The following is a 57,671-nucleotide window of genomic DNA, read 5'->3' as shown; positions in this document are numbered from 1 at the left end:
AACGAACTTAAGACCTCTTTCTTTCAAGAATTGTTGGGAGGCAAAAAATCCAGTGAACAACTAGAAAAAATAATACACAAGCGCATTCAGATAGATGACAACTTAATTACCAAAAGCTTCAACTATTTTATCATCAATGCGTTGTTGTTTATAGATGTTCTGGCATATCATGAATTTCTGAAGCATGGGACTATCTCTATTAGTTATATAAAAAGCTTGGAAGCTTCCATCGCTTCAATTACTTTGGATGTTTTAAATTCTAAAATCGCAAAAAACCAATATGACGAAAGTCTTATAAAACTTTTAGAGTCCTCTTTAAGGTATCAGGATAACATTCATATTAAATATGATAAAGCTATTGGGTTTATTAAATCAATTCAAGAAAAACGTTATGTTTTGGATCTAGCCTGTATGGCAACCTGGGGAGACAAAACCATCGATAAAGATGAACAGCATTTTTTGTTAAAATTAGGAACAGACCTTGATATTAATAGAAATACCATTGACGACTCCATAAATACGGTCAATGCGTTTTATACCTTACATGCAAACGATATTCCGTTATTGAGTTCTAAAAATATTGTACAGAGTTTTTATAATAACTCCAGTAAAATGGTAAACAAACTGATTACACGGAACAGTAAGCGCCTGTATCGTGAACTTAAAGACAGTAAAGAGCTTATGATTTTGCTTTCGCAATCCACAGTCAGGGATTTGGACAGTGACGAGCAAAAAAAGGTACAAGAACAACTATTGGATATTTTTAAATCCATTCCTAGCCTTGCCATTTTCTTACTACCGGGTGGTGCTTTATTACTACCTTTAGTTATTAAGTTTATTCCCAAGCTATTACCGTCTGCTTTCGACGACAATCGTATTGAGGAATAGATAAAATAGAGCGTTACGATGCATATCATACAAAAGAACCCACAATACTATAAATTCTGTGCCTATGGTTTTTTAAAGAACTTGCGTTTTTTTGATGCTTTCTTGTTACTCTTTTTTTTGGAAAATGGCATTAGCTACACACAAATTGGCGTGTTGTATGCGCTTAGGGAAATAACGATCAATATTTCTGAAATCCCATCAGGTATTTTAGCGGATACTTATGGTCGTAAAAAGTCACTTATCTGCTCATTTATATTATATATTGCATCGTTTCTTATTTTTTATGCCTTCTCTTCCTTTTATGCTTTCCTTCTAGCTATTGTCTTATATGGCATTGCTGATGCCTTCCGCTCTGGCACACATAAAGGTATGATAATGGACTATCTGAAACTACAGGGACAAAGTCACCAAAAAGCAAATTATTACGGACATACACGTTCTTGGTCGCAAAAGGGATCGGCACTTTCGGCTTTAATAGCTGGAGGCTTGGTGTTATATTCGGGTAGCTACCGCTCTATATTTTTGTATTCGGTAATTCCGTACCTCCTTAACTTTATTAATATCTATACCTACCCTAGCACAATAGATTATGCATTAAATGACAGTAATAAAAAGGAAAATATATCGCTGTTGTTTACATTCAAATCCTTTATAAAAACCGTCAAGCAGCGCAAAGTACTGCAAATTATCAATTCGGCAGCCCTGCATACGGCATATCTAAAGGCTATTAAGGATTATATCCAACCCATTATGGTACAGGTCGCGCTTTTAATACCTGTTTTGATGCATATAGAGGCTAAAAAGAAAAGCGGTGTGATAATAGGCATCATCTATTTTTTTATTTTCCTCGCTAACTCCTATGCCTCCAAATCGGCATCATGGATTTCCAGTGCTATATCGGTAAACATCCCTAAGATCACGCTGTTTTTAGGCTTGGTAGCTGGCACAATTACTGGTTTATTGTATTATTTTGAATACTGGTATCTGGCACTTATACTCTTTGCTTGTATTTACTTTTTTGAAAATATTAGAAAGCCTCTTTTGGTTGCCGAAATTGCAGATCATGTGCCTCAAAAAATATTGACATCCGTTATTTCTGCACAATCTTTTTTTAGCACCCTAACAACAAGTATAATCGCCATTGGCATTGGTTATTTTGCCGATACGCTTGGGATAGGTATTGCATTTATCTTGATATCTACTGCATTGTTAATCTTTACACGCCTTGTTGGGTTGGCGCCATCTAGATGATTTGCTATTGGTATTGATTATTGACTATTGACTATTGGCCATTGGTTATTTACTGTTCACTGCTTACTTTTCCCTTTTCCCTTTTCCCTTTTAGCTGTTTACCATTGATTATTTATTATTCACTGATAGCTGTTTACTGTTGGGTATTGGGTGTTGGTGATTGACTATTGACTATTGATTATTGGGTGCTGTTAATTGACTATTTACAATTGACTATTGGCCATTGGTTATTTACTGTTCACTGCTTACTTTTCCCTTTTCCCTTTTCCCTTTTAGCATTATTTATTATTCACTGATAGCTGTTAACATTTCACTGTTTACTGTTCACTGTTTACTGTTTACTGTTCACTGTTTACTGTTGGGTATTGAGTATTGAGTATTGAGTATTGATTATTTACTGCTTACTTTTCACTAATAGCTGTTTACTAAGACAAACTAATTGGTATAAAATAATTTACTAACTTTAAGGGTGCCACCCTCTCCTCTACTAGAAACCACTTTTGGGAACTGTAACTAATTAAAAATATAACATGAGGACATCTATTTATTTCTTAGTACTATTTCTGTTTTTATTGCTATCATGTAATAACGGACCTGAAAAATCGCAAAAACAAGAAGTGCCAACAGAATCGAAAATACCCAAAAAGAAACTCATCGACTTATCACATGTGTTTTCAGACGAAACCATCTATTGGGTCACTGCCAAGGAATTTGAATTGGATACTGTTTTTAAGGGGCAAACGGATAAGGGCTTTTACTATTCTGCCAATAATTTTTGTACTGCCGAACATGGCGGCACACATATAGATGCACCAATTCATTTTGCTAAAAAAGGGCAATCTGTAGACGAGATACCGCTTGAAAATCTAATAGGTAATGCCATAAAAGTTGATGTGTCCTCAAAAGCACTTAAAAATCCCGATTATTTAATAAGTGTTGCTGATTTTATGAATTGGGAAAAAACAGAAAACATCCAAATTCCTGATGGAAGTATCGTTTTGTTGGAAACTGGGTTTTCTAAACATTACCCTGATAAACTTAAATATTTGGGAACGGATAAGCGTGGTGAAGCTGCGATTAAAGAACTGCACTTTCCTGGTTTATCCCCCGAAGCTGCAACATGGCTAGTAGAAAACCGTAACATTCATGCCATTGGCATTGATACCCCGAGTATTGATTACGGACAGTCCCAATATTTTAAAAGTCATGTGATACTACTGTCCCATAATATTCCTGCATTCGAAAATATAACGAACCTTGATAAGCTACCGAGCAAAGATTTTGAGGTTATCGCTCTACCTATGAAAATTCAAGGAGGTAGTGGCGCCCCTCTAAGAATTGTAGCCGTAATAAACACTATGCAGTAAATCGTCTTTAACTTATTAAATATCAATTCAATAATTAAAATCCAAAACGATGACACGTAATAAAAAACTAAATGTAATTTTTGTATTGTTAGTACTCGTTGCAATTGTTATGATTGCCATTGGACTAGTCATGAAAATACCAGCACCAGCCTTGACGGGGATAGGCTTTTTATTGATAGTCTGGGCCATTAGGGAATTGAGGTAGCTGTTAATTGACGATTTGGTATTGACTATTTATTATTGATTATTTACAATTGGGTATTGGGTTTTGGTTATTGGTTGTTTGTTGTTGGTTACATAATTGTACAACATTACACTTTTAACTTTTCATTACTCTCTACTCACTACTCAGTACTCACTTTTAGCTGTTAGCAGTTGGCTTTTAGCCTTAAACTGTTCACTGTTCATTGTTCATTATTCACTTTTCGTTTTTCGCTTTAAACTTTAAACTTTCAACTCTCAACTCTTAGGTACTGGGTATTGGGTATTGGTTACATAATTGCACAACTTTAAACTTCAACTCTTAGCTGTTAACAGCTGGCTTTTAGCCTTAAACTGTTTATTTGCGAGCCCCAAATTTCGTGGGTTGCACAGCAGTATAAACTAATAGGTAATAGTAAGGATGGTAATTTTGAACTTTATGACCTAATAAACGATCCTTCGGAAAAACAAAATTGTATCGAAACATATCCGGAAGTAGCAAACAAACTAAAAAAGGAACTGTTTGCTTGGCAAACCTCGGTTGAAAATAGTAAAAAAGGCTTGGATTATAAGAATTGATTCAAGCCTAACCTAACCTAACCTAACCTAACCTAACCTAACAACTTACTTATTGTACTTAGCCTTTTTACTACCTTCGTACATGACGTATTTAACCAAGCGCGATTCTAACTTGGCATTAAAAAGTTGGATTTTACGGGAAGGACGTAGCCCTACATGCTTTAATGCATCTAAGTTACTAGTTATCAGCCAAGCATCTGTGCCTGGATAGCTTTGTTTTAACGTATCACCAATGTTTTTGTAAAACGCTTGCATATCAATATTTAAACGCTCACCATAAGGGGGATTAAATACCATATGCAATTTATCAGTACCTCCTTTTTGTGTTTTAAAGAAGTCTTCGTGCTTAACGCTTATAAAATCTTCCAATTGGGCGTGCTTTATATTTTCCTTTGCTTTCATAACTGCACTGGGCGCCTTATCATATCCAATAATTTTATGATGGAAATCCCGGGTCTTATTAAGCAGGGAATCTTCTATTTTTTCAAAAAGATCAACATCCCAATCTTGCCAACGTTCAAAAGCAAATTCCTTGCGCAATAAATTTGGGGGAATATTACATGCTATCATTGCTGCTTCAATAAGAATGGTGCCACTCCCACACATGGGATCCATAAAATTAGATTGTCCGTCCCAACCCGATAACATAATCATCCCAGCTGCAAGCACTTCATTAATAGGTGCTATGTTTGTCGCTATTTTATAGCCGCGTTTATGTAATGATTCTCCAGAAGAATCTAAAGAGATTGTACATTGTCTACGATCGATATGTACATTGACTTTTAAATCTGGGAATTTTAAATCCACATTGGGGCGTTGCCCTGTAGTATCCCTAAACTTATCAACAATAGCATCCTTGGTTTTTTGCGCAATAAATAAGGAATGCTTGAAAATATCGGAATGTACCGTAGCGTCGATTGCCAAACTCCCTGTTGACTTTAAATACGAGTCCCAGGACATTTTATAAATTTTATTATACAAATCCTGCTCACTATTTACGGTAAATGTATCGATAGGCTTTAATATCTTGATAGCTGTACGTAGTCCCATATTCGCCTTGTACATAAACCCTTTATCACCAGAAAAACTTACATTACGAACACCTTTTTTTACATCCTGTGCGCCAAGCTGTACAAGTTCTTTAGCTAATAAATCCTCAAAGCCAAATAAGGTTTTGGCAACCATCGAAAAATTTTCTTCCATTTTTTACTTATAATAGATTGCAAAAATAACGTAATTTTGCAGCAAACATCATGATTATTGAAATTTAGGTTAAGGATTGCTATAGCATCCTTTTGTTTTGTTGGGTAAGTCCTTAAATACAGAGCAAAAGAAAAATATAAAAACGGTCCTGACCAAAGTGGTAACCGCCAAAGAATATATGATACAAGACACAACAACATGGTTTACATCGTGGTTTGATACACCTTTTTACCACATTTTATATAAAGATAGAGATGATACCGAAGCACATACCTTTATGGACACGCTTACCGATTACCTGAATATTCCTGTAAATGGGACTATTTTGGATTTGGCCTGTGGTAAAGGGCGCCATGCTGTATACTTAAACAAAATTGGTTACCATGTAACCGGTGTTGATTTGAGTGAAAATAGTATTAATTACGCCAAACAGTTTGAAAATCACTCCCTACATTTTGATGTACACGATATGTGTAAACCCTATAAAAGACAGTTTGATGCCGTTTTTAATTTGTTTACCAGTTTTGGGTATTTTGAAAGGGATGAAGATAATCTTAATACCATTAAGGCCATTAAGTCCAATTTAAATGAATCGGGGTTTGGGGTTATTGATTTTATGAATTCGGAATATATTATTGATAATTTAGTAGCCGAAGAAGTAAAAAAAGTTGATGACATTACGTTTCATTTAAAGCGCTATGTTAGTGATGGATATATCATTAAGGATATTCAATTTGAAGCTTATGGCACCCCTTATGCCTACCAAGAAAGGGTAAGGGCGTTTACATTAAATGAGTTTGAAGCACTTTTTGAAGAAGCTGGTGTATATTTACTGGATATTTTTGGAGACTATAAATTGCATAAGTTTTACTCTAAAGATTCTGAACGTTTAATCATGATTTTTAAATAAGATAAATTAGTAGTCTAAAATTTATATTTTGAGTAATTACGAATGATGAATCAATTTCTTTTACCCGTATATGCTGTTGTTTTAGGAGTTCTCCTTGCGACTGTTACCAAACCTAAAAAACACTTAAACACCAAACTCCTACTCTCTTTTAGCGGTGCCTTCTTATTGGCTTTAACACTTTTCGAGCTACTACCAGAAGTATATCATCACTTAGAGACCAAACTCACCGGACTGTTTATCATGTCGGGCATTTTGCTTCAAATTATTTTAGAACTATTTTCTAAGGGAGCCGAACACGGCCATGTGCATGTACACAAGAACAGTACTGCCTTTCCCTGGTTTTTATTTATAAGTTTATGTATACATAGTTTTTTGGAAGGCTTCCCAATCCACGAGCACAATGATATGGTATATGGCGTACTCATCCATAAAATGCCTATTGCCACACTGGTGACGATGTTCTTATTACAATCGGACTACAATAAACTTCAGATTACTAGCTTTTTGGTGGTTTTTGCTGCTATGACACCTCTGGGAACCTTGATCTCAAATAATGCAGGTATAGCTCCAGAGTACATTCATATAATCAACGCGGTAGTGATAGGTATCTTTTTTCATATTTCAACGACTATTTTATTTGAGAGTGGCGATGGGCATAAGTTTAATTTATCAAAATTTATTGCCATCATATTAGGGGTTGGTATTGCTTATATAATTTAGTCACCATGTTTTCAAAAGAGGAATCCCGACAATTAAGACAGGAATTTTGGACAAGTTTTGGAAAATCCTTTCCTAGAAAATGGATTTTATATGACACCAAATTAAAAGGTTTTAGCTTTAAATTCCATTTTGATACCAAACGCGCGTTGGTTGCTCTAGACCTAGAAGACGATTTGGAAAACCGTATTACGTATTGGGAAAAACTACAAGCTTTAAAATCGATCCTTACGGACGACTATTTACTGGAAGCGATTTTTGATGAAATCCATATATTGGAAAACCACAAAGAGATTTCAAGAATTTATGTGCCCCTGGAAGCAAAAGTATCCATTCATAATAAAAATAGCTGGCAAGTGGTTATGGAATTCTTTAACGTAAAAATGACCTTGTTTGAAGCATTTTTTGAGGAATATAGGGATGTTATTGATGGTTAGATGGTTAGATGGTTAGATGGTTAGATGGTTAGATGGTTAGATGGTTAGATGGTTAGATGGTTAGATGGTTAGATGGTTAGATGGTTAGATGGTTAGATGGTTAGATGGTTAGAAATTATATAATCTGTAGTGTATTGTCAATTATTAAGTGTTAATTGTTAAGTGTTTTCTCCATGAGGTAATCGTCCATAATAAAGCCTTGTCCAATATCTTTAACAAGCGGACCTTTATTAATAAACCCCAGTTTCTTGTAAGCTTTTATGGATTCTAAATTGTATTTGTTTACTGTTAACTGAACAGTTTTTAATTGCATTCTCTTTGCACGTTCCTCTATAAAATGCATTGCGGCTTTCCCTATCTTTTTTCCCCGATAACTGCTTAAAACATATACTTTACTTAAAAATAAAGCATCAGCCTCCTCTTTAACAGCAATATATCCAACAGCGTCATTATGGTAATTAAGAAAATAATAACTGTACCCGTCGGACACCTGTTGGGAAATAGCATCGACCGACTGAAAGGTTTTTAGCATATAATCCACTTGGGCGTTCCCAATAATCGGTATGTAATGCTCGCGCCAAACCAAATCTGCCAGTTCAGCAATTTTCGAATAATCTTTATGCGTGTTGGCTATAGTAATTGTTATCATATTACAGACCTAAAAAAGAATAAGAGTCTTAAGGAACTCTTTTCAATTAAACAACATATAAAAGTATCATAAAATAATGGAATAAAGCTCCCAATAGCACAAACAAATGCCAAATTACATGGTTATATGGGATGCTCTTAATTGCATAAAAAATAACTCCTACCGTATAGGCCAATCCGCCCGCAAAAAGTAAAAGCACACCATTACTACCAATGGCTTTGGACAACATAGAAAAATCGAATACAATAAGCCATCCCATGACTAAGTACAAAAGTGTGGAGAACACTTCAAAACGTCCAGTGAAAAACAATTTTAGTACAATTCCAAAAACTGCAATACCCCATACGACCCAAAATAAAGGCCATCCTAAACTGTCCTTTAAAGTAATTAGCAATACTGGTGTATAAGTACCTGCTATAAGAAAGTAAATACTAATGTGGTCTACAATTCTAAAATAATGCTTTCTTCGCTCACTTTTAGCCAAGTGGTATAGCGTGGAAGCCGTAAATAAAGTAATAATAGAACAGCCATAAACTATCACGCTAAACAAGCTCCAATCCGATCTATGATTATTGGATACGATAAGCATTACCAATCCCACAACACCAAAAAAAGCGCCAATACCATGCGAAATGGCATTTAGTTTTTCCTCCAATGCAGTTTGCTCATACATAAGCACCTTAAGGTTCTTTGTTGTTTAACCACTTATCGGTTAAATCGTAAAAATCGAATTGTAATGCAGGTTTTTGATGTTCTAAAACACCACTTTGAAAATTTCGCTGTAATATATCCTCTATCAAATAATCTTCTTTTACATTTTCGGGATCGAATGTCTGTTTTAACGAAATATCGAACATACTAGCTGTTGTATTGTACCAAAAAGCACGCCAACCGCTACGTAATTCCTTTACCAGATCGAAAGTAGTCATTCCCGTTTGTCGGTGGATTAATTTCACCAATATTTGTCCTTCGGTCCTGGTTAGTTTTTTTAGTTCATCCGAAAACTCACCTTCAATGTACTTTTGAATCATCTTGGTATACCGCTTTCTATCTCGCTTTTTGGTAAGTAAGCTCAAACGCCTATTAAGTGAGTCCAACCTATCCGCAGCCATTTTGGCGTAAGGGTATACTTTAATAGTTTTTCTTCTTAATATTAAATAACGTATACGATCCTTTCTGCTATCAAACTTAAGTTTATGCAGCAGCATCACTTCTTCTAAATCGATAGTCGTTCTAGGTACTGAATCGCCTTTAATAATAAGGTATTCCACAGTTGTAGAGTCCTGTAAATCCTCACTTATCTGAGCTGTGAGAAATAAAGGAAAAATTAACACTATGTATTTAAAAAAGTTCATTAATAAATGGGTTGGAGCCATAATCACCAAAATTAATAATTTACACTTTGGAAACCATTATTTTCTATTTATATTATTATTTTAGTACAAAATTTTAACACATGGCGAAGAAGCAAATTCTCAATAAAAAATCAATTGACTTTTTAGAAAAATATTTAAATAATGCGGCTCCTACAGGCTACGAATGGGACGGACAAAAATTATGGATGGATTATTTAAAACCCTATGTCGATACGTTTATTACAGATACTTATGGCACAGCGGTTGGTGTTATTAATCCGAAAGCAAAATATAAAGTTGTTATTGAAGGACATGCCGATGAAATTTCGTGGTATGTAAACTATATTAGTGACAACGGGCTTATTTACGTGATCAGGAACGGTGGTAGCGATCACCAAATAGCCCCAAGTAAAGTCGTAAACATCCACACAAAAAAAGGGATTGTAAAGGGCGTGTTTGGCTGGCCTGCTATCCACACACGAAATAAGGCTAAAGAAGAAGCCCCGAAGCCGGATAATATTTTTATTGATTGTGGTTGTAAAACCAAAGAGGAGGTTGAAAAATTGGGAGTACATGTTGGGTGCGTTATCACTTACCCAGATGAGTTTCACATTTTAAATGGCGACAAATTTGTGTGTCGTGCATTGGACAATCGCATGGGAGGCTTTATGATTGCTGAAGTGGCACGTCTATTAAAGGCGAATAAGAAATCCTTGCCCTTTGGATTATACATTGTTAATGCTGTGCAAGAAGAAATAGGTTTGCGGGGTGCAGAAATGATAACACAACGCATTAAACCAAACGTAGCCATAGTTACCGATGTAACGCATGATACAACTACCCCTATGATTGAAAAGAAAGTACAGGGGGATTTGGAAATTGGTAAAGGACCAGTTGTAGCCTACGCTCCGGCAGTTCAACAAAAACTACGCGACTTAATAACCGATACAGCCGACACCAATAAAATTCCGTTTCAACGCTCGGCCTTATCACGCGCTACAGGTACCGATACCGATGCATTTGCCTATAGTAACGGAGGGGTTGCTTCGGCATTAATATCCTTGCCGTTACGTTACATGCACACAACTGTTGAAATGGTGCATAAGGATGATGTTGAAAATGTTATTCGACTCATTTATGAAACACTGCTCAATATAAAAGACGGTGATACATTTAGTTATTTTGACTAAATACCTAAAAAGCCTCCAAATGGAGGTTTTTTTATACAATGAAGTATTCCTTAGTCTAAAATTATTCGTTGTTTAATTTTAACTTTGCGCTGTTATAAAAACTAGGACCATTACCGAATGATATACATTCATAATAAAACGTTACAAGATTTAGAATTTCCTACCGTACTTGAGCAGGTAAGCGAATATTGTGTAACCGCACTGGGACATGAAAAGGCGTTACAGATTTCGCCATACAAAACCAAAGAGACGCTTCTTAATAGTTTACAATTAACAAACGAATATTTGTCGTCGTTTTATAACGACAATCGCATTCCCAACCATGGCTTCGATACCATAAGCAAAGAGCTTAAATTACTACGTATTGACAATACTTATTTAGAAGTTCATAGTTTAAAAAAAATTGTAGCAATATCAAATACCGTTAATGATATTATTCTTTTTCTTAAAAAATTTGAAGACTACTACCCTACGCTTTATGTCCATGCATCGCACATTGAAGTTACCAAAGTCATTATTGAAAAAATAGAAACCATTGTAGATCGCTTTGGAGATATTAAAGACAATGCTTCGCCCTTACTTTTTGAATTACGTCAATCCATCAATAATGTAAAGGGCAAAATAAACCAGAGCTTTGTAACAGCCTTAAATAGTTACCATACTCTTGAGTATTTGGACGATATTCGTGAAACCGTAGTAGACAACCGACGTGTGCTGGCTGTAAAAGCTATGTATCGCCGTAAAGTGAAAGGTGCTATTATGGGGGGCAGTAAAACGGGAAGTATTGTATACATAGAACCTGAAACAACCCTTAAATACTCGCGTGAACTTAATAATTTAGAATACGAAGCACACGAAGAAGAAATACGCATTTTAAAAGAGGTTACCAATTATATTCGTCCGTACTTGGGCTTATTGGAACAGTATCAAAGCTTTTTAATAGACATAGATGTAATTGCAGCAAAGGCTAAGTACGCTAAAGCAATGCATGGTATACTCCCAAATATATCGGATGATAAAAGCATGTTTTTGCGTGATGCCTACCACCCCCTTCTCTATTTGACCAATTTAAAGAAGGGCGAAAAGACGTTTCCACAAACCATTGAATTAAAACAAGACAGCCGTATTATTGTCATTTCCGGTCCTAATGCTGGGGGTAAAAGCATTACCTTAAAAACAGTAGGGCTTTTACAGGTTATGCTGCAAAGCGGGATGCTTATTCCCGTTCATGAACGGAGTCAAGTATGTCTTTTTGATAGGATATTAAGTGATATAGGCGACAATCAATCCATTGAGAACCATTTAAGCACTTATAGTTACCGATTAAAACAAATGAATTATTTTTTAAGAAAGTGCAACAAGAACACACTCTTTTTAATTGATGAATTTGGAACCGGTAGTGATCCTGAACTTGGTGGTGCTCTTGCTGAAACTTTTTTAGAGGAATTCTACCATAGGGAAGCTTTTGGTATTATTACAACACACTATGCCAATTTAAAGATATTGGCCAACGAATTACCCTATATGCTCAATGCTAACATGCTATTTGATGAGCGTACTTTGGAACCACTTTTTAAGTTGGTCATTGGTCAAGCCGGAAGTTCTTTTACGTTTGAAGTCGCTCAAAAGAATGGTATTCCATACAGTTTAATTAATCGGGCCAAAAAGAAAATAGAGCGCAGCAAAGTGCGCTTTGATGCTACTATTGCCAAACTTCAAAAAGAACGCTCAAAACTTGAAAAGACCGGCGCATCCTTAAAGCGTAATGAACAAAAGAAGATTGAAGAGGCTGATAGGCTTGAAGAGATCAACACCAAAATCCAAAAAAAGCTGGAAAGCTATCAAGAGCTCTACGATAGCAATCAACGATTGATTTATTTGGGACAAAAAGTTAATGACCTTGCCGAGAAGTATTTTGATAACAAACAAAAACGCGAGCTGATGTCGGAACTTTTTAAGATTGTCCAAATCGAAAATTCCAAGCGTAAGAAGCTATCGGTAAAGCAAAAGAAAGTTGTTAAAGCCAAAGAAAAAGAAGTAAAGCGTGACGTTGAAAAAAAAGTAGAAGTCATCCGCCAAAAGAAAAAGGAAGCTAAAAAGAAAGCAGTCGAAGCTCCCAAACCAAAACCTATTTTAAAAGTTGGTGACCGCGTTCGCATGGAAGATGGTCGGGCTATTGGTACGCTTGATAAAATTGAGAAAAATAAGGCAGTTGTAAACTATGGGATTTTCACCACTAATGTTAGTCTGGATCAGTTAGAACTTGTTGAACGCGTTAAATAGGGGGTGATTGGTTACTGGTTATTGGTTTCTTGTTTCTGGTTATTAGTTGTTGGTTTATAAAACTTTAAACGGTTTGCGGTATTCTTATCAATACCATTTTCTTCTATGAGATTGCCACACTTCAACTGCGCTCAGTACGGGCAACTTTCGTCATTACGAGGAGTTTTTTAGAGCGACGAAGTAATCTCTTGGTCGATTTCACCTTTAAAAAGATTGCTTCTTCGTTACACTCATCGCAATGACGACCTTTTTTTACTTCTAACTTTTCACTTAAATCACTCATCCCTTAAGCTTTCCACTGGATCACGGGTAGCGGCCCTGTATGTTTGCCAGCTTACCGTTAACAGGGCAATAACTAATGTAAATACACCTGCCAAGGCAAACACCCACCAACTCAACACCGTTTTATAGGCAAAGTTTTCCAACCATTTGTTCATGGCATAGTAGGCAATCGGACACGCAATTATAAAAGCGATTCCTACCCATTTAACAAAGTCTTTGTTGAGCATAAGCATGATCTCGTTTATAGTCGCCCCGTTTACTTTACGGATGCCGATTTCTTTGGTTCGCCTTTGTGTATCGTATAAAGCTATTGTAAACAAACCAATGGCTGAGATCAATAGGGCAATGCCAGTAAATATTACGAATATAGATCTAAGGTCTTTTTCTTTTTTATATAGGGCTATAATCTCATCACTTAAAAAAGTGTATTTAAAAGAGCCTTCTGGGTTTGCTTTTTTAAATAAGGCTTCCAATGTTTGTAAACCATCATTAATCCTGTTTGTTTGCAATTTGATAAAACAATCAGCGTTCCAATCTACTGAAGGAAATAGAACCAATGGTTTAGGTTTGGATGACAGATGCTCACTATTAAAATTTTTAACAACGCCTATAATTTTGTAACCTTTAAAGTTTTCATTGGGTGTTAATATAATATCTGCATTGATGTCTTTTATTTTCCAAAATGTTTTGGCGGCTTCGTTGACAATAATTTCATTTTTACTGAATATATTGTTAGTTGCGTTATTATTAAACCACTGGCCTTCTATGAGCGTTAATCCAAAAACGCTTTTATAATTGGCACCTACTGACAAGAAATTTATTTCATGAAATTCTTTATTGCTGTTTTTGGACCTTAAAGGTAATGGAATAGGCATTATGGGAGATTTGCCCTGAGAGAATCCCACAACTAACGGAATTTCTGCCAACTTATTTTTGATGAGTTCAGGTAGTTGTTTTTTTAAATTGTATTGTTCTTCATCATTTTTATAGTTGAAAGTTGGTTTGTTGTAAAACTTGATCCTTACAATATCTTTACAATCAAAACCCAAGTCTTTATTTAACATTAAATGCAATTGTTTTGATACCAATATGGAAGTTATAAGAAGTGTTATTGCTAACACGTATTGAATGACCAAAATAGCTTTTCGGGTAGTTAGGTTGCCATTAACGTTAACAATGGATTTTATATTTGTTACTACAGTTCGCTTATAAATCACTAATAAAGGATAAATCAATGCCAAAAACATCATGAAAATCAATGTACACCCAATAATGGTAAACACCACTAAATTTGAAGGTTGCAATTCTATCTTCATCAAAGCATTAAACTCAGGAAGCACTAGTCTGTAACATATAGTAACAAACAATAAACCAATGGTATAAAGTATAGCATACTCTACAAGCTTTTGATAAAGTATATGTGATTTCTTTGCTCCGTTAATCGTTAGTAGCGCATTGTATTTAATACTATTATTTATATTAATTATTTGTGCATTGGAAAAATTAAGTGCTGAAATGACAATAATTACAAGTATGATGGCAAAAACTATTTTTAGAGTTTTAGTATCTCCACGCCTTGACAAAACATCAGCACGAATAGGCATGTTATTATAGTAAAGAGCATCAAACGGTAAGTAATTTACCTGTAAACCATACTCTTTTATGTAAGGCGAAATAATTTTTAATTGTTTTACTTTCTCTATAAACTCAGATTTTTTGAAGCTGTCATTAATAAGTATAAATTTCATTCCCAGTTGCCCATGTTTTATAACTGAGTTTTCAGTAGGCTTGGGAAATAGCAGATCGAAAGTAATGGAACTGTTGGAAGGTATTTTTATTACGCCTTTTACTGTATAAAAAATCTCGGAGCCAGTTGTGATCTTTAGTTTTTCTCCAATTGGATTCTTATTTCCGAACAACACCTTTGCAAAGGCTTCAGATAATACAACATGATATGGATTGTAAAGAATGCTTTTTTTGTCTCCGTATTTTAGATCAAAGTCAAAAACCTTGAAAAAGGTAGTATCGGCCACTATGCCATCTGTATAATAGCTTTCATTGTTGTGGTAAACTGTGGCACTTTTATATTTTTTATCTAGTTTGGCTACACTGGTTACTGCTTCTACTTCGGGATATGAGTTATAATCTATATCAATAGCCGGAGGAGGGTTTGTCCACACACCATCCGGGTCCGACCTAAAAACTTCAAAGTAAATCTGCTTTTTGTTTTTATGGAAACCATCCGTAGTAAGCTCATTGTAAATGTAAGATAGTAACAATGATGTACAAAGTGTCCCCAAACATAACGTTAGCATACTACTCACTAAAATAACCTTATGTTTTATAAGGTTTCTAATAGCTATTCTTACATAATACTTTATCATATTTAATATTTGTTACTAGGCTATTGCTACAATTTCCTTCTATGAGATTGCTGCGTCCTACGTCCTCGCAATGACAGTCACATTTACACTTCTATCTTCAAATAGCATTTGTTTGTTACTGGTTGTTTGTTGTTAGTTGTTGGGTTATAAAATTTTCAACTGTTTGCGGTATTCTTATCAATACCATTTCCTTTTATGAGATTGCCACACTTCAACTGCACTCAGTACAGGCAACTTTCGTCATTACGAGGAGCTCTTTTTAGAGCGACGAAGTAATCTCTTGGTTGATTTTACCTTTAAAAAGATTGCTTCTTCGTTACACTCATCGCAATGACGACCTCTTTTTACTTTTAGCTTTTCACTTTCAACTTAAATCACTCATCCCTTAAGCTTTCAACAGGGTTACTGGTAGCGGCCCTGTATGTTTGCCAGCTTACCGTTAACAAGGCTATCAACAAGGTAAACAGCCCCGCTAAAGCAAACACCCACCAACTCAACTCGGTTTTATAAGCAAAATTCTCCAGCCATTTGTGCATAGCATAGTATGCAATCGGACAAGCAATAACAAAGGCTATGGCTACCCATTTTATAAAGTCCTTATTGAGCATGAGCATAATCTCATTAATAGTTGCGCCGTTTACTTTACGGATGCCTATTTCTTTGGTTTTACTTTCGGTAATAAAGAGACTAATGGCTACTAGGCCTAACAGTGAAATAAATAGTACGATAACTGTAAAAGCCTCTAATAAGCGTTTGAGTTGGAGTTCTTTTTTGTAGATGTCGTTTAAGTCATATTGAAAAACCACCTCATCCAAAAATGCAGAATCAATTCCTTTTTCTGTAAAAAAGGCCCTGATATCGCTTTCAAGTTGTTTTCTATAACCGTCTTGATAAGAAACCACTAAACTGCCATAATACCAACCATTATAATCTATATTCATAACGACAAGTGGTTGAATAGGATAATATAGTGGAATGTTTTGCACATCATTAACAACTCCTATTATTACAAACTTATAATTTTCTAAATTGAAAACCTGTCCGATCGGCTCTTTCAAATTAGCCTTGCGCACAAACGTTTCACTCACTAATACTTCTGTAAGTGACCCATTCTGTTCGTCATTAATTTGAGATGTGTTATAGCTCGCTTGATTAGATAAATTTTTACCATATAACAATTTTACGTTATTGGTTTTTAAAAAATTTTGATCTCCACGGTGAAGGATGACGTCTGTAACTTGCTGGGTTTTGGTATTAATTAATGGAGCTGTTCCAAAGCTTGGAGTATATAGTAGTTGCGAATATGAAGTTGACTTTACATAACTTTTTGTTTCTAAAAACGGTTTCAATTCCTTATCATTTCTAGTTGAAATATGAACTACGTTATTAACAGAAAAACCTAAGTCCCTTTCCTGAATATAATCAACCTGTTTCCTTACGAATAAAATACAGATAATTAAACCTATAAATATGAACAGTTGAAACCCGATTAAAATTTTCTTTGAGTTTGCAGAACCATGATTATTTGCTTTGGACTTAAAAATAGAGTTGTATGAAAAAAGAAACTCTAATCCTCCTATTGCTATGCCTAAAAAGACTATGATTAAGAAATAGCTTGCTATAAAGATTAAATCGTCTGTAAATGACAAATGATAATTAAACCCTAAGATATAAGAGATAAACTTACCCAGTATGGGATAGGTAAGGAACGTAAGCGCAAAACATATAAAGGTATTTATTAAGGATTCCATAATTAATTGTATGCAAACCCCTGCTTTGGATATCCCCAGATAACGCCGCATATTAAATTCTTCTGCCCTGTTCATATTAAGTCCCAAGTTCATTATGATATAATTGGAAATTGCCAAGAATAACATTAACAAGCCCACGAGTACAATTATTTTTAAGAATTGAAAATCTCCTTTTATCTTCTGTCTGGTGACATTTTCCGAATGCATATAAACGTCATTTAAAGGCTGAAGTTCAAATTGATAATAAGGCTTATCCATGTCTTCTCCTAAACCAATTTTGAACCCTTTTTTCATGTTAACGAACGTAAGCTCTCCTGCCTTACTAGAGATAAAGTTTAAGTCATCTACTTTAGGGATATGTATAAATAAAACAGGGGCACCTACAGTTACCCATTTCATTTCTTCTGTAACATTCGTTTTGTAGCTATTTATATTTATTAAAAAATTGCTTTTTATGGTTGAGGTTTCAGGAATGTCATTTAATATTCCTATAACTACTACGTCTTTGGTTTCAGAACTGTAGTCTTTTAAAAGTGTTAATGTTTTACCTATAGCATCCTGTTTCCCAAAAAGTGATAAAGCTGCATTTTGAGAGATAATAATTCCGTTGGGAGTTTCTTCAAACTCCTCAAGACGACCTTGTTTTAAACTGAAATTAAATAACTCAAAGAATGATGGGTCAATATAAGATACTTCATCCTTTATCGTATTTTCGCCAATTTTGATGATACGGTCGTAATCGTTCAAAAAACGGGCATAATTATTTACTTGGGGTAATGTTTCCTTTAGTAGAGGCCCTAACGGAAAAGGCGATTCCGCTACAAGAAAATTAGAATTTATTGGTTTTTTAATAACCCTATAAATATCCTCCCGCTTCTCATGGAATTTATCCACGCTTAGTTCCTTATACACAAAGTGATAAATATGAAACGAAGCAATAATGGCCACACTCATTCCTAATATGGAAACGGCGTAGATCTTATAGTTTCTTGTAATCCTTCGAAAGTATTCCCTTAGTATTTTAAATAGCATTTGTTGGTTATTGGTTTATAAAATTTTAAACTGTTTACTGTATCATTATAAGATTACCACACTTTTACTGCGCTTAGTGCAGGCTACTTTCATCATTACGAGGAGTTTTTTAGAGTAACGAAGTAATCTCTTGGTTGATTTTACTTTTAAAAAGATTGCTTCTTCGTTACACTCATTTCAATGACGACCTCTTTTTACTTTTAGCTTTTCACTTTCAACTTAAATCACTCATCCCTTAAGCTTTGAACAGGGTTACTGGTAGCGGCCCTGTATGTTTGCCAGCTAACCGTTAACAAGGCAATCACCAATGTAAATAAACCTGCTAAGGCAAACACCCACCAACTCAGTGCTGTTTTATAAGCAAAATTCTCCAGCCATTTGTGCATAGCATAGTATGCAATCGGACATGCAATTATAAAAGCGATTCCTACCCATTTAACAAAGTCTTTGTTGAGCATAAGCATGATCTCGTTTATAGTCGCCCCGTTTACTTTACGGATGCCGATTTCTTTGGTTTTACTCTCGGTAATAAAGAGGCTAATGGCTACCAAGCCCAACAATGAAATAAATAGGACTATCACGGTAAAAGCTTCCAACAAGCGTTTGAGTTGGAGCTCCTTTTTATAGATGTCTTGGTAATCTGTGTATTCTATAAAATCTTTAAAATAATCAAAAGAAGCATTGTTACGTTTAAAAACTGAGGCAATGTCCGACATTACCTGATTTTTGTATCCTTCTTTAAAACGTACTTGGAACATATTTTTAAAAAAAGGAAAATTGTACCCAATAACGATAGGTTGTATGGGTTCATACAAAGGTGTATTATTAACGTTTTTAAAAACGCCTACAATTACAGAGTTGCTATGGACACGTAATGGTGTCCCTATTGGATCTTTAAGGTTAGCTCTTTTTACAAACGCTTCATTAACCAATACCTCAACAAGCTCCTCTCCCCGATGAAGGGCCTTAAAATTGTAAAAGGTTTGAAGTTTAGAAGGATTCAATGTTTTGCCATAAAGTAATTCAACATTATATAACTCTAAATAATCCGTATCTCCCAAAACAACCATGGTTTTTACTTTTTCTTGGTTAGATTGTATGGTAACGTCTTCTAATTGATACTCTGTCTTGAATAATGTTTCGCCTCCAGCAATTTTTTCGACATAAGACTTTGAAAGCAGTTCATCTTTTAATTCCTCTCCATGTTTATCTGGGAAAACACCAATGACATTATGAAAATTAAACCCAACATCTTTAGTTTCTATAAAATCAACTTGCTTCTTTATGATTGATACACAAATAATTAACCCTATAAATAAAAAAATCTGAAAAGTAATCATCAATCTTTTTGTCATCCATGAATTTGATATTTGAGTTTTTGATTCAGAAAAAACAGCTCTATAGGAAAGCAAGTATTGAAAAACACCTATTATAAACCCAATGAATAGTACAACCAATAGGAAAGACAGAATCATTAGGTAATCATCCTTAAAAGTAAGATGGTATTCAACCCCGATTAAAAGAGCAATAGCCCTATTTAATAAAGGGTATGTTATTAAGGCTAAAAGAAAGCATACAAATGCATTTAAAAATGACTCTATAATAAGTTGGATAAAAACATGCTTTTTGGAAGTTCCTAAATACCGCTTAATTTTGAATTCATTAGCCCTTGTTAGACTTAGCCCCAAATTCATAATAATATAATTGGTAATTGCTAAGAGGAGAGTTAACAAACCTACCAAGGTTATGATCTTTAAAAATTGTAGAGAACCTTTATTTTTTTGTTCTCGAATTGTTGTAGAATAAAAATACATCTTATCCAATCTTTGAAATTCTATATTGAAATATTCCCGCTTCATTGGGTAATTAGGATTTCTTACAAGATTGGCTTCATCTATGGTTAAGTCTTTTACTTTTTCGGTAAACTCATTTATATTACTTATGTCCGGGGCATGAATAAACAATTCAACTAGTAACATATTCCAAAGACTATTCTTAAACCTATCACCAACTAAAATTTCAAGGCTCTCAATGTTTATAAAACAATCTCCTTGAATAGTTGATACTTCTGGTAAGGTCTTTAAAACACCAACCACTTCAAGTAGCCATTTGCTTTCATTTCTATATTTTGAAATGGTTATCTGTTTTCCAATGGGACTTTCATTGCCAAAAAGGGAATTTGCGATTTTTTCTGAGATTATAATACCATTAGGAGTATCCGAAAACGTTTGTAGACTGCCTTGCTGTAGGTCAAAATTAAACAAGTCAAAAAATGAAGAGTCCGTAAACCTGGGACTTACCTTTTTTTCTATACCGGTATCCGTTTTTAATTTATGAGGCTCCTCATAAGTAGTTATTCTGGCAAAGTCTTTTACTTCAGGGATTTTATCTTTCAGAATTGGTCCAATAGGTAAAAAAGTGGTTGTGGATTTGGTATTGGTATTATCATAATTATTTACTAATCTATAAATATCCTCACGCTTCTCATGGAATTTATCCACGCTTAGTTCCTTATACACAAAGTGATAAATATGAAACGTCGCAATAATGGCTACACTCATTCCTAATATGGAAACGGCGTAGATCTTATAGTTTCTCGCAATCCTTCGGAGGTATTCCCTTAGTATTTTAAATAGCATGTTTTGGTTACTGGTTGTTTGTTATTAGTTGTTGGTTTATAAAACTTTAAACGGTTTGCGGTATTATTATCAATACCATGTCCTTTTATGAGATTACTTCGTCCTGCGTCCTCGCAATGACAAACCCATTTTACTTCTAACTTTTCACTTTTAACTTCAAAAAGCATTTTTTAGTTACTGGTTGTTTGTTATTGGCTGTTGGTTTCTAAAACTTTTAACGGTTACGGTATTATTATTTTATAAGATTGCCACACTTCGACTGTGCTCAGTGCAGGCTAATTTCGTCATTACGAGGAGTTTTTTTTAGAGCGACGAAGTAATCTCTTGGTTGATTTTACCTTTAAAAAGATTGCTTCTTCGTTACACTCATCGCAATGACAGTCCCATTTTTGCATCCAATTTCTAACTTCCTGCTTCTTCAGCACCAACCAATTCATGAACACTCTCGGCTACAATTTGACCATCAAATAGGTTGATCACGCGGTGAGCGTATTGTGAATCCCTATCAGAATGCGTTACCATTACGATAGTAGTTCCTTCCTGGTTAAGCTCTGTAAGCAAGCTCATGACTTCTCTACCATTTTTAGAATCTAAGTTACCCGTAGGCTCATCGGCCAATATCAATTTGGGATTTGCAACTACAGCCCTTGCTATTGCTACGCGTTGTTGCTGTCCGCCCGATAATTGCTGTGGGAAATGCTTTAAACGATGTCCCATTTTCATACGCTCTAGTACCTCCTTTACACGGCGTTTACGTTCTTTGGCACTTATTTTTAGGTAGATAAGTGGTAGCTCTACATTCTCAAAAACGGTTAATTCATCTATCAGGTTAAAACTTTGGAATACAAAACCGATATTTCCTTTGCGTTTTTGGGTACGCTGACTCTCTTTTAAATTACCCACTTCTTCTCCTGCGAATTTATAGCTCCCAACGCTGGGATTGTCCAACATACCAATAATGTTGAGCAATGTCGATTTACCACAACCCGAGGGTCCCATGATAGCGACGAACTCGCCTTGTTTAACGTGTAGGTTTACTTCGTGCAAGGCACGGGTTTCTACATCTTCTGTTCTAAATACTTTTGATAGATTTTCAGTTTTAATCATGGTTTTTAATGTTTATGCGTTTATATGTTTAATTGTTTATTTGAATCTTGAACATGTTTGTACTAATTTATTCTTGTATTTCAGAATCCTGTCATTTTTTTCCCTTCCCTTCTTTTGACTAACACCATTCTCAATCTAAGGGAGCGTTTTAATTTTTATTTGTCATTACGAGGCTTTTAAAAAAAGCCGTAGTAATCTGTTACTACAGTACTCTCATTGAACAGGTTGCCACATTTCGATTGCGCTGAGTGCAGGCTACTTTCGTCCTCACAATGCCTTTTTTAACTTCCCACTCCTAACATCTAGCTTCTAACTTATTTTAATTGTTCTCAATACCATTTTCTTTTATGAGATTACTTCGTCCTGCGTCCTCGCAATGACAAACCCATTTTTACTTCTAACTTTTCACTTTTCACTTTCAACTTAAATCACTCATCCCTTAAACTTTCCACCGGATTTTGTGTGGCCGCCCTATAGGTTTGCCAGCTAACTGTTAAGAGGGCAATTACCAATGTAAATAGACCTGCCAAGGCAAATACCCACCAACTGAGTGCTGTTTTATAGGCAAAATTCTCTAACCACTTGCTCATAGCGTAATAGGCTATGGGGCATGCAATTACAAAGGCAATCCCTACCCATTGTATAAAGTCTTTGTTCAACATAAACATGATTTCACTTATACTAGCACCATTGACCTTACGAACCCCAACTTCCTTAACACGACGCTGCGTATCGTACAAAGCGATGGTAAACAAACCTATTGCCGAGATCAACAAGGCGATAATTGTAAAAACGATATAAATGGTACTCAAGCGTTTTTCCTTTTGATATAAAGTGGCGATGTCATCGCTTAAAAAGGAAAAAGAAAATATTTCATTTGGGTTGTTTTTTTTGAATAAAGAGTGGATAAACTTTAGTCCTTCACTAGTTTTTCCTTTATTAAATTTTATATGAAAATCTTGAGTAATATTATATATTGGCAATAATATCAAGGGTTTAGGTTTGTTACTTAAATGTTGATAATTAAAATCTTTAACTACACCTATTATTTTATAAGTCCCTCTGTCCTTCTTTTCAATATTAACTTTTGAAATATCACCAATACCCCAAAATTTCTTAGCGGCTTCATTGATTATTATTTCTTTACTATTGTTGTTTTTACCAAAAAACTGCCCTTCAACGATTTGAAAATTATAAACTTTATCATAGTTTGGATTAACGTATAATTCATTTATAGAAATAAATTCATTATCACTTCCAGAACATTTATAAGTACTTTGATAAGGTTTTAAGATCGAACTTCCTTGTGAATATGCCAATATAGATGTTTGATTAGAAAGTTCGTTCCCTAGATGTTGATGCGTTGCAAGAAAAGCATTTTGTTTCTGCTCTCTTTTTTCTTTATTCCAGCTTTTATGATTAGGTTCAAAAGGAGGATCATAGAAAAGTTTTGTGCTAATACTATTTTCCGTATCAAACCCTAAGTCTTTAGTTAGTAATAAGTTTAACTGTTTTGCTATAGTAAATGCTGAAATTAATAGGACAAATGTTAAAGCATATTGTAATACAGTTATTACTTTTTTACCAAAAACAGCTTTTGGAGTCGCCCCCCTTAAACTTGATTCAACTATAAATGAATCTTTATATATGATTATTATTGGATAGATGGAGGAAAGTAAAACTATTAACAAACAAATGAGACTAACTATAGTAATCGTTTTATATAACGAGGGGGATAATACAATCTTAAAAAAGGTATTGAAGTGAGGTAAAAAAAATTGATAACAAATTGTAGCTATAAAAGTAGCAAGTAATATTAGAAATATGGATTCTATTAGTTTTTGGTAAATGATTTGCTTTTTTTTCGCTCCATTTATCTCGTGTAGATGTAATTGTTTTATAGTAGTATTAATATTTACTACCTGAAGATTGCTAAAATTAAGCATAGATATAAAAAAAATAACTCCAATTATAACCAATACAATTAGATTGTTTTTTTTATCCCCTAACTTATCAAAAATTCCTATATAATCAATATTTAAGCTAGAGTTAAAATATACTTCACTTAATGAAATTAACCCTAATTCTTTATTTTGTATATATTGATTCCTATTAGTAATGGATTGTATTTTTTTTAAGAATTCATTTTTGTTAAATCCAGTTTTAGTAAGTATAAAATCACACCCCATCCTACTATATTTATTGGGTTCGTTTTTATTATCAGGTATTAAAAAGTCGAACTGTAAAGAGCTATTGCTTGGGATGTTTAAAATGCCTTTTACTGTAAATAGCTCATCTTGAAAGCGCTCTTCTGATACTTTAATGATTTTACCTATAGCATTTTCATCTCCAAACATTTTTTTAGCAAACGCTTTGGAAAGGACTATGTTATTTAGATTATTAAGAACTGTCTTTGGATCTCCTTGTTCTAGTTTAAAGTTGAAAATTTCAAAAAATGTTCTATCTACTACAAAACCACTAGGATTTACTTTCTTATTGTTATAATTAAATCTGAATCTCCCTTTTGGATATCTCCCTATTTTTACTAAGTTTTCTATTTCAGGGTATTTAGTGTAGTCAAAATTAAAATAGTCTTTAGGGCTGCTTACTCTCCAATTACTTTTTGGTGAATCTCTCATTAACATTAAAAAAATATCCCCTTGCTGATTAAACTTATTTATAGTATCGTTTATTTTATTAGTATTTATCTCTTTAGCTTCAGAATGAAATTCATCCATGGACAACTCATTATCCATGTACGTATATAGCATCGAAATACACAAAGCCCCAAGACAAAGGGTTGCCAAACTTCCCACAAAAATGACTTTGTTAGCACGAAAATTTCTAATGGCAAATTTTATATAGTGTTTTAACATTTGTTATGCATTTTTTAATATCATTATGAGGCGTGACATGAGCACTGTTTATAATCTCATTCCTCTCTTAATAAGATCATTTAACCGGCTTCTTGTAATAGCAGTAACAAGAAACCTGTTGACTTAATCTACTTTATACCCAATACACACGCCGTCATAATAATATGCTGTTCGATTTTTGATTGTTCTTTATTTGTAACTTTTTCATTTATCCATTGTTATCGATACGATTCTCTTAGATTTCGACTGCGCTCAATCTGACAGAAAATCACACGAGCCAATATATTTTTTAATCGCTATATCTCTCTTATCAGATTGCCACGTCCTGCGTCCTCGCAATGACACTACCTATTTACTTCCAACTTCTAGCTTCTTTATCTAAGAATTAACTTATCATTATCTCCAAAATTATCATACGATGAAATAATCACTGTCTCACTTGCATCTAAGCCTTCTATAATTTCATAATATTGAGGATTCTGTTTACCTATTTTTACGTTGCGTTTTATGGCAAATTCTCCAGAGGAATCAACTACGTACACCCATTGTCCACCAGTACTTCCAAAGAAAGCGCCTTTGGGCAACAGCAATGCTTCAGATGGAGCGCCTAGCTGTAATTTTATATAATAACTCTGCCCTGTACGAATGTTAGCAGGCTTATGGTCATCAAAAACCAGATCTACATCAAATTTGCCATCCCGTACTTCGGGATAGACTTTTCTTAAACGTAACTTATAAACGGTGTCATTACGATCGAATGTTGCCATTAGCCCTCTTTTTACCCGGTCTATATAATGTTCGTCTATTTGCGATTCTACCTTAAAATCGGATAATACATTAATTTGTCCCACATTTTGCCCTTTTCCTACCTGCTTGCCTATTTCGGCATCCAGAAACCCTAATTGGCCAGCTATAGGTGCTTTTACATTCAAATTCTCTATCCGCTCGTACTCCATGCTTAATGCCCGCTTCATACGTCCCAAATCACGACTTAAATCTTTAATGCTTCCCATATTTCTGAGAGAATCCTGTCCGGTTTGGAATTTGTGTACTTCATAACTTTTTTGTGATAGCTCAAAATCTTCCTTTGCTCTTAGAAACTCTTCCCGTGCAATTAACTCATCATCATACAGGGCTTGGTATTGTTCATATTTACGTTTGGATTGTTTTAATCGGTATTCGGCATCCAACAAGCTTTTTTGAGCTGTATTTCGTTTTGTTTCAAAATCTATTTGTGTTTGCCTCAAGCTATTCTCTTTAGTGGCCAAATTAGTTTCACTGTTTAAGATTTGTCCATACAACTCACGATTTTCCAACCTAAATATCACTTCTCCTTTTTTTACCATGCTACCTTCTTCTATAAGCACATCGGTAACACGCCCGCCTTCGTAAGCACCTAAATAAACGGTGGTAATGGGACTCACCTGTCCGCTTAAGCTTATATAATCATTAAACTTATCTTTAATAACTTGGGCAATGGTAAGCTTTTCTTTGTCCACTTTTAAAGTAGAAACATTATCACCAAATGCGATATGGGAAATGAAGTATAACACAAATGCCACCAGGCCACCAATTATAATATGCTTGCGTTTTATACCTTTTTTCTTTTCAATAGGGGTGTCCATAAATATTAGTTTGATGCCATGGTTGGTAATTTAAATTTGCCTTTGTAAAAGTCTAAATAGTGCTTTTGGATGCTTTTTTCCACCAGTATCCGCAATTGTTCTATTTTGGCATTTAAATAGGAGTTGCTAGCTATTTGAAGATCGTACAAATTTATAAGTTCTTTTTCAAACCTCTTTTGTGCTACTTTGTAAGCTTGTTCCTTGGCTCGTAACTGTTTTTGGTTTAAGAGTTCCTCTGCATTTAAAGCTTTATTTTTTTGAAGCATTTCCTGAATTTGCTTGTAGGCGCGTTGCTGCTCTAACTTAAACTTTACTTTGGCCTTATTCAATCTTATTTTACTTACTTTAGTTTGGCTCCATACCCTTCCATTGCCAAAAATGGGGAAACTGAACGAAAAACCTACAAACTTATTTTGATTATTTTTTATTTGTTCACTAAAAGGAACAGTAGTTCCTGAAGCATCTTTAATATTATCTGAAAAACTGGTATTAATAGCTGCACTTAACCCTATTCTGGGATAAAACGCACTTTTGCTAATGGCTAAATCTTTTTTTGCAGATGCTACTGAAAGTGCGCTTAGCTTTAGTTGCGGTAATGTTTCTAAAGCACTATTAAAAACCTCTTTAACATCTGTTTCGGGCAATTCATTTGTAGTGAGCCCCACTGTAATTGCTATGGTTGTCTCTTGTAAATTCATTTCCTGTAACAATCCAAGTTTCGCCATGTCCAATCGGTTTTCTGCTTGAAGCACACTCAATGAATCACCGCTAACGGTTGCTTCCATTTCGTATAGATCGGCCTTGGCCATTAACCCCAAAGCGACTTTTTTATTAACTGTTTGATAATGTAGCAGGTTAGATCGTTGTTGTTCCTTAACGATTTCTAAAGCACCTTCAAGAAATAGTACATTGCTAAATAAATCCATGATCTTAAACGCTAAATCGTATTTGGCCTGCTGAGCAAGGTATTTACTGTTTTCATATTGTAACCTTTGATATGCCAATTGGTGCCATTTCCTAAACCCTTCAAATAACGTAATGGAAGACGAAAGCCCTCCCCTTATTCCAGAAACAAAACGCCTTTCTACATAAGTATTGGTTACAGGGTCTAGGGTACGCCCGAAGCTTACATTATACCCCGGATAGGAAACACCAACAACAGGAAGCAGATTGCGTTTACTCTGTTTCCAGTGTTCCTTACTTATGGCAGCATCCTGACCAGTAATTTCCTGTTCAAGACTATGTTCCAGTCCGTATGCAATACACTCGTCTAAAGTCCATAACTTTTGCGCCTGTCCTTCAAAACTAAAAACAAACTCAAAAAACAATACCATTAAACTAATTTTAAAAATCATTAACCTTGTAACTGTTGAATTTTGATCGTAATATGTCTAACACCGTGCCACTTTGCACAAATAGTTAAAAGACAGTATTTTGAGTAAAAATGAAACACAATTTTCAACACCATAGTGTAAAAATTATGGACAAAATGTGTAAAAATATTTTACACTTTAGAAGGTGGAATAATAGGATTACTTAGCTTTGGGTAAATTAAGAGACTGTTTCAAATTTGTTTTTGAAATTTAAGCAGTTTCTAACAAAAATTCTAAATGATCCAGGCCAAAATACTTGTTATAGATGACAATAAAAGTGTACTAAGTGCTCTTGAACTATTATTACAGGCAGAATACCAAACCGTAGCAACGCTATCTAATCCTAATGCCATTACATCCATTACCAATTTAGCTTCTTACGATGTCATTTTATTGGATATGAATTTCTCGGCAGGTGTAAATACTGGTAATGAAGGTTTTTATTGGCTCACACAGTTAAAAGCATTATCCCCAGATGCCTCTATAGTTATGATAACTGCTTATGGTGATGTTGAAATTGCTGTTAAAGCTTTAAAGGAAGGCGCTACCGATTTTATACTTAAGCCTTGGGATAATAAGAAGCTACTGGCTACCCTACACGCTGCTTACAAATTCCGTCAATCGCGATTGGAAGTCAAAGCATTAAAATCGGCGCATCAAAATTTAAAATCATTAATTAATAATGAAGGGAAATATATTATTGGTCAGTCTAAGGCTATCAATAAGATATTGAAACTCGCAAGAAAGGTTGCGTGCACCAATGCCAATGTTCTTATTACTGGCGAAAATGGTACTGGTAAAGAACTGATAGCCCAAGAAATTCATAGAAATTCTAAGCGAAACCAAGGTATACTGGTTAATGTCGATATGGGAGCCATTGCCGAAACTCTGTTTGAAAGTGAATTGTTCGGACACGTAAAAGGGGCCTTTACCGATGCCCATAAAGATCGTCCGGGAAAATTTGAAGCTGCTAATGGTGGCACACTGTTTTTAGATGAAATTGGTAATTTACCCTTGCCTCTACAGTCTAAATTATTATCTGTATTACAAAATAGACAAGTGTTTCGGGTAGGCTCTAATACAGGAATTGCAGTAGACATCAGGATTATTTGTGCTACAAATGGCGATTTAGAAAGCTTAGTGAGCGAAGGGCATTTTCGGGAGGATTTATTGTACCGTATTAACACCATACATATTGAAGTCCCTCCTTTGCGCGACCGTGATGATGACGTTTTACTATTGGCAGATTTCTTTTTAAAAAAATACGCCAACAAATACGGGAAAAAGGTTTCCAATATTGCTGCCTCCGCAAAAAGAAAACTACTCAATTATAACTGGCCCGGTAATGTGCGTGAGTTACAACACACTATTGAGCGCGCCGTTATTTTAAGTGATGGTACTATATTAAACACCAACGACTTTCTATTTAAAACGCCTACCAAAGCAAAAGCGATAGGCCATTTAGAAACTTTAGACGCAATGGAAAAACAAATGATTTCCAATGCTTTGGAACGACATGACCATAATTTCACTGCGGCAGCCAATCAATTAGGAATCACCCGACAAACTTTATACAATAAAGCAAAACGCTATGGAATTCAATAGACTATGAGTAGTAAGGCATTATATTTTAAGATCATTTTCAGGGTAGTGTTTATACTGGCTACTTCTATAGGCTTTGCCTTTTCTATTTTACAAAATCATTTAGATTATGCCATTTATTTGGGAATAATCTTAATCGCCCAAGTTATTGGACTTATTGCGTTTTTAAACCAAACCAATAAAAAAATAGCATTCTTTTTTGAAGCTATTGAAAACGATGACTCTACGGTACATTATCCCATTCATATAAAAAACAAGTCTTTAAAAGCACTTCACGATAGTTTAAATAAGGTAAACAATCTTATTCAAGGTATAAAAATTGAACATGAGGCACAAGAGCGATACTACCAAACCATATTAGAAGAGGCCGCCATAGGTATTCTTACCATTAACAAACATGGGCATATTTATACTGCAAATAAAAGCGCAAAAGCTATGTTATCGCGCAATCAACTAACACATGTAAGACAACTGCAACAAATTAATAAAAAGCTACACGATCTCATTGCCGGCTTAAAGCCTTTTGATCCCAAATTGTTTCAGTTTACCAACGAGCGGGAAATCATCAAGCTATCCGTAAAAGCGACCCCTTTAGTGTTAAATAAAAAAGAATTATTATTGGTGCTTATTCAAAATATCAACTCAGAGATCGAACAAAATGAAGTCGATTCCTGGAATAAGCTCTTTAGTGTGCTAACGCATGAAATTATGAATACCATAGCCCCAATCACCTCTTTATCGGAAACACTTGTTGATACAATAAATAAACACTCCAGTACCAATAATGAGCAATTAATGGATGCCAGTGTTTCTAAAAATATATCAAAAGGATTGAATGTTATTAAACAAAACAGTCATAATTTGGTAGATTTTGTGAATTCATATCGAACACTTACCAAGATTCCTAGCCCAGATAAGAACATTTTATCGGTTGAATCGCTGTTTGACAAAATAAAAATCTTGTGTAGCCAGGAAAAGGGATTCAGTAACGTAACCTTCAAGACCAATATTTCCAACGATTTAGAAATATTTGCTGATGAAAAACAAGTGTTGCAGGTATTGGTAAATTTGGTAAAGAATGCATTGCAGTCTATAGGGGACAATACCAATGGCGTAATAAAGCTTATAGGAACGAAAGGGTACAATGGAAAGATTGTTTTACAGGTAGCAGATAATGGCCCTGGTATTCCATCAGATCTACTTAGCGATATATTTGTCCCCTTTTTCACGACTAAAAAAGAAGGAACAGGTATTGGTTTAAGCCTTTCCAAGCACATTATGCGACTGCACGGTGGTAGTTTAAGGGTAAGCTCCGTTCCAGAAAAAGAAACAGTATTTACTTTAAGCTTTTAAAGCAGGTAAAACTATATTATTTTTGCATAGCATCTGTACGTATTGATGATGTTAATCAAAAAAATGGAATACACCATGGTAGATTTTCCAAAACATAAAAAACTCATTTTATTTGATGGTGTATGCAACCTTTGTAATGCATCTGTCCAATATACCATAAAACGTGACAAACATGATGTATTTCGGTTTGCTCCACTACAAAGCAGTGTCGGGAAACAAATTATTGAAACCTATCGTGTTGATACCAACAAAACAGATTCCATTATTCTATATACACCAAGCAGTGGTGTTAGCTATAAATCGACTGCCGCTTTAAAAATTGCATCACAATTAAGCTTTCCAAACAATTTGATGGTTATATTTTTAATTGTTCCAGCATTTATTCGTAACTGGTTTTACGATTACATTGCAAAAAACCGTTATAGATGGTATGGAAAAAAAGATGCCTGTATGCTACCAACCCCAGACTTAAAAAGTAAATTTTTAGAATAATTACTCCTGTACTAAAGTCCCCCACTCTGTCCAGGAACCATCGTAAACCGATATATTTTTATACCCAGTTATTTCTGCACCTAATGCCAGTACGCAAGCCGTAATCCCCGAGCCACAAGAAAAGATTATAGGGTCTTCTTTTTTTGCTAATTCGGCATATATAAGCTCTAAATCTTCTTTAGATTTTATTTCGCCATCACTTAACAAATCGGTAAAGGGTAAATTAATAGAATTACGTATGGTTCCCATACGTAAACCTTCTCTAGGTTCTGGTTCTTGACAGTTAAAACGCCCTTTGGAACGGGCATCAATAATGGTATGCGTTTTATTTGTTGATGCGGTTCTCATTTCATCAAAAAACACCATGGCCATTGGGTTTAGCTTTGCTTCAAAATCCCCTGAACCACCGCTATATGGCATCATCCGTTCCGTTTTGTAATTGGCTTTTTGCCATGAGGGTAAACCGCCACTTAGCACAGCTATGTTATGATGTCCGAAGGCTTTAAACAACCACCATACACGTGCTGATGAATAAATACCTTTATCGTCATATACAACAATAGCACTCTCTTTGTTAATACCTAAAGCCCGTGCCTCTTTTTCAAATTGTGCTTCGGATGGGAATGTACTTGGAAATGGTGCGCCTACTTCACTAAACTTATTCTTAATATCGAAAAAGCGAGCCTTTGGTATTTGTTGCTGGGAGGCATCCAATACTTTGTTAATAGTTCCGTCTAAAACGATTAAATTATCAGCATCTAAGTGTTCATACAACCAAGCTACAGAAACTATTGGCATAGAAAAAACAATATTAGAACTCATAACAAAGGGCTTTATGTCTAATCATTTCTTTTTTTATAATTATCGTCCCAGTTTCTCACATGGGGTTCCCCTAGTTTATCAACCGATTTAGCTACCAACATAGAAACTGCTGCATCACCTGTTACATTCACTACGGTTCTACACATATCCAACGGTCTATCTACTGCAAAGATTAATGCCAAACCAGCTTCGGGAATGCCAGCCTGCGCCAATACAATAACTAACATTACCATTCCGGCACCAGGTACGGCTGCACTTCCTATAGATGCCAATGTGGCCGTAACAATAATACCTAATTGCACACCCAAGCTTAAATCCATACCAAAGGCCTGCGCAATAAAAACAGCTGCTACCGCTTGGTACAAGCTGGTTCCGTCCATATTAATAGTCGCACCAATAGGTAACACAAAGCTGGTCACCTCTTCTTCTACGCCAAGATGCTCTTCAACACGCTCCATCGTTACTGGAAGCGTTGCGGCACTACTACTGGTAGAAAATGCTAGCAATTGTGCTGGGCCAATACCATTAAAAAAGAATTTTGGTGTTTTTCCCGTAAAAACAAGGACGATTATAGTATAGACGACAATCATCATAGCCAAGCCCAATAGCACACAAAAGGCATACCACCCCAAGGCGCTGAATAAATCGGCACTTGGCGATTCAACAACCAATGCGGCCAATAGGGCAAACACACCGTATGGGGCTGCCAACATGATTAAATCAATAAGTTTTAGGATAACTTCATTAAAGCTATCAAAAAATTGCTTTGCAGGTTTTGCCTTTTCTTCGGGGATTAAGATCAACCCTAAGCCAAAAAAGATAGCAAAAAAGATAACCTGAAGCATGTTACCATTATCGCTGGCTGCATCAAAAATATTACTGGGTACTAAATCTTCCAAAGCCTGTAACGGCCCTGCTTCTCTTTGTTTTTCGGCAGCCGATATTTTTTTTTCTGCATCGCCTTTATAACTCTCTACCAATTCTGTCCTGGTTGCTTCTGTTATTGATTTTCCAGGCTGAACAACATTTACAACCAATAAACCAATAGAAACCGCTATAACGGTCGTAACGACGTATGTTCCGATTGTCCTCCCTCCCATTTTTGAAAGTTTGGCTATATCCTTTAAGTCAGATACACCCTTAATAAGTGAAGCCAATATTAATGGAACGGCTATTAATTTTAAAGCATTAATGAATATATTACCAAAAGGTTTAACCCAATCCTGAATAATCTCTCTGCCCCCATCAAATTTGGTCATTATTAAACCTACAACGACTCCTAAAGCCATTCCTAATAATATTTGCCAATGTAATGCGAGCTTCTTCATGGATTTATAGTTTTGATAATTTGTTTAAAAGAAAATAATCAGCAAGTACCAATGCCGCCATCGCTTCAACAATAGGCACCGCTCTGGGCACCACACAAGGGTCGTGACGTCCTTTACCCTGCATTTCGACTGTGTTTCCTTCTTTATCGATTGTTTCGTATTTCTGGATAAGCGTAGCCACAGGCTTGAATGCTACATTAAAATAGATGTCCATACCATTACTAATACCCCCTTGGATACCTCCAGAAAAGTTGGTTTTTGTTGTACCATCATTGTTAAATGCATCATTATGGTCGCTGCCGTACATGGTGCTGCCTTCAAAGCCGCTACCATATTCAAATCCTTTTACAGCATTGATAGATAGCATGGCCTTACCTAGTTCGGCATGTAACTTATCAAATACGGGTTCTCCAAGTCCAATTGGCACATTTTTAATAACACAACTAACAATACCTCCAACGGTATCGCCTTTGCTGCGCACTTCTTTGATATATGCCTCCATGTCTTTTGCCATGGCTTGGTCTGGACAACGCACAATATTAGATTCTATTTGGGTAAGGTCAAGTGCTGTATGTGGTTTATTCAATTTCATGGTACCTACACCAGAAACATAGGCACTTATTTCAATACCCTTTAGCATTTGCTTTGCCAAAGCTCCAGCGACAACGCGACAAGCTGTTTCACGTGCTGAACTACGACCACCGCCCCTATAATCACGAATACCATATTTTTTGTCATAGGTATAATCTGCATGACTCGGTCTGTAGCTATCTCTTATATGTGAATAATCATGTGATTTTTGATTGGTATTTTCTATAACAAATCCGATGGAAGTCCCTGTTGTTTTTCCTTCAAAAATACCAGAATGAAATTTTACGGTATCTGGTTCTTTTCGCTGCGTTACTATTGAAGACTGTCCCGGTCTTCTTCTATCCAATTCTTGTTGAATAGCCTCTATATCAACATCAATCCCTGCCGGACACCCATCTATAACGCCGCCCAAAGCAGTTCCGTGCGATTCGCCATAAGTTGTTAATGTAAATAATTTACCAAAGGAATTCCCTGCCATAAATAAATTTTTGACGCTAAAGTAAATCTATTCTTAGAGATACAAAAATGAAAGTTAAGAATTTCTTTTAACCATCCAAGGTAAAGGCTGTGCTAAGCTTCCTTTTTAATAGGAAAGAACGATAATATATCTTATCACAATCAAGGGCGTTACAATTTTTTAACAATATACTCACAGTTAGATAATTGTAACGTAACCCCTAAATAATATATGTCTACGATATTTACAGAAATTTGATATATTTTGAAAATAAAACGTAAAATAGAGATCGCCGTTATTTCTGATGTCCACTTAGGTACCTATGGTTGCCATGCAAAACATTTATTAAGCTATTTAAACAGTATCACGCCTAAAAAACTAATCTTAAATGGTGACATTATTGATGTTTGGCAATTTAGTAAGCGCTATTTCCCTAAGTCCCATCTAAAAGTAATTAAAAAGATTATAGATATGGCAGCAAACGGTGTTGAGATTATCTATATTACAGGAAACCATGACGAAGTGTTACGAAAGTTTAGTGACACCAACATAGGCAATCTTTCTATTGTTGACAAATTGGTTTTGGAATTGGACGGCAAAAAGGCTTGGTTCTTTCATGGCGATGTTTTTGATACTTCCATTCAAAATGCTAAATGGTTGGCTAAGCTAGGAGGCTATGGCTATGATTTACTTATTTTGCTAAACCGCTGCATTAATTGGTGTTTGGAGCGTATGGGAAAAGAAAAACGTTCCTTGTCCAAAAAAGTAAAGGATGGCGTAAAGGGTGCTGTAAAATATATTAATGATTATGAAACGGTCATTTCTGATCTAGCCATAGAAAACGACTACGACTATGTTGTTTGCGGACATATCCACCAGCCTAAAATGGTATACAAGGAAAATAAATACGGAAAAACCATGTATCTAAATTCTGGTGATTGGGTTGAAAATTTTACGGCATTAGAATATCAATTTAAACGCTGGAAGATTTACAATTTCAACAAAGACAAACTAGCACCTTTCTATGTTGATGAAGATGTAAAGGCAATGGAGATGAAAGATCTAATAGCAGCCATTACCATTGTTGATCAACATCAAAAAAAATCAAGCTAAGGCATCCTTTAATATGGTTATAGGGTGCAAGGCCTCACGCTGCGTGCCATCTTTAATTTGATGCCTGCAACTTGTGCCATTTGCAGCTATTATAGTATCATTTGGGGCTTTTCTAACGGCTGGGAACAAGGTTTGTTCTCCAATGGCCATACTAACCTCGTAATGCTCCTTTTCATATCCAAAACTTCCTGCCATACCACAACAACCACTCGGAATGATCGTTACCTTGTAATTCTCCGGAAAGTTTAATACGCTAAAACTGGACAATTGATTCCCCATTGCTTTTTGATGGCAATGTCCGTGAAACTTAATCTGTTTTTCTTTCTTGGTAAATTGTTCGTGTTTAATATTGCCTATTGCCATTTCCTGTTGTAAAAACTCTTCGATTAATAGTGTGTTTTTAGCAATGGTTTTGGCTGCTTGCTTATTGTCTGCCAATTTTAAATACTCGTCCTTAAATGTTAAAATAGCAGATGGTTCAATACCCAATAAAGGCGATTCTGCCGATATCTTATCCTTAAAAACAGCTACATTTTTGTTAGCGGCTGCTTTGGCCTGCTTTAACAGTCCTTTCGACAAAAAAGCACGCCCCGATACATCGTTTTCTAAAATAACAACTTTATAGTTTAATGCGGTTAACAGTGAAATAGCATCCTTCCCTATTTTTGTATCTAAATGGTTAGTAAACTCATCATTAAACAAGTAAATCGTTTTAATTGGTTCTTTTTCAATATGCTGTTTTTTAAACTCTTTGAACCACTTATTTAAACTAATAGATGAAATCAATGGTAAAGTTCTATCTTTCGCTATACCCAGTGCTTTTTTCAATAATGAAGCTGTAATAGCATTTGTGAACACAAAGTTTGTAAGCTTTGGAAACATGCCGCCGTAACGATTCATTGTATCGTTATAGGCAAACAATTTTGTGCGTAGCGATACCCCATTTGCCTTTTGGTATTGGTATTGAAATTCAGCTTTTAAACTTGCTACGTCTACACTACTCGGACATTCACTCGCACAAGCCTTACAGCTAAGACATAAATCGAATACCTCTTTGAGTTCTTTGTGATCAAACCTGTTAGCTTTGTCCGAATTAGTCAAAAATTCCCTTAAAGCATTGGCTCGTGCTCGTGTGGTATCTTTCTCGTTTCGGGTAGCACGGTAACTCGGACACATAACACCACCGAACTCAGGGAGTTTTCTACAGTCCCCAGAGCCATTACACTTTTCGGCTTCCCTTAAAATGCCTAACGATGCCGAAAAATCCATTAGTGTGTCAATTGTGGGGATCTGCTTATCTGCTTCATAACGCAAGCCCTTATCCATAGGAAAAGCGTCAACAATTTTACCCGGATTAAAAATAGTATCGGCATCAAAAGCCGTTTTAATACGTTTTAAAATACCATAGTTATCTTGACCTATCATTAAAGGTATAAATTCCGATCTAACAATACCGTCGCCGTGCTCACCACTCATAGAGCCTTGGTATTTTTTTACTAAATGCGCTACGTCTGTGGTTATTTTTCTGAATAAGTCCACATCGCCACCTTTCTTTAAATCCAAAATAGGTCGCAAATGTATCTCGCCTGCTCCAGCATGTGCATAATAGACCGCCTTTTGTCCGTGGTTTTCCATTAGGGCAGTAAACTCCGAAATATAGCTTGCCAAATCTTCTACTACTACTGCCGTGTCCTCAATACAAGCCACCGCTTTTTTGTCCCCTACAATATTTCCCAATAAGCCCAAGCCAGCACTACGTAGGTTATTAGCTTTATCTACATCGTCACCAACGAGTAACGGATAAGCATAACTCAAACCTGTTTCTTTAATGGTTTTGATTAAAGCATCTACTTTAGATTGTACTTCTTCCTTGGTTTCAGCTTTTACTTCACACATTAAGATCGCTTCAGGATCGCCTTCCAAAAATTGTCGGTTTTCTTCTTGTGTTTTGTTATGTTTAGTGCAATCCAGAATGGTTTTATCCATCATTTCACAAGCATACAAATCGTGCTGCATAACAGGTACAACAGCATTCAAACAGTTTTCGATACTGTGAAAATGTGCTGCTACCATAATATTCTCTTGTGGTGGTAATGCATCGAGTTTTAAAGTTATTCCTGTTGTAAAAGCTAAGGTGCCTTCACTTCCCGATAGCAACTTGCACATGTTAAACTTAGTATCTATACAGGTAGGCTTAAACATTTCTGTGTTCACTAGTTCATCTATAGCGTAACCGGTATTCCTTCGGTGAATTTCCGGTTTTGGGAAGTTGTCTTCAATTTGTTTATGGATCGCTTCCGACTGGAGTTCGGTATAAATCGTTTTATAGATTTGCCCTTCTAAACCAGGGGTTTCCATTTTTATATGGAATTCAGATTTGGAAATAGCCTTAAAAGTAGCTTCACTGCCATCACTTAAAATGGTTTGCATTTCCAAAACTTTATCACGTGTTACGCCATATTGAATTGATGTCGTTCCAGAAGAGTTATTACCTACCATTCCCCCAATCATGCAACGATTGGACGTAGAAGTATTAGGGCCAAAAAAGAGCCCATAAGGTTTTAAATAATTGTTTAAGGCATCACGCACTACCCCTGGCTGCACTGTAATGGTTTGCTCTTTTTCGTTAAGAGCAATAATCTCTGTAAAATATTTGGATACATCTACAACAATACCTTTACCCACACATTGTCCGGCCAAAGAGGTGCCTGCGGTTCTGGGAATTAATGAGGTGTTGTGTTTTTTGGCAAAGTCAATTAACAGCTTGATATCCGCTTTGGTTTTAGGGTAAGCAACTGCTAAAGGCAGCATCTTATATACAGATGCATCGGTGGCATAAATTGTTTTTAACAATTTGTCATAAAATAGTTCGCCTGAAAGCGTTTTGCTTAACTCTTGTAAATGAGCGGGTAATATCATAGTTTAATGAAAATGTTTATAACTCTAACGAGATGTTAAATATAAATACATTTTTGGCGTTATTTTTGTAAAAGTATTCCGAAATTAATTGTGACTTGTTTATATTTAATGAGTCTAAAAGAAACAAACTAAAAACTTAAATTTAAACTTATGAAAAAATTATTTTTATTGTCAATAGCTTTAATTGGTTTTGCTATAAGCTCTAACGCGCAAAGTATTTCTGAAAATGCCCTTGGGTTACGTTTAGGTGACAGTAATGGTTTTGGAGCCGAAATCTCATACCAACGTGCCTTGGGGGACAACAACCGTTTGGAACTTGATTTGGGTTGGAGAGATGGTAACGACGAAGATGGATACAAGCTTACTGGCCTATACCAATGGGTATTCCCTTTAGATGGTGATTTTAACTGGTATGTTGGAGCTGGAGGAGGAATTGCTGATAAAATAAATACTTTTGTATTTGCAGCAGGAAATATTGGTATTGAATACAGTTTTGAAATCCCATTGCTATTGTCCTTAGATTTTAGACCCGAGATTGATTTTGGGGATGATAGCCCGAATAACGATGATTTAGATTTTGATATTGCCTTAGGTATTAGATATCAATTTTAAATATATACATTATATATAACGAAAAGCGCCTTTAGGGCGCTTTTTTAATACCCTAAATAACATAGGTTTTGGAACAGATACGAGAACACTTTGAAACGAACTTCAATATAACGCATCAAGATTGGCAGATTTTTGCGTCAAAGTTAATATGTCAAAAATTTCCAAAAAAATCAACAATTTTAAAAAAAGGAGAAACCGAACGGTATCTGTCATTTATAGAAAAAGGCACCATACGTTTCTATATACCAAACGAGGACAAGGACCTCACTTTTGGGTTTATTTTTAAAAATGCATTTGTAAGCGCCTACGATTCCTTTTTAACGCAATCGCCTTGTACTTATACCGTAGAAGCTATTGAAGACACTGTGCTTTGGCGATTGACCTATGATGACCTTCAAGTTATATACAATACTACCAAAATTGGTAATGTTATTGGCAGAAAGGCATGTGAAGATTTATTCCTTAAAAAGTCGAAAAGAGAACTATCCCTTTTAAATGAAACTGCCGAGGTACGTTATTTAAATCTTTTTTCTGAGCGGCCTGAGCTTATTAAGCAAATTCCTTTAAAGTATATTGCTTCCTATATTGGTGTTACGCCCCAGGCATTAAGTCGTATTCGTAAGCGGATTTCTTAACTTGGGTTCATTGTAAAAAAACGTGCCAACATAGATCTTTGTAAAATAGATTTTCAAGATTTATGTTAAATACAGAATTTCTTGAAACGAACTATCCCCATGAAAGAGCCATAGGGGTATACTTCGACTATTTCAGTACAGGTTTCGCTCGTTTCATTTTGACCTCACAAGGTCAAAAACCGAAATTCTGTATTTAGATTCCCGTTTTAACGTGAATGACAATTTCAACGGAAACCCCGACGCTGAGCGTCGAGGAATTCTTTTTGATTAAACAAAAGCAAACAAATGAAACGAACATCAATAAATTTTAAGCATTTTTCACAAAGGGGATGTTTAAAATTTTTAATGTGAGAGCGTAGCGATTGCATACGTTCTCAATTTTATAATTAATTTACTATTAAATAATTACTAAAACTTAAACGTATGAAATGCCCATTAACAATAAGTTGCAAACCCAACCAATATGATAATTTGGGCATCGCATCTGACCTCTAAAACAATAAAATTTAAACAGATGAAACCATTGATTGTACTATTAGGCACATTTATTATCTCGATTACAGTTTTAAAATTAGTTAGAAACACTATTGACTACCGACTAGCTGGTCGAATTGCTATGGCTGCCATGTTAACATTTACAGCTATTGGACATTTTGTGTTTATTGATGGTATGAAGGCAATCATTCCCGATTTTTTACCTTTAAAAACTGAAATGGTTTATGCCACCGGCATTTTAGAATTAGTTTTTGCCGTTGCTTTGTTTTATCCTAATTACAGCGTATTAACGGGATGGGCATTAATCATCTTCTTTATAGCAATTTTACCGGCTAACATTAAGGCCGCAATGCACCATATAAATTACCAAACTGGAGCCACCAATGGTCACGGTTTAACCTATTTGTGGTTTCGCGTACCCTTGCAAGCCTTTTTTATAGCTTGGGTTTACCTATCAACACTAAAACAGGTTCAGTAATGCTGGTATATCTAAAATAACTTGAATAATGGATAAGGAATTTATGTCAGTTTGAGTGCCAAATCTGTGATTTGGTGTATCGAAAACAAATAAATTTCCCACTAAAAGTACTTCTCGACAGCTTTACTGAGCATCTCGACAAGCTCGATACGGGCTTAGTCGAAGTACTAAATTCTTCCAGAATTTCACTCGAAGAGACATTTGGAACTCTTATCCATTGTTCATGTTAAAATAGCGTTATTTGTCCTTCATTATCAGTGTCGGCATCGTCATTCGTAATTTCTGCAGCAACTGTATCAGAATTTCTAACTTCCGTATTGTCTGACTTTGAAACCGTTTCCTCATCAACGACATCTATATCGTCAGCATGTTTTGGTTCGGGAGCTTCAAACGGAATTGGATCCAATAAGTTAACTTGATTAACCTTGTCTTTCGTCAACTGATTACCTAAAGCTGCAATACCTTTAACAGCTATAAACGCATCTAAATTAATTTCTAAATTTTCTTTTCTATCCTTACCACGCTCTTTAGCAAAAACGACTTCAGCAACAGGTTTCCAATCGGTTGAGACTACTTCTAAAACTGAATTAGGGTGCTCTGAAATAAATAGTTCCTCTCTTCCTTCATTCTCAATTAAAAAACGTTTTACATAGTACAGTTCCTTTTCTCCATTGTAATAAATTGCTGAAATAGGTTTATTGGGAATCCACTTTTCAAGAACAATCATATCATCATCAAAATGAGCGGTAAGCTCGGGTATAATTGTTTTTGCAACACCGGACTGGTTAATAATAAGAATACGATCTTCGCCTCTAAATTCCCCAACCAACTCACCTCGGCCATCTACATTTAGGCGTTGTACAGCATCATCAAACCAAATCTTCCGCGGTTTTAGGGTTGAAACACCTTTCTCTTTCAGTTCCACGCGCTTTATCGAATATTTAGTAACTAAATTCCCTTTAGAAACACGTCCTTTGATTAAAATATCGGCAAAATCGATATCCCATTTTAATTTCTTAATACTGCCAGCTTGTCGCAACAACACCGTAACTACCTCTGCTTCACCATTAGGATTATCAGAAAAATACAAGACAACAGACCCTTTGTTTCCGTTTGTTAAATCGTATTCTTTATCACGTGTTATGGCCGTTACTGCAAATCGCTTTATATAGGAAGGCCCACTTTTTCCATCACGATAAATCATATTGTAAATGGTACGCTTGTCTTTCTTTTTAAATACAGCTACATGAATAATGTCTTTTCCTATAAAGGTCTTGGTGTCTACTTTTGTTACCATCATGACACCTTGTTTTGTAAAGACGATAATGTCATCGATATCACTACAGTCGCAAACATATTCATCCCTACGTAGCGATGTTCCAATAAAACCTTCTGCCCTATTTACATATAGCTTGGTGTTTCTAATCACGACCTTGGTTGCATCAACATCATCAAATGTGCGAATCTCCGTTTTACGTTCACGTCCTTCGCCATACTCCTTTTTTAGTCTGTTAAAATAGGCAATGGCATACTCTATAATATGGGCTAAGTGGTGTTTTACCTGTGCAATTTCTTCCTCTAAAGCATCTATTTTTTGTTGTGCTTTATCAATATCGAATTTTGAAATACGCTTGATACGAATTTCTGTAAGACGCACAATATCTTCTTCGGTAACCACACGCTTTAGGTGTTTTGTGTGCGGTTTTAAACCTGTATCGATCGCTTTTATAACACCTTCCCAAGTTTCTTCTTCTTCAATATCCCGATAAATCCTATTCTCAATAAAAATACGTTCTAAAGAAGCAAAATGCCACTGTTCTTCAAGCTCACCCAATTTTATTTCCAATTCACTTTTTAGCAACGCAACGGTGTTATCGGTCGAGCGGCGCAACATTTCGGTAACACCAACAAACAAGGGCTTATTATCTTCTATAACACATCCTAAGGGTGAAATAGAGGACTCACAGCTTGTAAAGGCGTATAGGGCATCAATAGTTTTATCTGGTGACAACCCAGAAGGTAAATGCACTAATATTTCTACCTGTGCAGCTGTGTTATCTTCGATTTTTTTAATCTTTATTTTTCCTTTGTCATTGGCTTTTAGAATAGAATCGATCAAAGAAGAGGTTGTTGTACCGTAAGGCAACTCGGTAATTACCAAAGTGTTTTTATCAAGTTGTGATATTTTGGCACGTACACGTACCTTGCCACCACGCATACCATCATTGTAATTGGAAAAATCGGCAATTCCAGCTGTTGGGAAATCAGGCAAAATTGTAAACCTCTTACCTTGTAAATGCTTTACAGAAGCATCTATAAGTTCTATAAAATTGTGCGGCAGTATTTTTGTTGAAAGTCCAACCGCAATCCCCTCACCTCCTTGCGCCAATAACAATGGGAACATTACGGGCAGGTTAACCGGCTCTTTACGACGTCCGTCATAACTGGCCTGCCACTCGGTTATCTTAGGGTTGTAAACAACGTCTAGGGCAAATTTAGACAAACGGGCTTCTATATAACGCGATGCGGCTGCACTATCGCCCGTTAGTATATTCCCCCAGTTACCCTGGGTATCTATTAACAAATCCTTTTGCCCTATCTGCACCATGGCATCGGCGATACTAGCATCTCCGTGCGGGTGGTACTGCATGGTGTGCCCAACTATGTTTGCCACTTTGTTATAGCGCCCGTCATCCAAATCTTTCATAGAATGCATGATACGTCGCTGCACCGGTTTAAAACCGTCTTCAATAGCAGGAACGGCACGTTCTAATATAACATACGATGCATAATCCAAAAACCAATCTTTATACATGCCCGTTACCCGGGTAATGGTTTCCTGTGGTTCGTCTTGATCGTTAATCAAATCGTCGTTTTCTTCTATCATCAACTATTCATTTTTTTTCTATTAGCCTTCATCATTTTTCGCAATGATTGCTTTATATATTTGCGCTTTTTTCTGCTCACTAAGGTAACATTAAAGTGTACTCGTTTTGTTCCGCTATGGTTATTTTTAATGTGCAACACCAAACTTTTAAAAACAAGGTAGTTGTATATTTTATAGGATACCAACTGTTGCTTTTCAAACTCAACCTTAAATTCCCTATAATTTAAATAATCTGAAAGCAGTAGGCCTCTATTAATTAACACGACTTTCATACCGTCACTGTCATACTCAAAGTATTTAGAAATGGCATGTACAATAAAAAACAAAGCGATGAAACCAAATAAAAATAATAAAAACGTAAGTGTTGGGTTTCCTGTAATATTTTTAAATGCACTAAATACGGTCGACATAACGATAGCTAACACGATTAGTATAAAGTATACCGAAATAATAACGTTCCTTATTTTCCCATTGTTGGTTCGCATTAATTTTTGTCTTCTTCAATCAAATCCAGTTCCACTTTTAAGTTGTCAATTATAAACTCTTGTCGTGTTGGTGTGTTTTTACCCATATAGAAAGCCAATAATTCTTCAATAGACATATTATCGTCCAGCATTACAGGATCTAAACGGATATCGTCCCCTATAAAATGTTGGAATTCATCTGGCGAAATCTCACCCAATCCCTTAAATCGCGTAATCTCTGGTTTGGGCTTTAGTTTTTCTATGGCTTGGCGACGTTCTTCTTCAGAATAACAATAAATGGTTTCCTTTTTATTACGCACACGGAACAAAGGTGTTTGTAAAATATACAAATGGCCTTCTTTTATCACTTCAGGAAAAAACTGCAAGAAAAACGTGATAAGCAACAGTCGAATATGCATACCGTCTACATCGGCATCGGTTGCGATTACAACGTTGTTATAGCGTAAATCTTCTAAAGATTCCTCTATATTTAAAGCGGCTTGTAACAGGTTGAACTCTTCATTTTCGTACACAATTTTTTTACTTAAACCGTAACAGTTTAAAGGTTTTCCTTTTAAACTAAAAACAGCTTGGGTATTCACGTCTCGTGATTTAGTAATACTTCCTGATGCTGAATCTCCCTCTGTAATAAATAATGTGGTTTCTAAATTGCGTTCGTTTTTAGTGTCTCCAAAATGCACGCGACAATCACGCAACTTTTTATTGTGTAAACTGGCCTTTTTGGCGCGATCCCTTGCTAATTTTCTAATACCGGACAATTCCTTACGTTCACGCTCGGCCTGTAATATTTTACGTTGTATCTTTTCGGCTGCTTCTGGGTTTTTATGCAAATAGTTGTCTAGGTTCGTTTTTATAAAATCGTTTATATAAGTGCGAACCGTTGGTAAATCGCCACCCATATCTGTTGACCCCAACTTTGTTTTGGTCTGACTCTCAAATACGGGTTCCATAACCTTTATAGCTATGGCACTTACTACCGATTTTCGAACATCAGAAGCATCGTAATTTTTACCGTAAAATTCTCTAAGTGTTTTTACTAAAGCTTCCCTAAATGCATTTAAATGTGTTCCTCCCTGTGTAGTATTCTGTCCATTTACAAAGGAATGGTATTCTTCACTATACTGTGTTTTGCTATGTGTTAGCGCTATTTCTATATCATCTCCACGCAAGTGGATAATAGGGTACAATAAGTCGGAATCATTAATGTTTTCACTTAATAAATCTTTTAGTCCGTTTTCGCTGTAAAATTTCTCACCATTAAAAACGATAGTTAAACCAGGATTTAAGTAGACATAGTTTTTAAGCATTTTAACAACATACTCACTTCTAAATTTATAGTTTTTAAAAATACTTAAATCGGGAATAAAGGACACTTTTGTTCCTTTTCTGCGCGAAGTTTCTTCTAACAGATCTTCGTTAATCAGATTGCCTTGTTCAAACTCTGCTGATGCCGAGCGATTCTCGCGCGTTGACTCTACTCTAAAGTAAGATGACAAAGCATTTACCGCTTTTGTTCCCACCCCATTTAGTCCAACTGATTTCTTAAAGGCTTTTGAATCGTATTTACCACCAGTATTCATTTTAGAAACAACATCGACGACCTTTCCTAGGGGAATACCACGACCATAATCGCGTACGGTTACTTTAGTCCCTTGAATGGATATTTCAATGGTCTTACCGGCACCCATCACATATTCGTCAATGGAATTATCTAAAACTTCCTTTAAGAGTATATAAATACCATCATCTGGTGACGATCCATCCCCTAGCTTCCCAATATACATTCCCGGTCGCATTCGAATATGTTCTTTCCAGTCAAGTGAGCGTATATTATCTTCGGTGTAATTGGATTGTACAGACATAGAATTGAGCAAAATTTATGATAGAACGCTAATATAATACAACGCTATAAAAAATGAAATAACGATGAGACAAAATAATTAACAATATAGCACTGTTTTTGTTGAGAACACTAAATGAACTCATCTTGACTTTTTCCAATTGGTTAAAAAATTGCTCTTTTGAGCCTACTTTTCGTCATTTTCTCATTCCGTAGCCCTGCTATGCAACTTAAAAATGCCTTCCATCAAGCTCAAAATAGCTAATTTTCACTTCAATCAAAAAAGTCAAGATGAGTTCAATACAACAACTTTATCGCTTCGTTTTTAAAGAAACGAAACAAATCCCTACAATAACAGCCAATGCTCCAAATAATTGAAGCATGGTTAAATGCTCATTTAAAAATATAGCAGCTAAGACTATTGTAGAAATAGGTCCAATACCAGCTACAATCGCAAAATTGGATGACGTGATCATTTTTATAGATGCAGATACCAAAAAAGACGGAATAACTGTTGCGAAAACGGCTATTAAACCTCCTAAAAGGTATACTTGCCAGGGATAACCAAAAAGAGGGGCCTCAACAACTAAGCTATAATGTACAAAAACACACAAACAGGATACCAACATAGCATAGGCTGTGAATTTCATTACACCAAATTTGGGCAGCAACCAACCGCTACCCACTAAATAGGATGCATATGTTATGGCACTTAGTAAAATATAAATACCTCCCAAATAGGTATTGCTTCCAGACATGGCGACCTCATCCCAAAATGCTATAACGATCCCTAAATAAGTTAGAGCCATAGCACCTGTTTGCACCTTAGTTATGCGTTGTTTTAAAAACACTTTATTTAACAATAAAACAATTGTAGGGTATAAAAATAAAATGATACGCTCCAAACTAGCCTTAATATAAGTTAACCCTACAAAATCGAAATAACTTGCCAAATAGTAGCCTACAAAGCCAAAAACAAATACCCAAACATAATCCTTGTACCCTACCTGGACAGCAAATTGTTTCTTTCTATACAGTAATATCACGAATACATAAAACGGAAATGCAAACAGCATACGAAGCAATAACATACTTAACGCATCTATTTGATATTGATACGCCATTTTTACCATAACGGCTTTAGAAGAAAACAGCACCACCCCTAAAATACCAATCAATATACCGTAAATGAATCGCCTACTTAATTTCATGCAACGAAAGTAGGATTGCATTTTAAGGTAGTTTTATTGGATAGATTGAAATTACGACGTTCAACGCAATGAAGTACACTTTAACACTTCTCTATAAAGACATCTCAAATAAAAGGAAAGTGCGATTACGAGGATTCCGCTACAGCTTTCAAAAAATAAATTCTAGTTTTTAAAAGTTTCTCCATGTAGCGCCTTAAAAACAAGAAATTTGCAAGCTTTCCCAAAATGCCATATGGCGACTCGAAATGAAATTTACCCACGATTAACGTTTTATTTGCACTTTCATAAAAATGATACTCATGACGAAACCATTTAAAAGCGCCAAAGACCATTTCGCCGACAAAATAATTGGGTTCGTTAAACTCGACGATCTTGGATGTTAGATGCTGTACAAAACCAACATGTTTGGCTTCCCAACTAACCCACTCGCCCTGTTTTATTAGCCCTGTAACTTTTCCCGCAATAGCCTTTTCGTTAGAATGTTTTAAGGATTCTTGATGCAAATCTATGTTCCTAGCTAAATCAAAACAGGTTTTTATATCTGAATTTATTTCAGTCTTTATTTGAACTATGGGCATGGTTTAATTAATATTTGCTTAAGGGATGTCAAATATAATTAAATTCCTACAATATAAAAACTAACTTTTAAAATAAATGATTTACGCCCAGTAAATTATGAATTGACGAGAAAACAAATAAGGCTATAAACCCTAGAAAACGCTACTACTACACGTTAAATAAGAAATGCATTACATCGCCATCTTTAACAACATAGTTTTTTCCTTCTACACGCATTTTTCCAGCTTCTTTTACTTTGGCCTCACTTCCAAAATCTATATAATCATTATAACCTATTACTTCCGCTCGAATAAATCCTTTTTCAAAATCGGTATGAATCACCCCTGCGGCTTGTGGTGCCGTAGCACCTATATCGACAGTCCAGGCACGAACTTCCTTAACGCCTGCGGTGAAATAGGTTTGTTGATTTAATAGCTTGTAAGCTGCTCTAATTAATTTTGCTGATCCAGGCTCTTCCAGTCCTATATCTTGTAAAAATAGCTGGCGTTCTTCATAGTCATCCAATTCATTAATATCGGCTTCAGTTCCTACGGCCAATACTAACACCTCCGCTTTTTCACCTTTAACAGCTTCTTTTACTTGGTCAACATAAGCATTTCCTGAAACGGCAGAACCTTCATCCACATTACAAACATACATAACTGGCTTATCTGTAATAAACTGAGAAGGTTTTACAAAATCGGCATAATCATCATCACTAAATTCCAAAGCACGAACAGATACACCAGCTTCTAGCCCAGCTTTTATCTGTAACAACACTGCTTCCTCTTTTTGCGCATCCTTATTTCCTGTTTTTGCAGCTCGCTTTACCTTATCTAGTTTTTTTTCAACAGTTTCCAGGTCTTTAAGCTGTAACTCCATATCGATGGTTTCCTTGTCTCGTATCGGATTAACATTTCCGTCTACGTGAACGATATTATCATTATCAAAACAACGTAAAACGTGCAGAATAGCATCGGTCTCTCGAATGTTAGCTAAAAACTGATTTCCTAAACCTTCTCCTTTACTAGCGCCCTTTACCAACCCTGCTATATCAACAATTTCTACAACAGCCGGCTGCACACGTTCGGGGTTAACTAGTTTTTCTAATGCTTCCAATCTTGGATCTGGCACATTAACCACTCCTAGGTTTGGCTCTATAGTACAAAACGGAAAGTTTGCACTTTGGGCTTTGGCATTAGATAAACAATTAAATAAGGTTGACTTCCCTACGTTTGGTAATCCTACTATTCCTGCTTTCATAGTTGTAAAAATTAAGGCTGCAAATATAATTATACTTCGCTTTATTTCTACATAATTTGGTGTTAAGTCACTAATTTTTATTTTGTCCCTTAAAAAACCAATATTAATGTTGCTTTAGAATTGCATTAAACATAAACTTCATGAGCACATAAAAAATTAAAGGAGACCATTATACTCAATGTTCGACTACCTTATTTTATCAAGTAAATTACTGAGCTGTAATGCTTCTTCCTCTGACAAATTGTTCAAAAGGTCGTCTTTAAGTTCTTTAGATATTTCCTCCAAAAGTTTTAGTCCTTGTTCGGTTATTTCAATAAACACTACACGTCGGTCACCCGGACATGGCGAGCGCTTAATCAATTGTTTATCACATAACTTATCCATTAATCGGGTGGCATTAGGCGAACGTTCTATCATTCGTTCTTTTATGGTCTGTACTTTTGTAGGTTTTCCGGCGCCTTTAAGAATTCTTAATATGTTAAACTGTTGCGGGGAAATCTGAAACGGTTTAAAAAAAGCATTTTGGTGGCTATTTATCCAATTAGCCGTATAAACAATGTTTAGCATAGCTTTCACCCTACTGCTAGGGAAAGTAGAGTTTATTTCTTTTGACAAATCTCCCATAAACATCAATATTTTGAACCAAATATAAAGAACTTACCGTAACTCTTTTCTATATAGTTATAATGCTTCTTGAAAGCTTTTAATTTCTTCTTTTAAAACAGCATTTAATTCTGGATCATTAATTTTTCCGTTGGTAAAGTTTGCGTTAAATGAAGGCAATGAAAACGCCCCTGTAATATTGGCAGTATGCCTCGGAAATCTATCTTGGGCCATTCCCAAAACCGATTTCCCACCGCGCGCACCAGGAGAGGTTGCCATTAACAGCATCGGTTTACCATAAAAGGTTTTTCCCTCTATACGTGACATCCAATCCAATAAGTTTTTAAATGCTGTTGAATAGGCACCGTTATGTTCTGCAAGTGATACGATTATACCATCAGCCATTTCTATATGGCTTAGGAACTTGTGTGCATTTTTTGGCTGCCCCCCTATCTCTGCTTCTAAGTCTACCCCAAAAAGCGGCAACTCAAAATCGTTTAAATCTAAAATGGAGACTTCATTGTTTTCTACCAAACTAGACGCGTACGTTACTAATTGTTTGTTTATGGAATGCTTACTGTTACTTCCTGCAAATGCTATAACTTTCTTCATTTTTATTTTTTAATGCTATTACCAAGTTTATTAATTCTATAATTAGATACGTAAGCCACTATTAATAGTGTCAATGCTAAAAAAGCTCCTGTTTGCTGACCATCACCAATCATATAATGAGCAAAGAACGCTAAAATGAAAGCAAAGAAAAACCCTGAATAAGCCCACTCTTTTAATGCTTTAAAATTTGTATTCCAAATAGCAAATACCCCCAAAAGCTTAGCTACGGCATACGGATATATTATATATGATGGATATCCAAAATTAGCAAACATTTTAGAAACATCATCATGCTTAAAAAAATACATTGATGCCGAAAACAAAATCAGTAAGGATAATAAACCCGTAGATACATAATAAATAATTTTAGTCTTTTTCATTTTTTAATATTTAAATTCATGGCAAATGTACAAAGAATAAATTTACTTACCAAGGAATATATTTCCATGTAACATATATTATGATTTTATTAAGAAAACAATAAAACATTTGAAACTTTTGTACTTTAGCAGCAAACAATTTATGGTATGGACATAAACTTCAACAAGAACGAAGACCACAATAAACTTTTAGTATCCGAACTTAATAAACGACTAGGCAAAGTAAGCCTTGGCGGCGGAAAATCCAGAATTGAAAAGCAACATAGCAATGGAAAATTGACCGCTAGGGAACGTATAGGTTATTTATTGGACGCTAAGTCCGAATCGATCGAGATTGGGGCTTTTGCCGGGGAAGACATGTATCCTGAACATGGTGGTTGCCCTTCAGCTGGTGTTGTTGTTAAAATAGGTTACATAAAAGGAAAACAATGTATTGTTGTCGCAAATGATGCCACTGTAAAAGCCGGTGCTTGGTTCCCCATAACCGCCAAAAAGAATTTAAGGGCACAAGAAATTGCTATAGAAAACAAACTACCAATTATTTACTTGGTTGACTCTGCTGGTGTGTATTTGCCAATGCAAGATGAAATATTCCCGGACAAAGAGCATTTCGGACGTATCTTTAGAAACAATGCCATTATGAGCAGTATGGGAATCACACAAATAGCTGCTGTTATGGGGAGTTGTGTGGCAGGAGGCGCCTACCTCCCTATTATGAGTGACGAAGCATTAATTGTTGATAAGACCGGAAGCATCTTTTTAGCTGGCAGCTACCTCGTTAAAGCCGCCATTGGGGAAACTATTGACAACGAAACCTTGGGTGGCGCCACAACACATTGCGAAATTAGCGGTGTTACCGACTATAAAGCTGAGAACGACCAAGCTGCCCTGGATAAAATCAAAAGTATTATTGACAAGATAGGTGATTACGAAAAGGCGGGTTTTAATCGTACAGTTTCTAAAAAACCTAAAGAAAATCCCGAAGATATTTTTGGTATCCTCCCCAAATCTAGAACAGATCAGTATGATATGTACGAGATCATTAAACGTATCGTAGATAATTCGGAATACGATGAATACAAAGCAGGTTACGGACAAACTATCATTACCTGCTATGCACGTATCGATGGTTGGGCAGTGGGTATCGTTGCCAATCAGCGGAAAATCGTAAAGACCAAAGGCGCTAAAACCAAACCCAGCGAAATGCAATTTGGTGGTGTGATCTATAACGACAGTGCCGATAAAGCCACCCGTTTTATTGCCAATTGTAACCAGAAAAAAATCCCATTGGTATTCCTACAGGATGTTACCGGTTTTATGGTGGGAAGCAAAAGCGAGCATAGCGGCATTATTAAAGATGGTGCTAAAATGGTAAATGCCGTTAGCAATAGTGTCGTCCCAAAATTTACCATTATTATTGGTAACAGTTACGGGGCTGGTAATTACGCCATGTGCGGTAAAGCTTATGACCCTAGGTTTATTGTCGCTTGGCCCAGTGCAGAATTGGCCGTTATGAGTGGTAATAGTGCTGCCAAAGTATTGCTACAAATAGAAACAGCTTCCCTTAAAAAGCAAGGTGAAAAAATAACACCAGAAAAAGAGGCTGAACTTTTTAACAAAATTAAAGATCGCTACGACAATCAGGTGTCACCATATTACTCAGCTGCACGTCTTTGGACGGATGCCATTATTAATCCCTTAGATACACGACAGTGGATTAGTATGGGGATTGAAGCTGCCAACCATGCACCTATTGAAAAACCTTTTAACCTAGGTGTTCTGCAGGTTTAAATGGGATACATAATAGTTAAAAATCTGTTACAAGTCTAAATCGTTCCGATTGTAATTGTATGGAGAAAACAATAGATGAAAAAGAAATTGGAAAACTAAATATAGTCCGATGTAACCAAATAAATCTATTATAAATCCTTCCATATTTACTATCTTGGTAGTATAATCCTTAGTATATGGCTACCAACAACAATTACAAAGATTTTGAAACACTCGATCCTAAAGACTGGAAAGAATCGAAAGCCTTAATGCACCAAATGGTAGAGGATGCTTTCAATTACATTGAGAACGTTAGGGAACGTAAGATTTGGCAAGAGATGCCAGAGGCTGTTTTAAGCAGTTTTAGCACACCATTACCTGAACATCCCAGTGACGCCAAAACAGTTTACAAGGCATTGCAAGAAACAGTACTGCCCTATCCTATGGGCAATATCCATCCGCGTTTTTGGGCATGGTATATGGGCAACGGAACCATTTCTGGCGTTATGGGCGATTTTTGGGCTTCGATACTTAATCCCAATTTAGGAGGCGGTAATCATGCCGCCCATAAAGTAGAAGAACAAGTCATAAGTTGGATTAAAGACATTGTGAAATTCCCACAATCGGCTGGAGGCCTTATGGTGAGTGGCGGATCAATGGCCAACTACACAGCCCTAGCGGTTGCAAGAAATGCCAAAGCTGGTTACGACGTACGCAAAGAAGGATTAAAGGAAAATAATTTGGTATTCTATGCCTCTACCGAAATCCATAGCTGCAATACCAAAGCAATTGAACTCTTGGGGCTCGGCACCAAAGGTCTTAAGAAAATCAAGGTTAACCACGATTATACGATTAATGTGGAAGCTTTAAAGCAACAAATCCAAGACGATAAAAATAACGGCTTGCGGCCCATTTGTATCATTGGCTCTTCAGGAACGGTAAATACTGGTGCCATAGACGATTTAACTACCGTTGCCAATATTTGCGAACAAGAAAATCTGTGGTTTCATGTTGACGGCGCTATTGGCGCTATCGCCATGCTGTCACCCAAAATAAAACCACTACTAAAAGGTATTGAACGCGCAGATTCTGTTGCCCTAGACCTGCATAAATGGCTACACATGCCTTTTGAGGCTGGTTGTGTGCTTATTAAAGACAGTGTTCAACACAAGAGCACCTTTTCGTTAATACCCGAGTATTTAGAAAAAAATACCAGAGGTATTGCCTCGGGAACCGATTGGTTTAGCGAGTACGGTTTACAATTATCCAGACGCTTTAGAGCCTTAAAAGTTTGGATGTCCTTAAAAGAACACGGCAGTGAACGCTTTGGCCGTATGATTACCAGAAACATCGAACAAGCACATTATTTAGGCAATTGCATTGCAAATAACAACGATTTGGAGCTTCTGGCTCCCATAGGTATGGATATTGTTTGTTTTCGCTATAATCCGGGCGGATTAACCCAAGAACAATTAAACACACTCAATAAGGAAATTAAATTACAAATTGAAGAACGAGCTATTGCGCTGCCAGGATATACCACTCTTAACGGCAACTACTGTATACGCTGTGCCATTTCCAGTCATAGGGTAAACACCAACGATTTTGACGATTTTGTAAGTAATGTTTTAGATATTGGAAATGAAGTTTTACAAAACAGTGATTAAACGTTATATAAACCATAAAAAAAGCTGTTTTTATTGTTTTTCGGTTAGCTTTACAACTATTACCTTAACGCAAACATACCGTCACTTTAATGAAAACATATAACATAGAGGAGATTAATGACATTTTAAAAGGTGAATTAATTGGAAATACTTCCCGAAAAATTACTGGTCCCGAACAATTACAAAATGCCCAAAGTGCTCACATTTCCTTTATAGGAAGTAGCAAATACATCCCCCTTTGGCATAGTTCAAAAGCATGTTCGGCTGTCATTAGCGCCAACATAAAACTAGAACCTGATCCTAATCGTGCTTTGATAAAAGTAAAAAATGCCGATTTGGCAATGGCCAAAATATTAGAACTATTTACTCCGCCAACACCCGAATTCAATATAGATATTCACCCCACTGCCGTTATTCACAATACAGCTATAATTGGCAATAATTGTAAAATTGGTGCAAACTGCTATGTTGGGAAAGACGTTGAACTGGGAACAGGCGTCATACTCTATCCCAATGTATGTGTTTTTGATGAAACCACTATTGGCGACCATACGGTTATATGGTCGGGTACGGTTATACGTGAGCGTACCGAGATTGGAAGTCATTGCATTTTTCACACCAATGTTAGCATAGGTGCGGATGGCTTTGGGTACCGGCCAAGTGATAACGGTCAGGGATTGACCAAAATCCCACAGATAGGGAAGGTTATTATTGGGCATCAAGTAGAAATTGGCGCTAATTCTTGTGTCGATCGTGCAAAATTTAGTGCAACCATTATTGGAGATGGCTGTAAAATAGATAACCTCGTTCAAATAGCACATAACAGCACTATGGGACGCTCTTGTATTATGGCCGGTCATAGTGGACTAGCTGGCTCTGTAACTTTGGGAGATGGCGTTGTAATTGGTGGCAGTGCCTCCATAAAAGACCACACAACCATTCATTCGGGTGCCACTGTAGGGGCTGGATCAGGTGTAATGAACAACGTTTCTGCTGGTCAAACCGTTTTAGGATATCCTGCGCAAGATGCAAGAGATATGTTAAAGCAATGGGTTACCATACGACGATTGGCCAAAAACACCAAATAGAAAAATTTATTTCAAACGCTTTCATATACATGTAATACAGTATCATATCGACTCCATTTTAAAGTATATGGGAATTGCATAAGATACTTTTACAGGTTTACCGCGTTGCGTGCCAGGTTCCATTTGCGGCAACAACTTTATAATGCGTTCTGCCTCTTTTTCCAAAATTTTATCTGGTCCCCTAGATTTTACATTTATGGTATGCCCTTTTGAGTCAATTACAAATAATACAAATACACGTCCCTGAATACCTAAATCCACAGCCGAATCGGGATACTTAAAATGTTTTCGTACATGTTCTTGGATTTTGGTTTGAAAGCACGCCTTAATTTCACTTTTAGTCTTTCCTTCGCAACCAGGAAACACAGGTACGTTTTCCAATACGGCAAAGGGCACCTCTACATCTTCAGTCACTTCCTCAATCTCAATGTCTTCAACATTCACAACACGCTCTTCAATTGCTTCTTCCTGAGTCGTTTCGGAACTTTCAATAACCGTTTCTTCAATTTCGACAACATCTTCAACAATTTCAATAGACTCTACAACAGCTACAGGTGGCGGTGGTGGCAGCTCTGTATTTACTGGTACAACTGGGATGTCCTCTTCAATTTGCGCTACCATTTCTATAACATCAATTGATGCAACTTTTTTTTCATAGGTCTTAAATTCCAAAGCTTGCCATGACAACAACAACATCAAATTAAGACCTATGGCAAAATAGAGGCCACTATTTCGCCCTACATCTACTTTTGGATTTTTTTTCGAGATCATGATAGTTGAATTTACTCGACAATCCATATACAAATTACTCCGAGACATGTCAAGGAATCAAAATGTTCAACCTATAAATGCCTCATGGTCTTGCCAGAAGTTGTTCATTACTATAAATTTAGCAAAACTACCGCTCAAAAACAATGATATTTATCACTTAAAATACTTAAAAACAATTAATTGCATTCGAAAAAGCTCATTTACCTAACAACCACAGCAACAATTCGAATACCCATGCTAAAACCCCTAAGCTTTACCTCATGCCATTTTATGAATAAAATGTTTTGACCTTTGCGGCATTGACTACTCTCATCTAACCTTTGCCTTATTTGGAAAACTGTTATTTTAACTTTGAACAAAAAAAAGCAGCTCCATTGAGCTGCTTACTTTAAGAAATCTTTATTTCACGGGGCGGTTTTTGTTTAGCCTCTTCTTTTTTAGGAAGGTGCACATGCAAAATCCCCTCGCTATAATTAGCTCGTATCTTGCCTTCTTCTACCGTCTCTGGCAATGTAAACGCTCTTTTAAATGAAGAATACCCAAACTCTCTACGAGTATAGCCTTCATTTTTATTTTCATTGGATTCGTTAATTTCTGCAGAAATGGATAAAGTATTGTTCTCTAAGTTTATATGAAAATCTGTTTTTTTCAATCCCGGAACAGCCATTTCTACAATATAAGCGTCTGTTTCTTCTTTTATGTTTACTTTAGGCAATGACATACCTGTATTAAAGCTAGAATTAAACATAGACGGAAACTCGCTTAGTGAAAAATCATCAAACCAATCTGATAATAACGGAAAACCTGAAAACGGTCTTGTTCTTTTTGATAGACCTCCATTTTTTGGCAATGTTACTAAAGTGCTCATAATTGAAAAATTTTTAAGTTAAACAATCTTCTAAGTTTCGTTTAACAAAAAACAAAAAGAATACCAATATCAAAACAAACTATTTTTAAGCTATAAATCCGTTATCTATGAATTAAAAACAGACAATTTTTCACTAAAACAACATAAAAATATGTCAAAATTTCAGTATTTTGCTTTGTTTTTGTAGTTTTTCACAAAAATCAAGACAACAATATTTTATGCTCATTAATTGCGACAGTACTAAGATTATGGTCATTAACCAATTATTAGCTTTTGATAAAATATTCATACAAACCAACTAGCTAATCAAATTAACACATAACTTTATAATTGAACTCATCTTGACTTTCTCCAATTGGTTAAAAAATTGCCCTTTTGAGCCTGCTTTTCGTCATTTTCTCATTCCGTAGCCCTGCTATGCAACTTAAAAATGCCTTCCATCAAGCTCAAAATAGCTAATTTTCACTTCAATCAAAAAAGTCAAGATGAGTTCATTATTTGAAAGCTTCAAGATTCATTGGAAGAAATACAAAACTCACAAAAAAACCTGCATAGATTTTATCTATGGTTGAAATATAATTAATTTAAAATCAGCAATTTACAACAGTAAACACGAACAATAAGTTTAATTAATCGCAAATGAATAGGCGCAGAAAAACAACCTCAATACAC

45 protein-coding genes (1 of these 45 only partly in view) are annotated in these 57,671 nt (G+C 35.7%); 19 read left to right on the top strand and 26 right to left on the bottom strand.

All coding sequences use genetic code 11. The features are described from left to right. The 4 genes from JF259_RS10755 to JF259_RS10740 form a co-directional block, all read left to right on the top strand. Positions 1-888, top strand: partial view of an LETM1-related biofilm-associated protein gene (locus JF259_RS10755; RefSeq protein ID WP_199115328.1) — the 3' portion only. Its footprint begins 285 nt before the window's first position; 888 of the gene's 1,173 nt are visible here — the last part of the coding sequence; its start codon lies beyond the left edge, outside the window; its stop codon occupies positions 886-888. Positions 889-906: 18 nt separating this feature from the next. Next, positions 907-2,139 carry an MFS transporter gene (locus JF259_RS10750; RefSeq protein WP_199115327.1) on the top strand — a complete coding sequence of 411 codons (1,233 nt, stop codon included), beginning with the start codon at positions 907-909 and terminating at the stop codon, positions 2,137-2,139. 530 nt (positions 2,140-2,669) lie between these two features. Beyond that, positions 2,670-3,506 (top strand): cyclase family protein, encoded by an 837-nt coding sequence (locus JF259_RS10745; RefSeq protein ID WP_199115326.1) that lies wholly within the window; start codon positions 2,670-2,672, stop codon positions 3,504-3,506. A gap of 49 nt (positions 3,507-3,555) precedes the next feature. After that, entirely contained in the window at positions 3,556-3,711 is a 156-nt protein-coding gene (locus JF259_RS10740) for a hypothetical protein (protein WP_199115325.1), read from the top strand. Positions 3,712-4,331: 620 nt separating this feature from the next. Here the strand turns inward: JF259_RS10740 and JF259_RS10730 are convergent. Then, positions 4,332-5,489 carry a THUMP domain-containing class I SAM-dependent RNA methyltransferase gene (locus JF259_RS10730; RefSeq protein WP_199115324.1) on the bottom strand — a complete coding sequence of 386 codons (1,158 nt, stop codon included), beginning with the start codon at positions 5,487-5,489 and terminating at the stop codon, positions 4,332-4,334. Between the two features lie 178 nt (positions 5,490-5,667). Between JF259_RS10730 and JF259_RS10725 the strand changes: the two genes are divergently transcribed. From JF259_RS10725 to JF259_RS10715, 3 genes are read left to right on the top strand one after another with little or no spacing between them, the layout of a single operon-like run. Beyond that, entirely contained in the window at positions 5,668-6,399 is a 732-nt protein-coding gene (locus tag JF259_RS10725) for a class I SAM-dependent methyltransferase (protein ID WP_199115323.1), read from the top strand. A gap of 45 nt (positions 6,400-6,444) precedes the next feature. After that, positions 6,445-7,119: a ZIP family metal transporter gene (locus tag JF259_RS10720; RefSeq protein ID WP_199115337.1), complete on the top strand. Its 675-nt coding sequence runs from the start codon at positions 6,445-6,447 to the stop codon at positions 7,117-7,119. 5 nt (positions 7,120-7,124) lie between these two features. After that, positions 7,125-7,553 carry a DUF4268 domain-containing protein gene (locus JF259_RS10715; RefSeq protein WP_199115322.1) on the top strand — a complete coding sequence of 143 codons (429 nt, stop codon included), beginning with the start codon at positions 7,125-7,127 and terminating at the stop codon, positions 7,551-7,553. 151 nt (positions 7,554-7,704) lie between these two features. On the opposite strand, the gene JF259_RS10710 is transcribed toward JF259_RS10715, so the two are convergent. The 3 genes from JF259_RS10710 to JF259_RS10700 are packed head-to-tail and all read right to left on the bottom strand — an operon-like array spanning position 7,705 to position 9,557. Next, positions 7,705-8,202 (bottom strand): GNAT family N-acetyltransferase, encoded by a 498-nt coding sequence (locus tag JF259_RS10710; protein ID WP_199115321.1) that lies wholly within the window; start codon positions 8,200-8,202, stop codon positions 7,705-7,707. A gap of 46 nt (positions 8,203-8,248) precedes the next feature. Further along, positions 8,249-8,875, bottom strand: coding sequence for a PAQR family membrane homeostasis protein TrhA (trhA, locus tag JF259_RS10705; RefSeq protein WP_199115320.1), 627 nt, complete (start codon positions 8,873-8,875; stop codon positions 8,249-8,251). A 7-nt stretch (positions 8,876-8,882) separates the two neighbouring features. Then, entirely contained in the window at positions 8,883-9,557 is a 675-nt protein-coding gene (locus JF259_RS10700) for a DUF4294 domain-containing protein (RefSeq protein WP_199115319.1), read from the bottom strand. A gap of 101 nt (positions 9,558-9,658) precedes the next feature. On the opposite strand from JF259_RS10700, the gene JF259_RS10695 reads away from it, so the two are divergent. Further along, positions 9,659-10,747, top strand: a complete 1,089-nt coding sequence (locus tag JF259_RS10695; RefSeq protein ID WP_199115318.1) for a M42 family metallopeptidase — start codon at positions 9,659-9,661, stop codon at positions 10,745-10,747. Between the two features lie 117 nt (positions 10,748-10,864). Beyond that, positions 10,865-13,030, top strand: a complete 2,166-nt coding sequence (locus JF259_RS10690) for an endonuclease MutS2 (protein WP_199115317.1) — start codon at positions 10,865-10,867, stop codon at positions 13,028-13,030. A 275-nt stretch (positions 13,031-13,305) separates the two neighbouring features. Here JF259_RS10690 and JF259_RS10685 read toward each other — a convergent pair whose 3' ends face one another. The 7 genes from JF259_RS10685 to JF259_RS10655 form a co-directional block, all read right to left on the bottom strand. After that, entirely contained in the window at positions 13,306-15,696 is a 2,391-nt protein-coding gene (locus JF259_RS10685) for an ABC transporter permease (RefSeq protein WP_199115316.1), read from the bottom strand. Between the two features lie 374 nt (positions 15,697-16,070). After that, positions 16,071-18,479 carry an ABC transporter permease gene (locus tag JF259_RS10680; RefSeq protein ID WP_199115315.1) on the bottom strand — a complete coding sequence of 803 codons (2,409 nt, stop codon included), beginning with the start codon at positions 18,477-18,479 and terminating at the stop codon, positions 16,071-16,073. Between the two features lie 224 nt (positions 18,480-18,703). Beyond that, on the bottom strand, positions 18,704-21,118 hold the full coding sequence (locus tag JF259_RS10675) for an ABC transporter permease (protein WP_199115314.1): 2,415 nt from the start codon (positions 21,116-21,118) through the stop codon (positions 18,704-18,706). Positions 21,119-21,520: 402 nt separating this feature from the next. Next, the gene (locus tag JF259_RS10670) at positions 21,521-22,225 is read right to left on the bottom strand and encodes an ABC transporter ATP-binding protein (protein WP_199115313.1); all 705 of its coding nucleotides are present in this window, start codon (positions 22,223-22,225) and stop codon (positions 21,521-21,523) included. Between the two features lie 428 nt (positions 22,226-22,653). Beyond that, entirely contained in the window at positions 22,654-25,101 is a 2,448-nt protein-coding gene (locus JF259_RS10665) for an ABC transporter permease (protein WP_199115312.1), read from the bottom strand. A 374-nt stretch (positions 25,102-25,475) separates the two neighbouring features. Further along, positions 25,476-26,726: an efflux RND transporter periplasmic adaptor subunit gene (locus JF259_RS10660; RefSeq protein WP_199115311.1), complete on the bottom strand. Its 1,251-nt coding sequence runs from the start codon at positions 26,724-26,726 to the stop codon at positions 25,476-25,478. 5 nt (positions 26,727-26,731) lie between these two features. Then, complete coding sequence (locus tag JF259_RS10655) at positions 26,732-28,081, bottom strand: TolC family protein (protein ID WP_199115310.1); 1,350 nt, start codon at positions 28,079-28,081, stop codon at positions 26,732-26,734. A gap of 255 nt (positions 28,082-28,336) precedes the next feature. Here JF259_RS10655 and JF259_RS10650 point away from each other — a divergent pair, with 255 nt between their 5' ends. From JF259_RS10650 to JF259_RS10640, 3 genes are all read left to right on the top strand, one after another. Continuing rightward, a complete protein-coding gene (locus JF259_RS10650; RefSeq protein ID WP_199115309.1) occupies positions 28,337-29,704 on the top strand; it encodes a sigma-54-dependent transcriptional regulator in 1,368 nt (455 codons plus the stop codon). A 3-nt stretch (positions 29,705-29,707) separates the two neighbouring features. Continuing rightward, positions 29,708-31,054, top strand: coding sequence for a sensor histidine kinase (locus JF259_RS10645; RefSeq protein WP_199115308.1), 1,347 nt, complete (start codon positions 29,708-29,710; stop codon positions 31,052-31,054). A gap of 63 nt (positions 31,055-31,117) precedes the next feature. Beyond that, the gene (locus JF259_RS10640) at positions 31,118-31,546 is read left to right on the top strand and encodes a thiol-disulfide oxidoreductase DCC family protein (protein WP_233164219.1); all 429 of its coding nucleotides are present in this window, start codon (positions 31,118-31,120) and stop codon (positions 31,544-31,546) included. Here JF259_RS10640 and JF259_RS10635 read toward each other — a convergent pair whose 3' ends face one another. Genes JF259_RS10635 through aroC form a run of 3 tightly spaced genes read right to left on the bottom strand, consistent with a single transcriptional unit; the run spans position 31,547 to position 34,765 of the window. Beyond that, a complete protein-coding gene (locus tag JF259_RS10635) occupies positions 31,547-32,368 on the bottom strand; it encodes a sulfurtransferase (protein ID WP_199115307.1) in 822 nt (273 codons plus the stop codon). It abuts the gene before it with no gap. Positions 32,369-32,385: 17 nt separating this feature from the next. Beyond that, positions 32,386-33,696, bottom strand: a complete 1,311-nt coding sequence (locus JF259_RS10630; protein WP_199115306.1) for a dicarboxylate/amino acid:cation symporter — start codon at positions 33,694-33,696, stop codon at positions 32,386-32,388. Between the two features lie 4 nt (positions 33,697-33,700). Beyond that, a complete protein-coding gene (aroC, locus tag JF259_RS10625) occupies positions 33,701-34,765 on the bottom strand; it encodes a chorismate synthase (protein WP_199115305.1) in 1,065 nt (354 codons plus the stop codon). Between the two features lie 243 nt (positions 34,766-35,008). Here aroC and JF259_RS10620 point away from each other — a divergent pair, with 243 nt between their 5' ends. Continuing rightward, entirely contained in the window at positions 35,009-35,857 is an 849-nt protein-coding gene (locus tag JF259_RS10620; RefSeq protein ID WP_199115304.1) for a UDP-2,3-diacylglucosamine diphosphatase, read from the top strand. Here the strand turns inward: JF259_RS10620 and JF259_RS10615 are convergent. Next, the gene (locus JF259_RS10615; protein WP_199115303.1) at positions 35,849-38,776 is read right to left on the bottom strand and encodes an FAD-binding and (Fe-S)-binding domain-containing protein; all 2,928 of its coding nucleotides are present in this window, start codon (positions 38,774-38,776) and stop codon (positions 35,849-35,851) included. The genes JF259_RS10620 and JF259_RS10615 overlap by 9 nt on opposite strands. Before the next feature lie 150 nt (positions 38,777-38,926). On the opposite strand from JF259_RS10615, the gene JF259_RS10610 reads away from it, so the two are divergent. The 3 genes from JF259_RS10610 to JF259_RS10600 all read left to right on the top strand — a co-directional run bounded on the left by JF259_RS10610 (position 38,927) and on the right by JF259_RS10600 (position 40,996). Further along, positions 38,927-39,388 carry a hypothetical protein gene (locus JF259_RS10610; protein WP_199115302.1) on the top strand — a complete coding sequence of 154 codons (462 nt, stop codon included), beginning with the start codon at positions 38,927-38,929 and terminating at the stop codon, positions 39,386-39,388. Positions 39,389-39,456: 68 nt separating this feature from the next. Further along, positions 39,457-40,023 (top strand): Crp/Fnr family transcriptional regulator, encoded by a 567-nt coding sequence (locus JF259_RS10605; RefSeq protein ID WP_199115301.1) that lies wholly within the window; start codon positions 39,457-39,459, stop codon positions 40,021-40,023. A gap of 514 nt (positions 40,024-40,537) precedes the next feature. After that, positions 40,538-40,996 (top strand): DoxX family protein, encoded by a 459-nt coding sequence (locus tag JF259_RS10600; protein WP_199115300.1) that lies wholly within the window; start codon positions 40,538-40,540, stop codon positions 40,994-40,996. Positions 40,997-41,222: 226 nt separating this feature from the next. Here the strand turns inward: JF259_RS10600 and JF259_RS10595 are convergent, their stop codons facing one another. From JF259_RS10595 to JF259_RS10555, 9 genes are all read right to left on the bottom strand, one after another. Next, positions 41,223-43,883, bottom strand: coding sequence for a DNA gyrase/topoisomerase IV subunit A (locus JF259_RS10595; protein ID WP_199115299.1), 2,661 nt, complete (start codon positions 43,881-43,883; stop codon positions 41,223-41,225). Next, a complete protein-coding gene (locus JF259_RS10590; RefSeq protein WP_199115298.1) occupies positions 43,883-44,368 on the bottom strand; it encodes a hypothetical protein in 486 nt (161 codons plus the stop codon). The genes JF259_RS10595 and JF259_RS10590 overlap by 1 nt, the downstream gene beginning before the upstream one ends. Next, the gene (locus tag JF259_RS10585; RefSeq protein WP_199115297.1) at positions 44,368-46,230 is read right to left on the bottom strand and encodes a DNA topoisomerase IV subunit B; all 1,863 of its coding nucleotides are present in this window, start codon (positions 46,228-46,230) and stop codon (positions 44,368-44,370) included. The genes JF259_RS10590 and JF259_RS10585 overlap by 1 nt, the downstream gene beginning before the upstream one ends. A gap of 289 nt (positions 46,231-46,519) precedes the next feature. Further along, entirely contained in the window at positions 46,520-47,419 is a 900-nt protein-coding gene (locus JF259_RS10580) for a DMT family transporter (protein WP_199115296.1), read from the bottom strand. Between the two features lie 125 nt (positions 47,420-47,544). Continuing rightward, positions 47,545-47,997: an SRPBCC family protein gene (locus tag JF259_RS10575; RefSeq protein ID WP_199115295.1), complete on the bottom strand. Its 453-nt coding sequence runs from the start codon at positions 47,995-47,997 to the stop codon at positions 47,545-47,547. A gap of 148 nt (positions 47,998-48,145) precedes the next feature. After that, positions 48,146-49,240 (bottom strand): redox-regulated ATPase YchF, encoded by a 1,095-nt coding sequence (ychF, locus tag JF259_RS10570; RefSeq protein ID WP_199115294.1) that lies wholly within the window; start codon positions 49,238-49,240, stop codon positions 48,146-48,148. Between the two features lie 186 nt (positions 49,241-49,426). After that, positions 49,427-49,864: a MarR family winged helix-turn-helix transcriptional regulator gene (locus JF259_RS10565; protein WP_199115293.1), complete on the bottom strand. Its 438-nt coding sequence runs from the start codon at positions 49,862-49,864 to the stop codon at positions 49,427-49,429. A 57-nt stretch (positions 49,865-49,921) separates the two neighbouring features. Beyond that, the gene (locus JF259_RS10560; RefSeq protein WP_199115292.1) at positions 49,922-50,455 is read right to left on the bottom strand and encodes an NADPH-dependent FMN reductase; all 534 of its coding nucleotides are present in this window, start codon (positions 50,453-50,455) and stop codon (positions 49,922-49,924) included. 2 nt (positions 50,456-50,457) lie between these two features. Beyond that, positions 50,458-50,835: a DoxX family protein gene (locus JF259_RS10555; RefSeq protein WP_199115291.1), complete on the bottom strand. Its 378-nt coding sequence runs from the start codon at positions 50,833-50,835 to the stop codon at positions 50,458-50,460. A 147-nt stretch (positions 50,836-50,982) separates the two neighbouring features. On the opposite strand from JF259_RS10555, the gene JF259_RS10550 reads away from it, so the two are divergent. The 3 genes from JF259_RS10550 (at position 50,983) to lpxD (ending at position 55,360) form a co-directional block, all read left to right on the top strand. Beyond that, a complete protein-coding gene (locus JF259_RS10550) occupies positions 50,983-52,626 on the top strand; it encodes an acyl-CoA carboxylase subunit beta (RefSeq protein WP_199115290.1) in 1,644 nt (547 codons plus the stop codon). A 176-nt stretch (positions 52,627-52,802) separates the two neighbouring features. After that, the gene (locus tag JF259_RS10545; RefSeq protein WP_199115289.1) at positions 52,803-54,272 is read left to right on the top strand and encodes a pyridoxal phosphate-dependent decarboxylase family protein; all 1,470 of its coding nucleotides are present in this window, start codon (positions 52,803-52,805) and stop codon (positions 54,270-54,272) included. Positions 54,273-54,361: 89 nt separating this feature from the next. Further along, entirely contained in the window at positions 54,362-55,360 is a 999-nt protein-coding gene (gene lpxD / locus JF259_RS10540; protein ID WP_199115288.1) for a UDP-3-O-(3-hydroxymyristoyl)glucosamine N-acyltransferase, read from the top strand. Positions 55,361-55,402: 42 nt separating this feature from the next. Here the strand turns inward: lpxD and JF259_RS10535 are convergent, their stop codons facing one another. Both JF259_RS10535 and JF259_RS10530 read right to left on the bottom strand, forming a co-directional pair. Continuing rightward, a complete protein-coding gene (locus JF259_RS10535) occupies positions 55,403-56,131 on the bottom strand; it encodes an energy transducer TonB (protein WP_199115287.1) in 729 nt (242 codons plus the stop codon). A gap of 388 nt (positions 56,132-56,519) precedes the next feature. Next, entirely contained in the window at positions 56,520-56,999 is a 480-nt protein-coding gene (locus JF259_RS10530) for an Hsp20/alpha crystallin family protein (RefSeq protein ID WP_199115286.1), read from the bottom strand. Positions 57,000-57,671 lie beyond the last annotated feature (672 nt).

The sequence above is a fragment of the Snuella sedimenti genome (assembly GCF_016428595.1).
In the GTDB taxonomy this organism is placed as follows: domain Bacteria; phylum Bacteroidota; class Bacteroidia; order Flavobacteriales; family Flavobacteriaceae; genus Snuella; species Snuella sedimenti.
The sequence above is the reverse complement of the archived record's forward strand: the minus strand, read 5'-3'. Positions and strand labels throughout refer to the sequence as shown.

Excerpts from the sequence above, each read along its gene's own strand:
- JF259_RS10730 (WP_199115324.1), bottom strand. The coding sequence starts at position 5,489 with ATGGAAGAAAATTTTTCGATGGTTGCCAAAACCTTATTTGGCTTTGAG.
- JF259_RS10710 (WP_199115321.1), bottom strand. The coding sequence starts at position 8,202 with ATGATAACAATTACTATAGCCAACACGCATAAAGATTATTCGAAAATT.
- JF259_RS10610 (WP_199115302.1), top strand. The coding sequence starts at position 38,927 with ATGAAAAAATTATTTTTATTGTCAATAGCTTTAATTGGTTTTGCTATA.
- JF259_RS10555 (WP_199115291.1), bottom strand. The coding sequence starts at position 50,835 with ATGAAAAAGACTAAAATTATTTATTATGTATCTACGGGTTTATTATCC.
- JF259_RS10565 (WP_199115293.1), bottom strand. The coding sequence starts at position 49,864 with ATGGGAGATTTGTCAAAAGAAATAAACTCTACTTTCCCTAGCAGTAGG.
- lpxD (WP_199115288.1), top strand. The coding sequence starts at position 54,362 with ATGAAAACATATAACATAGAGGAGATTAATGACATTTTAAAAGGTGAA.
- JF259_RS10685 (WP_199115316.1), bottom strand. The coding sequence starts at position 15,696 with ATGATAAAGTATTATGTAAGAATAGCTATTAGAAACCTTATAAAACAT.
- JF259_RS10725 (WP_199115323.1), top strand. The coding sequence starts at position 5,668 with ATGATACAAGACACAACAACATGGTTTACATCGTGGTTTGATACACCT.
- JF259_RS10680 (WP_199115315.1), bottom strand. The coding sequence starts at position 18,479 with ATGCTATTTAAAATACTAAGGGAATACTTTCGAAGGATTACAAGAAAC.
- trhA (WP_199115320.1), bottom strand. The coding sequence starts at position 8,875 with ATGTATGAGCAAACTGCATTGGAGGAAAAACTAAATGCCATTTCGCAT.
- JF259_RS10660 (WP_199115311.1), bottom strand. The coding sequence starts at position 26,726 with ATGGACACCCCTATTGAAAAGAAAAAAGGTATAAAACGCAAGCATATT.
- JF259_RS10655 (WP_199115310.1), bottom strand. The coding sequence starts at position 28,081 with ATGATTTTTAAAATTAGTTTAATGGTATTGTTTTTTGAGTTTGTTTTT.
- ychF (WP_199115294.1), bottom strand. The coding sequence starts at position 49,240 with ATGAAAGCAGGAATAGTAGGATTACCAAACGTAGGGAAGTCAACCTTA.
- JF259_RS10530 (WP_199115286.1), bottom strand. The coding sequence starts at position 56,999 with ATGAGCACTTTAGTAACATTGCCAAAAAATGGAGGTCTATCAAAAAGA.
- JF259_RS10720 (WP_199115337.1), top strand. The coding sequence starts at position 6,445 with ATGAATCAATTTCTTTTACCCGTATATGCTGTTGTTTTAGGAGTTCTC.
- JF259_RS10580 (WP_199115296.1), bottom strand. The coding sequence starts at position 47,419 with ATGAAATTAAGTAGGCGATTCATTTACGGTATATTGATTGGTATTTTA.
- JF259_RS10645 (WP_199115308.1), top strand. The coding sequence starts at position 29,708 with ATGAGTAGTAAGGCATTATATTTTAAGATCATTTTCAGGGTAGTGTTT.
- JF259_RS10700 (WP_199115319.1), bottom strand. The coding sequence starts at position 9,557 with ATGAACTTTTTTAAATACATAGTGTTAATTTTTCCTTTATTTCTCACA.
- JF259_RS10670 (WP_199115313.1), bottom strand. The coding sequence starts at position 22,225 with ATGATTAAAACTGAAAATCTATCAAAAGTATTTAGAACAGAAGATGTA.
- JF259_RS10615 (WP_199115303.1), bottom strand. The coding sequence starts at position 38,776 with ATGATATTACCCGCTCATTTACAAGAGTTAAGCAAAACGCTTTCAGGC.
- JF259_RS10650 (WP_199115309.1), top strand. The coding sequence starts at position 28,337 with ATGATCCAGGCCAAAATACTTGTTATAGATGACAATAAAAGTGTACTA.
- JF259_RS10740 (WP_199115325.1), top strand. The coding sequence starts at position 3,556 with ATGACACGTAATAAAAAACTAAATGTAATTTTTGTATTGTTAGTACTC.
- JF259_RS10550 (WP_199115290.1), top strand. The coding sequence starts at position 50,983 with ATGGACATAAACTTCAACAAGAACGAAGACCACAATAAACTTTTAGTA.
- aroC (WP_199115305.1), bottom strand. The coding sequence starts at position 34,765 with ATGGCAGGGAATTCCTTTGGTAAATTATTTACATTAACAACTTATGGC.
- JF259_RS10590 (WP_199115298.1), bottom strand. The coding sequence starts at position 44,368 with ATGCGAACCAACAATGGGAAAATAAGGAACGTTATTATTTCGGTATAC.
- JF259_RS10675 (WP_199115314.1), bottom strand. The coding sequence starts at position 21,118 with ATGCTATTTAAAATACTAAGGGAATACCTCCGAAGGATTGCGAGAAAC.
- JF259_RS10690 (WP_199115317.1), top strand. The coding sequence starts at position 10,865 with ATGATATACATTCATAATAAAACGTTACAAGATTTAGAATTTCCTACC.
- JF259_RS10640 (WP_233164219.1), top strand. The coding sequence starts at position 31,118 with ATGGAATACACCATGGTAGATTTTCCAAAACATAAAAAACTCATTTTA.
- JF259_RS10715 (WP_199115322.1), top strand. The coding sequence starts at position 7,125 with ATGTTTTCAAAAGAGGAATCCCGACAATTAAGACAGGAATTTTGGACA.
- JF259_RS10745 (WP_199115326.1), top strand. The coding sequence starts at position 2,670 with ATGAGGACATCTATTTATTTCTTAGTACTATTTCTGTTTTTATTGCTA.
- JF259_RS10595 (WP_199115299.1), bottom strand. The coding sequence starts at position 43,883 with ATGATAGAAGAAAACGACGATTTGATTAACGATCAAGACGAACCACAG.
- JF259_RS10575 (WP_199115295.1), bottom strand. The coding sequence starts at position 47,997 with ATGCCCATAGTTCAAATAAAGACTGAAATAAATTCAGATATAAAAACC.
- JF259_RS10560 (WP_199115292.1), bottom strand. The coding sequence starts at position 50,455 with ATGAAGAAAGTTATAGCATTTGCAGGAAGTAACAGTAAGCATTCCATA.
- JF259_RS10750 (WP_199115327.1), top strand. The coding sequence starts at position 907 with ATGCATATCATACAAAAGAACCCACAATACTATAAATTCTGTGCCTAT.
- JF259_RS10635 (WP_199115307.1), bottom strand. The coding sequence starts at position 32,368 with ATGAGTTCTAATATTGTTTTTTCTATGCCAATAGTTTCTGTAGCTTGG.
- JF259_RS10600 (WP_199115300.1), top strand. The coding sequence starts at position 40,538 with ATGAAACCATTGATTGTACTATTAGGCACATTTATTATCTCGATTACA.
- JF259_RS10695 (WP_199115318.1), top strand. The coding sequence starts at position 9,659 with ATGGCGAAGAAGCAAATTCTCAATAAAAAATCAATTGACTTTTTAGAA.
- JF259_RS10535 (WP_199115287.1), bottom strand. The coding sequence starts at position 56,131 with ATGATCTCGAAAAAAAATCCAAAAGTAGATGTAGGGCGAAATAGTGGC.
- JF259_RS10665 (WP_199115312.1), bottom strand. The coding sequence starts at position 25,101 with ATGTTAAAACACTATATAAAATTTGCCATTAGAAATTTTCGTGCTAAC.
- JF259_RS10585 (WP_199115297.1), bottom strand. The coding sequence starts at position 46,230 with ATGTCTGTACAATCCAATTACACCGAAGATAATATACGCTCACTTGAC.
- JF259_RS10545 (WP_199115289.1), top strand. The coding sequence starts at position 52,803 with ATGGCTACCAACAACAATTACAAAGATTTTGAAACACTCGATCCTAAA.
- JF259_RS10630 (WP_199115306.1), bottom strand. The coding sequence starts at position 33,696 with ATGAAGAAGCTCGCATTACATTGGCAAATATTATTAGGAATGGCTTTA.